General features: G+C 71.1%; 40 protein-coding genes and 1 tRNA gene (1 of these 41 cut by a window edge). 22 read left to right on the top strand and 19 right to left on the bottom strand.

Annotation, left to right across the window (positions count from 1 at the left end; all coding sequences use genetic code 11):
* Positions 1–95 precede the first annotated feature (95 nt).
* Positions 96–1,211 (top strand): dipeptidase, encoded by a 1,116-nt coding sequence (locus tag ACFE76_RS04825; RefSeq protein WP_375430608.1) that lies wholly within the window; start codon positions 96–98, stop codon positions 1,209–1,211.
* A gap of 399 nt (positions 1,212–1,610) precedes the next feature.
* Here ACFE76_RS04825 and ACFE76_RS04820 read toward each other — a convergent pair whose 3' ends face one another.
* Entirely contained in the window at positions 1,611–2,777 is a 1,167-nt protein-coding gene (locus ACFE76_RS04820) for an agmatinase family protein (protein ID WP_375430607.1), read from the bottom strand.
* Between the two features lie 619 nt (positions 2,778–3,396).
* Between ACFE76_RS04820 and ACFE76_RS04815 the strand changes: the two genes are divergently transcribed.
* From ACFE76_RS04815 to ACFE76_RS04800, 4 genes are all read left to right on the top strand, one after another.
* Positions 3,397–3,948, top strand: a complete 552-nt coding sequence (locus ACFE76_RS04815) for an amino acid permease (protein WP_375430606.1) — start codon at positions 3,397–3,399, stop codon at positions 3,946–3,948.
* Positions 3,948–4,229: a hypothetical protein gene (locus ACFE76_RS04810; RefSeq protein WP_375430605.1), complete on the top strand. Its 282-nt coding sequence runs from the start codon at positions 3,948–3,950 to the stop codon at positions 4,227–4,229. The genes ACFE76_RS04815 and ACFE76_RS04810 overlap by 1 nt, the downstream gene beginning before the upstream one ends.
* A complete protein-coding gene (locus ACFE76_RS04805; RefSeq protein WP_375430688.1) occupies positions 4,187–4,951 on the top strand; it encodes an amino acid permease in 765 nt (254 codons plus the stop codon). Before ACFE76_RS04810 ends, ACFE76_RS04805 begins: the two co-directional genes overlap by 43 nt.
* Positions 4,952–5,365: 414 nt before the next feature.
* Positions 5,366–5,509, top strand: a complete 144-nt coding sequence (locus ACFE76_RS04800; protein WP_375430604.1) for a hypothetical protein — start codon at positions 5,366–5,368, stop codon at positions 5,507–5,509.
* Between the two features lie 24 nt (positions 5,510–5,533).
* On the opposite strand, the gene ACFE76_RS04795 is transcribed toward ACFE76_RS04800, so the two are convergent.
* Genes ACFE76_RS04795 through ACFE76_RS04785 form a run of 3 tightly spaced genes read right to left on the bottom strand, consistent with a single transcriptional unit; the run spans position 5,534 to position 8,722 of the window.
* On the bottom strand, positions 5,534–6,571 hold the full coding sequence (locus tag ACFE76_RS04795) for an N-acetylglucosamine kinase (RefSeq protein ID WP_375430603.1): 1,038 nt from the start codon (positions 6,569–6,571) through the stop codon (positions 5,534–5,536).
* A complete protein-coding gene (locus ACFE76_RS04790; RefSeq protein WP_375430602.1) occupies positions 6,568–7,869 on the bottom strand; it encodes a glycoside hydrolase in 1,302 nt (433 codons plus the stop codon). The genes ACFE76_RS04795 and ACFE76_RS04790 overlap by 4 nt, the downstream gene beginning before the upstream one ends.
* Positions 7,870–7,924: 55 nt before the next feature.
* A complete protein-coding gene (locus ACFE76_RS04785; protein ID WP_375430601.1) occupies positions 7,925–8,722 on the bottom strand; it encodes a hypothetical protein in 798 nt (265 codons plus the stop codon).
* Between the two features lie 103 nt (positions 8,723–8,825).
* Here ACFE76_RS04785 and ACFE76_RS04780 point away from each other — a divergent pair, with 103 nt between their 5' ends.
* Complete coding sequence (locus ACFE76_RS04780) at positions 8,826–9,545, top strand: GntR family transcriptional regulator (protein WP_375430600.1); 720 nt, start codon at positions 8,826–8,828, stop codon at positions 9,543–9,545.
* Here the strand turns inward: ACFE76_RS04780 and ACFE76_RS04775 are convergent.
* Positions 9,514–10,425: an ROK family protein gene (locus ACFE76_RS04775; protein ID WP_375430599.1), complete on the bottom strand. Its 912-nt coding sequence runs from the start codon at positions 10,423–10,425 to the stop codon at positions 9,514–9,516. The genes ACFE76_RS04780 and ACFE76_RS04775 overlap by 32 nt on opposite strands.
* Positions 10,426–10,441: 16 nt before the next feature.
* Positions 10,442–11,326 carry a hypothetical protein gene (locus tag ACFE76_RS04770; RefSeq protein WP_375430598.1) on the bottom strand — a complete coding sequence of 295 codons (885 nt, stop codon included), beginning with the start codon at positions 11,324–11,326 and terminating at the stop codon, positions 10,442–10,444.
* Between the two features lie 111 nt (positions 11,327–11,437).
* Between ACFE76_RS04770 and ACFE76_RS04765 the strand changes: the two genes are divergently transcribed.
* The 5 genes from ACFE76_RS04765 to ACFE76_RS04745 all read left to right on the top strand — a co-directional run bounded on the left by ACFE76_RS04765 (position 11,438) and on the right by ACFE76_RS04745 (position 16,344).
* Positions 11,438–12,556, top strand: a complete 1,119-nt coding sequence (locus tag ACFE76_RS04765) for a Gfo/Idh/MocA family protein (protein ID WP_375430597.1) — start codon at positions 11,438–11,440, stop codon at positions 12,554–12,556.
* An 82-nt stretch (positions 12,557–12,638) separates the two neighbouring features.
* Positions 12,639–14,000, top strand: a complete 1,362-nt coding sequence (locus ACFE76_RS04760; protein WP_375430596.1) for an ABC transporter substrate-binding protein — start codon at positions 12,639–12,641, stop codon at positions 13,998–14,000.
* A 3-nt stretch (positions 14,001–14,003) separates the two neighbouring features.
* A complete protein-coding gene (locus ACFE76_RS04755; RefSeq protein ID WP_375430595.1) occupies positions 14,004–14,921 on the top strand; it encodes a carbohydrate ABC transporter permease in 918 nt (305 codons plus the stop codon).
* Positions 14,922–15,737 carry a carbohydrate ABC transporter permease gene (locus ACFE76_RS04750; protein ID WP_375430594.1) on the top strand — a complete coding sequence of 272 codons (816 nt, stop codon included), beginning with the start codon at positions 14,922–14,924 and terminating at the stop codon, positions 15,735–15,737.
* A gap of 16 nt (positions 15,738–15,753) precedes the next feature.
* Positions 15,754–16,344: a hypothetical protein gene (locus ACFE76_RS04745; protein ID WP_375430593.1), complete on the top strand. Its 591-nt coding sequence runs from the start codon at positions 15,754–15,756 to the stop codon at positions 16,342–16,344.
* Between the two features lie 42 nt (positions 16,345–16,386).
* On the opposite strand, the gene ACFE76_RS04740 is transcribed toward ACFE76_RS04745, so the two are convergent.
* The 5 genes from ACFE76_RS04740 to arr all read right to left on the bottom strand — a co-directional run bounded on the left by ACFE76_RS04740 (position 16,387) and on the right by arr (position 24,083).
* Positions 16,387–19,755 carry a hypothetical protein gene (locus ACFE76_RS04740; RefSeq protein WP_375430592.1) on the bottom strand — a complete coding sequence of 1,123 codons (3,369 nt, stop codon included), beginning with the start codon at positions 19,753–19,755 and terminating at the stop codon, positions 16,387–16,389.
* 91 nt (positions 19,756–19,846) lie between these two features.
* The gene (locus ACFE76_RS04735) at positions 19,847–20,896 is read right to left on the bottom strand and encodes a hemolysin family protein (RefSeq protein ID WP_375430591.1); all 1,050 of its coding nucleotides are present in this window, start codon (positions 20,894–20,896) and stop codon (positions 19,847–19,849) included.
* Positions 20,893–22,371 (bottom strand): hemolysin family protein, encoded by a 1,479-nt coding sequence (locus ACFE76_RS04730; RefSeq protein ID WP_375430590.1) that lies wholly within the window; start codon positions 22,369–22,371, stop codon positions 20,893–20,895. The genes ACFE76_RS04735 and ACFE76_RS04730 overlap by 4 nt, the downstream gene beginning before the upstream one ends.
* Before the next feature lie 118 nt (positions 22,372–22,489).
* On the bottom strand, positions 22,490–23,671 hold the full coding sequence (locus ACFE76_RS04725; protein ID WP_375430589.1) for an MFS transporter: 1,182 nt from the start codon (positions 23,669–23,671) through the stop codon (positions 22,490–22,492).
* Position 23,672: 1 nt separating this feature from the next.
* Positions 23,673–24,083 (bottom strand): NAD(+)--rifampin ADP-ribosyltransferase, encoded by a 411-nt coding sequence (gene arr, locus ACFE76_RS04720; RefSeq protein WP_375430588.1) that lies wholly within the window; start codon positions 24,081–24,083, stop codon positions 23,673–23,675.
* Between the two features lie 197 nt (positions 24,084–24,280).
* Between arr and ACFE76_RS04715 the strand changes: the two genes are divergently transcribed.
* Both ACFE76_RS04715 and ACFE76_RS04710 read left to right on the top strand, forming a co-directional pair.
* A complete protein-coding gene (locus ACFE76_RS04715) occupies positions 24,281–24,535 on the top strand; it encodes a hypothetical protein (RefSeq protein ID WP_375430587.1) in 255 nt (84 codons plus the stop codon).
* Positions 24,536–24,661: 126 nt separating this feature from the next.
* Entirely contained in the window at positions 24,662–24,949 is a 288-nt protein-coding gene (locus ACFE76_RS04710) for a hypothetical protein (RefSeq protein ID WP_375430586.1), read from the top strand.
* A gap of 383 nt (positions 24,950–25,332) precedes the next feature.
* On the opposite strand, the gene ACFE76_RS04705 is transcribed toward ACFE76_RS04710, so the two are convergent.
* Complete coding sequence (locus tag ACFE76_RS04705) at positions 25,333–25,653, bottom strand: antibiotic biosynthesis monooxygenase family protein (RefSeq protein ID WP_375430585.1); 321 nt, start codon at positions 25,651–25,653, stop codon at positions 25,333–25,335.
* A 59-nt stretch (positions 25,654–25,712) separates the two neighbouring features.
* Between ACFE76_RS04705 and ACFE76_RS04700 the strand changes: the two genes are divergently transcribed.
* Positions 25,713–26,345, top strand: a complete 633-nt coding sequence (locus tag ACFE76_RS04700; protein WP_375430584.1) for a TetR/AcrR family transcriptional regulator — start codon at positions 25,713–25,715, stop codon at positions 26,343–26,345.
* A 36-nt stretch (positions 26,346–26,381) separates the two neighbouring features.
* Here the strand turns inward: ACFE76_RS04700 and ACFE76_RS04695 are convergent, their stop codons facing one another.
* Positions 26,382–27,059 carry a hypothetical protein gene (locus ACFE76_RS04695; RefSeq protein WP_375430583.1) on the bottom strand — a complete coding sequence of 226 codons (678 nt, stop codon included), beginning with the start codon at positions 27,057–27,059 and terminating at the stop codon, positions 26,382–26,384.
* Between the two features lie 100 nt (positions 27,060–27,159).
* Positions 27,160–30,423, bottom strand: a complete 3,264-nt coding sequence (locus ACFE76_RS04690; RefSeq protein WP_375430582.1) for a BTAD domain-containing putative transcriptional regulator — start codon at positions 30,421–30,423, stop codon at positions 27,160–27,162.
* Positions 30,424–30,553: 130 nt separating this feature from the next.
* Between ACFE76_RS04690 and ACFE76_RS04685 the strand changes: the two genes are divergently transcribed.
* Positions 30,554–31,501, top strand: a complete 948-nt coding sequence (locus tag ACFE76_RS04685; RefSeq protein ID WP_375430581.1) for an SDR family oxidoreductase — start codon at positions 30,554–30,556, stop codon at positions 31,499–31,501.
* Positions 31,498–32,430 carry a CPBP family intramembrane glutamic endopeptidase gene (locus tag ACFE76_RS04680; protein ID WP_375430580.1) on the top strand — a complete coding sequence of 311 codons (933 nt, stop codon included), beginning with the start codon at positions 31,498–31,500 and terminating at the stop codon, positions 32,428–32,430. The genes ACFE76_RS04685 and ACFE76_RS04680 overlap by 4 nt, the downstream gene beginning before the upstream one ends.
* Here the strand turns inward: ACFE76_RS04680 and ACFE76_RS04675 are convergent.
* Both ACFE76_RS04675 and ACFE76_RS04670 read right to left on the bottom strand, forming a co-directional pair.
* Complete coding sequence (locus tag ACFE76_RS04675) at positions 32,385–33,071, bottom strand: hemerythrin domain-containing protein (RefSeq protein ID WP_375430579.1); 687 nt, start codon at positions 33,069–33,071, stop codon at positions 32,385–32,387. The two genes, ACFE76_RS04680 and ACFE76_RS04675, sit on opposite strands and share 46 nt — an antisense overlap.
* Positions 33,068–33,232 (bottom strand): hypothetical protein, encoded by a 165-nt coding sequence (locus tag ACFE76_RS04670; protein ID WP_375430578.1) that lies wholly within the window; start codon positions 33,230–33,232, stop codon positions 33,068–33,070. The genes ACFE76_RS04675 and ACFE76_RS04670 overlap by 4 nt, the downstream gene beginning before the upstream one ends.
* Positions 33,233–33,337: 105 nt before the next feature.
* On the opposite strand from ACFE76_RS04670, the gene ACFE76_RS04665 reads away from it, so the two are divergent.
* From ACFE76_RS04665 to ACFE76_RS04655, 3 genes are all read left to right on the top strand, one after another.
* The gene (locus tag ACFE76_RS04665; RefSeq protein WP_375430577.1) at positions 33,338–34,381 is read left to right on the top strand and encodes a response regulator transcription factor; all 1,044 of its coding nucleotides are present in this window, start codon (positions 33,338–33,340) and stop codon (positions 34,379–34,381) included.
* Between the two features lie 118 nt (positions 34,382–34,499).
* The gene (locus ACFE76_RS04660; RefSeq protein WP_375430576.1) at positions 34,500–35,549 is read left to right on the top strand and encodes a hypothetical protein; all 1,050 of its coding nucleotides are present in this window, start codon (positions 34,500–34,502) and stop codon (positions 35,547–35,549) included.
* 132 nt (positions 35,550–35,681) lie between these two features.
* Positions 35,682–36,896 (top strand): cytochrome P450, encoded by a 1,215-nt coding sequence (locus ACFE76_RS04655; protein WP_375430575.1) that lies wholly within the window; start codon positions 35,682–35,684, stop codon positions 36,894–36,896.
* 183 nt (positions 36,897–37,079) lie between these two features.
* On the opposite strand, the gene ACFE76_RS04650 is transcribed toward ACFE76_RS04655, so the two are convergent.
* Positions 37,080–37,565: a MarR family winged helix-turn-helix transcriptional regulator gene (locus ACFE76_RS04650; protein WP_375430574.1), complete on the bottom strand. Its 486-nt coding sequence runs from the start codon at positions 37,563–37,565 to the stop codon at positions 37,080–37,082.
* Between the two features lie 99 nt (positions 37,566–37,664).
* On the opposite strand from ACFE76_RS04650, the gene ACFE76_RS04645 reads away from it, so the two are divergent.
* The 3 genes from ACFE76_RS04645 to ACFE76_RS04635 are packed head-to-tail and all read left to right on the top strand — an operon-like array spanning position 37,665 to position 39,864.
* Complete coding sequence (locus ACFE76_RS04645; protein ID WP_375430573.1) at positions 37,665–38,330, top strand: NADPH-dependent F420 reductase; 666 nt, start codon at positions 37,665–37,667, stop codon at positions 38,328–38,330.
* Positions 38,324–39,199, top strand: a complete 876-nt coding sequence (locus ACFE76_RS04640; RefSeq protein WP_375430572.1) for a VOC family protein — start codon at positions 38,324–38,326, stop codon at positions 39,197–39,199. Before ACFE76_RS04645 ends, ACFE76_RS04640 begins: the two co-directional genes overlap by 7 nt.
* The gene (locus ACFE76_RS04635) at positions 39,199–39,864 is read left to right on the top strand and encodes an alpha/beta hydrolase (RefSeq protein ID WP_375430571.1); all 666 of its coding nucleotides are present in this window, start codon (positions 39,199–39,201) and stop codon (positions 39,862–39,864) included. Before ACFE76_RS04640 ends, ACFE76_RS04635 begins: the two co-directional genes overlap by 1 nt.
* Before the next feature lie 313 nt (positions 39,865–40,177).
* Here ACFE76_RS04635 and ACFE76_RS04630 read toward each other — a convergent pair.
* Both ACFE76_RS04630 and ACFE76_RS04625 read right to left on the bottom strand, forming a co-directional pair.
* Positions 40,178–40,250: transfer RNA gene (locus tag ACFE76_RS04630), tRNA-Ala, on the bottom strand.
* 79 nt (positions 40,251–40,329) lie between these two features.
* Positions 40,330–40,678, bottom strand: the 3' portion of a protein-coding gene (locus ACFE76_RS04625) for a histidine phosphatase family protein (RefSeq protein ID WP_375430570.1). It continues 290 nt past the right edge of the window; the window shows 349 of its 639 coding nt (coding positions 291–639); the start codon falls outside the window, past its right edge — the gene reads right to left on this strand; its stop codon occupies positions 40,330–40,332.

Genomic DNA, 40,678 nt, shown 5'->3' with positions numbered 1-40,678 from the left:
CGACGACGTCGACGGAGGGTTCGAGCGCGATCCGCGCCGGAGCGAAGCGGAGGCAAAGAATACGGATCGCGCGCCTGCGTCGAAAGGAGGAGACGGTGAACACGCTTTTCGTTCACCGACGACGACGTCGACGGAGGGTTCGAGCGCGATCCGCGCCGGAGCGAAGCGGAGGCAGAGGGTACAGCGAACGGCTCCATCAGCAGTCGTTCGTGTTCGACCTGCACACGCACGGCCCGCGCTTTGTCCCGCAGCCGTTCCGGACGCTGTGGCGGGCGCTCACCCCAGGGGCGCCGGCCGAGGTCGGGTTCGACGCGCTCCGCGCGGGTGGGGTGGACGCGGCGGTGGCGAAGGCGGTGGGCGACCCCATCGTGACCCGCTGGTACGTCGGCCAGAGCCCGTGGGACGCGGTCGAGCGGCAGCTCGCCCTCATCGAGCGCCAGGCCGCCGCGGCCGGTGCCGTCGTCGTCGACTCGGTCGCGGGCCTGACGGGCGCAAGGGCCCGGGAGGTGCCCGCGGTCCTGCTCGGGGTCGAGGGAGCCGACGCCCTCGGACACGAGGTCGACGGGGTGGACGCCTGGTACGAGCGGGGCGTCCGGGTGGTCGTGCTGGTCCACCTCGGCGACAACGCTCTGGGCACGACCTGCCTGCCGTGGCAGCGGTACGCGGGACCGCTCCCCGTCCGGCGCCGGACCACACCGGGACTCAGTGCCCTCGGCGTCCGGGCCGTCGAGCGGATGAACCAGCGCGGCGTCCTGGTCGACGTCGCTCACTGCGACCGCGCCACCTTGCTCGGCGTCGTCGAGGCCGCGACCGCTCCCGTCGTGTCCTCGCACACCGGCGCGCGCGCCCTGCAGGACTTTCCGCGCTACCTCACCGACGACGAGCTGCGGTCGATCGCCGCGACTGGCGGCGTCGTCGGTCTCTGGCCGTTCCGGACCCGACGTACCGGGGTCCACGACGTCGCCGACCTGATGGCGCACGCCCGGCACATCGCCACCAGCATCGGGCCCGACCACCTCGCCATCGGCACCGACATGAACGGCGTGCCCGGGGTGATGTCCGGGTACGGCGGCGAAGCCGACCTGCCGAGCGTGACCTGCGCGCTCCTCGACGTCGGCTTCGCGCCCTCCGAGGTCGCGGGCATCCTCGGCGGCAACGCCCTCCGGGTGCTGAAGAAGGTCGAAGACTGCGCCCACCGACCAGCGGGGTGACCCGTCTCATCGCGTGCCGATCGGTGGCTTCCGCGCTGATGATCTGCTGCGCAGATTCCCCATGACAGGCAGGTCTGACCCCGTACGGGCCTCGTACCACGGCATCGAGCGCCCGGTCGACGGCCCCGAGGGCCTCGACCCCGATCATCAGGTGACCGATGGGGCGGGGCGGGCCGGGGACAGCGGCGAGGGCGAGGGGTGGCCTGTCGAGGCGCAGCTGCCGCGCAGGTCGAAGCCCTCGCCCGCCCCCTGAAGCGATTCAGCTCGGGTCGAGACGCCCACCTCCCGGGCAAAGACCAGTCCGAGCATTCCCGGGTGTTGGGGACCGACATGCCGGGCTGGGAAGCCAGCTCTGATGCCTGGTTCACCACAGAGGGAGCCGACCGAACGGCCTGAGCGCTACTCGGGCTGCGGACCCCAGGCGTGCCGGTCACGGACGGCGGCCTTCTTGCCCAGGTGACCGGCACGGACCAGCGAGCCCAGGGAGTCCAGCACGATCCGCGAGCTGAGCAGCGCGGTCTGCTCCGCCCAGTCGTACGGCGGGGAGCACTCGACGATCTCAAGGCCGTCGAGGCCCTCGGCGGCGATCATCCGCACCATGTTCAACGCCTCGCGCGGCAGCAGGCCGCCGGGCTCGGGCCAGCCCGTCCCGGGCACGAACCCGGCGTCGATCACGTCGATGTCGAAGGAGAGATAGACCGCCTTCGCGTCCTTCCACGCTGTCTCCAGCGCGACCTCGACCACCTTTTCGATCCCCACCCGCTCGACGTCGCCGACGGTGATCACGGTGGTGCCGCGCTCCCGGCCGACCTTCACGCCCGCGCGGGGGCTCTGCCAGCCACCGATCCCGACCTGGACCAGGTTGGTCGCCGGGGCGTTCTTGAGGTTGGTCGCGTGGAACCACGGCGTGGTGTGCATCCGCTCGTCCAGGTCGGTCTCCTGGGTGTCGACGTGCCGGTCGAAGTGGATGATCCCGATGTTGCCGTCCACGTGCGGTGACAGGCCGCGGATCGTCGGGTAGCCGATGGAGTGGTCGCCGCCGAGGATGACGGGGAAGACCCCGCGGCTCGCGACGTGCGACATCGCCTGGCTGATCTGGTCGAACGACTTCTCCAGGCTGCCCGGGATGGTGAAGATGTCGCCGATGTCGACCATGTTCAGCTGCTCGCGCAGGTCGACGCCGAGCTCGTAGCAGTAGGTGCCGAACAGGTTGGTGGACCGCCTGATGCCGGTCGGTCCGAACCGCGTCCCTGGTCGGTACGTCGCCCCCGAGTCGAGCGGCGCGCCGAAGATCGCCACCTCCGCGTCGTCGATCTGGTTGACGTCCTCCATGAAGGGCGCGTTGAGGAAGGTGCCGCGCTCTCCCGCGAAGTGCGGCAGCTCGCCGCGGGAGAAGGTCGGGATGGTCTTGTCGACCAGGGTGGGCGAGCCTTGCAGCCCGAAGGCCAGGCCCCGTTCGATCTCTTCGTCGTGGCGGAAGAGCGAGATCCGCTCCTCGGCCTCCTGCGCCCACTTGCCCTCGCGCGAGGCGAAGGCGTCACTGTGGGAGTGCGGCTCTTGAGTCATGGCAACCTCTCGAGGCCGTCTTGTCCTGGACCGGTACGGCCACCCTCGTCGGTCGTGCCCTCGTGGCCTTCTGAGAATAGACAGGGCCCTGCCGCGGGTCACCAGGTGGGCCGGACCAGTTCGAGGTCGCACGGGCGCCTCACATCACGGCTTTGGACGTGCGTCGACACGAGATCGGGCGGACTCATCCGCGTAACGGAGCGGTCGATTCCTCTCGCCGCCTGTAACGCGGCTCCGCTCGGGCCGTAATCGGCTCTTGGTGGTCCTGTGCAGGACCTGTCACAGGTAGGGCGCGCCTAGGAGGGTGGTGTCGAACGGCGGCCGTAGCGAGCAGGTGCCCGGGTACGTGCCGGGCAAGCGCCGGAGGAGTCGGATAGCGGTGTTCTCTCCGCGACGACGGCAACGTAGCCCGGTGCGTGCCCGGGTGCCGCGCAGCAGGTCGGCGTTTGACCCCACCCGCCTAGGGTTCCGCCGGCTGCTTGCGACCGGGTCTGGACCGAGAGGGGCAAGCAGCGCCGTACTACGAGGTACGGACTGCTCCACGGCGGGACAAAAGCCCGGGAGGTCGATCTGTTGGTCCCCGTTCCCCCGGGGGCTCCGAGGACAGAAGGACCCGCCCATGGCCGTTGCCGAAGGAACACCACCGCTCGTCTCCCCCAGCCAGGAGATGGCCTCAGAGCTCAGCGAGTTCGGGTACGAGCAGGAGCTGCACCGCTCGATCGGCAGCTACGCCTCGTTCGCCGCCGGCTTCTCGTTCGTCTCGATCCTCACCACGGTCTTCCAGCTCTTCGGCTTTGGCTCCAGCTTTGCTGGTCCGTTCATGTTCTGTACCTGGCCGGCCGTCTTCCTCGGCCAGCTGATGGTGGCGCTCTGCTTCGCCGAGCTCGCCGCGCGGTACCCGCTCTCGGGCGCCATCTACCAGTGGGCCCGCCGGCTGGGCGGCCACATCGTGGGCTGGTTCGCCGGCTGGACCATGATCATCGCGCAGATCGTCACCGTGGCCGCCGCCGCGATCGCCATGCAGGCGGTGCTTCCCGCGATCTGGAGCGGCTTCCAGGTCGTCGGCGGTGACCCGTCGATCGCCACCCTGACCGGGGCCACCAACGCGATCCTGCTCGGTGTGGTCGTGCTGATCATCACCACCGTGATCAACTCCGTCGCGGTCCGGTGATGGCGATCGTCAACGCCGTCGGCGTCACCGCTGAGCTGATCGGGGTGGCGCTGCTGATCGTCGCCTTCTTCTCCACCTCGGTCCGCGGGCCCGGCATCGTCCTCGACACGAGCGGCGTCACCAGCGTTGGCTCGTTGCTCGCCGCCGGTCTGATGGGCGGGTACGTGCTGGTCGGCTTCGACTCCGCCGGCGAGCTGGCCGAGGAGACGCACGACCCGCGCCGCACCACCCCCGGACGATCCTGCGGGCCCTCGTCCTCTCCGGGATCGGCGGCGGCCTGATCCTGATCAGCGCCCTGATGGCCAGCCCCACGCTCGGCGACGACCTCTCCCGCGGCGGCCTGGCCTACGTGGTCACCAGCCGGCTCGGCGACGTGTGGGGACGGGTGTTCCTGGTCGACGTGGTGCTCGCTGCGTCGGTGTGCACGCTGGCCATCCAGACGGCGACGACCCGGATGATCTACTCGATGTCCCGCGACGAGGTGCTGCCTTTCTCACGCAAGCTGCGGACGGTGTCCAGACGGGGCGCCACCGTCGATGCCTCCGTCCTGGTCGGCGTCGGGGCGGCTGCCCTGCTGCTGATCAACCTCGGTCACGCCGGCGTCTTCACCGCCCTGACGAGCACCTGCATCGTGTTGCTCAACCTCGCCTACCTCTGCGTCACGGCCCCCATGCTCTACCGGCGGCTCACGGGCTGGCCCGCCGAGCTCGGGCCGCAGAACGACGAGACCGGGGTCCCCGTCTTCAGCCTCGGACGCTGGGGGCTGGCGGTGAACATCCTCGCCGTCGTCTGGGGCGTCGCCATGGCCGTCAACCTGGCGTGGCCCCGCCAAGAGGTCTTCGACCCCGAAGGCACCAGCCCGCTGCTGCAGTACTTCGCGCTCATCATCCTCGCCCTGACCATCGTCGGCGGGATCGTCGCCTTCCACGTCAAGAAGGGCGCCTACCGGGCGGCCATCGGGGTCAAGCCGCCGGACAGGGAACCGCGTGGCGCACCACGATGACAGGGTCAGCAACGACCGGTCTGGCAGGCGCCCGCGGTGCGCGTCCCGCACGTCGGTGAGCTGGGGCAGGAACAGGTTTCCCGCCCGTACGCTCGTCGTCGGCGCTTCTGGTCAGGCCCTGGTCGGCGCGATCGGGAGGTGCGCGCCGAAAGAGCTCGGCCAGGACGGTCAGCGGATCCCGGTCGTGGTGCGAACGCGGTCTCCCGCACCTCCACTGTGGGTGACCTCGCCACTCGGGTCGGCCGTCGCCGATGGTGCTGACGCTCGACCAACCGGTTGCATCCGCCGAGAACGTCCGGGACGAATCACGAACGTCTCTGGCCGAGTGGCACGGACAGCCTGGTCTGTCTGTGTCTGCTGGATCGTCACCCCTTTGGCGCCTCTGCGCGTCCCTCTGTCGAGGAGTCCTCCACGATGCGCACCTTCCCATCCACAGCAACAGTCTTGCTCGGCGGCACGCCGACCCCGACGGCCGGCCACCTCCGAGCCGCCCACGGGGTCCGGACCACCGGCGACGCCCACGGGGTCCGAGCCACCGTCGAGGCGCACGGCGGCTGAGCGAGTGCCTGACGCGGACACCGCTCAGGTGAGGAGGAACTCCGCCGGGAACTCAAAGCCTGTGAGCCGGGCCAGCGCGTCGGGCCGCAGTCCCGCCGGGCTCTCGGCCAAGGCCTCCGCGACGGCTCCGACCACCGGCGAGCGAGGCGTCAGGACCACCCGGCAGGCCCTGATCCGCTCGAGGAGCGCTGTCGTCGTGGCGTTGCGGAGCGCCGGGTTGGCGCTGCTCAACACCGATCCGCCGAGGACGACCGGGACCTCCTCGGCACCAAAGCCCACGCGCCGGGCCGCAGCCTCGGCGTAGTCGGCCAGCCCGCGTGCCTGCTCGGTGACGATGGTCGCGGCCACGTCGTCGCCGTCACGAGCGGCGTCGAGGACAGCACGCGCCAAAGCGGCGTGCCGGACCGGTGCGGTGCCGCGGCCGGTGGTGCCGACGAGCAGGGCTTCGACGTCGCGGTAGCCGTGCTCGGCGAGCAGGGCGTCGGTCAGCGTGGTCGACGGACCGATGCCGAGGTCGGCCCGGACCACCGCCGCGTACGCCTCGGCCCCCAGGCTCGTGCCGCCGGCGCCGTCGACGATCCAGAACGACGCACTCCATTCCGTGCCCGTCGGGCCGCGGGCCACCACGGCGCCACCGGTCCCGACCGAGACCGCGACGCCACGGCCGTCGGGGTTCCCGGCCCGGAGCAGGGCGAAGCCGTCGTTGTGCAGGCTGAACCGGCCGAGGCCAGGCATCGTGCGGGCCAGCTCGGCGCGCCAGAAGGCGAGGTCGTCGTCCCAGTCGATCCCGGCCAGGCAGAACGCGGCGTTGGTCAGCACCGACGGGGTCAGGGGCGCACCGTCGGACAAGTCCTCGCAGCGGGCTCCGGCCATGGCCAGGGCCCGCCCGACCGCGGCCAGCACCTCGACGACCGCCCCCGGCTCGGCGCCGACCCCGTAGATGTCGCCGCAGCCGGCCCGACCGTACCCCAGTACCTCACCGGTCGCGTTGGCGACGACGGCGACGGTCTTGCTGTTGCCCGCGTCGACGCCGAGCACGACCGGCGGCCGGCCCGGGTTCACCGCAGGAGCCGCTCGGGCAGGTAGTCGCGGTTGGCGTAGGCCAGCTCGTCGTAGAGCTCCTCGGCGACGTGGAGGTTCCCGACGAACGGGTGCGCGACCAGAGCCCGGACGGCGTCAGCCCGGGTCCCGCCCCAGGCCGCCTCGGCGGCGAGCCGCTGGAACTCGGCCAGCGTCTGCGTGATCCCGCGGACGGCGTGCGGCAGCGGCTGCTGTGGGACCGGGTGTGCCCCGGTGGCGTCCACGTCGCACCAGACCTCGACGACGGTGTCGGCGTCGAAGCCGGGTAGGGCCTGGTCCACGTTCGGCAGGTTGACGGGCAGCCGGTTGCTCTCGTCGTTGTAGTAGGCCGCCATCACGTCGATGGCCAGCTCGAGCTCGTGGATGCCGCCCCGGGACCGGGTCGGGTCGAGCTCGGGCGCCGGCTGCTCGGCCTGCTCGGCGTAGTGCTGCCAGTAGCCCGGCAGCGCGTCGAGCAGGACGCCGGCCCGAGTGAGCCGGCGGGACTGGGCTTCGCGGAAGTACTCCGCGCCGAAGTAGTAGTAGCGGAAGTAGTCCGCCGGGACCGACCCCGTCGCCACGGCCAGGTGCAGCATCCTCTTGTCCCACACCGGCACGGTCGGGTCGTCGGCGATCCGCTCGTAGCCCGCCGCCAGGTGCGGCAGCAGGTCCTCGCCGTCGTAGGTGTGCACGGTCGACCAGCAGTTGTGGTTGACCCCCGCCATCAGCACCTCGGCCCGGTCGGGATCCAGCCCGGCCGTCCGCAGCACCGGCTGCCAGAAGGTCATCGGGCCCTCGCACATCGACAGGATGAGCCGGTCGCTGTGCAGGGTGACCGCCTGGGAGACGATGTTGACCGGGTTCGTGTAGTTGAAGATCACCGCGTTCGGGGCGACGGCGTCGAGGTCGGCCAGGATCGACTGCATGGCGACGATCGAGCGGAACGACATCATCATCCCGCCGGGTCCCTGGGTCTCCTGACCGATCACGCCGTGCCGCATCGGGATCAGCTCGTCCTGCAGCCGCATGTCGAAGCCGCCGGGACGATAGCTGGAGAGCACGGCGTCAACACCGGTGAGCCCGGCCCGCTGGTCGGTGGTGGCCTCGATCGTGATGTCGAGGCCCCGGGCCGTCACCATCTTGCGGGCGATGGTCGCGACGAGCTCGAGGGTGTCGGCGCGCTGGTCGATCAGCACGACGTGTGAACCGTCGAACTCACTACCGTGCGCCAGGAGCGACGCCATCGTGCCGGCCGCGCGCGACGAGCCGCCGCCGACGTAGGCGAGGGTGATTCGAGCCATGAGTGGCCTCTCTGGTTGGTCGGGTCGGTGGATTCAGGGGTGGGCCGCGGCTCGATCAACGAAGAGCAGCGACGAACAGCTGCGGGGAGCGGCAGTCGGCGAGCACGGTGGCCGGCCAGTCCGGCTCGTAGGTCGACGCCCGGGTCAGCCGGTCGGCGGCCCGCTGCTTGTCGGTCCCGTGCACGACCATCAACACCGCCTTGGACTGCTCCCGGATCGTCGCGACGCCGACGGTCACCCCGTGCGACGGGACGGCGTCGAGGTCGCCGCCGAAGCTGGGGAAGGTCGCCAGGTTGTCGCGCCGGGTCGACTCGGGCAGCTCGACCATCCGGGTCCGGGCGGTCGGCGCGGTGCCGGGCGGGTTGAAGGCGATGTGGCCGTCGCTGGCCCCGCTGGCCAGCAGGAACAGGTCGATGCCGCCCGCCGCCTCGATCAGGCCGTCGTACGCCGCCGGATCGGCCGGGTCGGGTACCCACAGCGAGGTCGGGGGGACGAGGCGTTGCGGATCGATGCCGCCGTCGATGAGCGCGGTGTTGATCCGGCCGACGATCTCCCGCGCGCCGAAACGACGGCAGGAGTGCGGCAGCGCCGGGTCGACCGGCGTCCACCCCCCCGCCGGGTCCCGCTCGACGTACTCGTCCATCATCACGACCCGGAGACCGCGGAGGTCGACCCGCGCGGCGGCGGCGCGCTCGGCCAGGTGCGCGTAGGTGCTCTGGAGGCTCCGACCTCCGGGGCAGCCCAGGAGGAAGGGGGCGCCGGCCGGCTGCTGCGCCAGCAACCCGAGCACCAGGTCCGCCGCGGCCGCTCCCAGGTCGTCCACGTCGGCAAACACCTGCACGGGTACCGGCACGAGTGCACGGTACCAGTTGGACCAGGAGCGCCGACAGCAACGTCGTGAGCCGCTGCGGTCCGGCAGGTCGGCAACCAGTCGACCCAACTGGTATTTTCAGCGCGTGACCCTGGTCCAAGCGCGCGACGTCGCCTACCAGACCCTGTCGGAGCTGCTCGAGCGCGGCGTGTACCCGCCCGGGTCCCGACTGCCCGGTGAGCGTGCCCTCGCGGACGAGGTCAAGGTGAGCCGCTCGACCCTCCGACTGGCCCTGATCCGGCTCGCCGACGACGGCCGATTGGTGGCCTCAGCCCAGCGCGGCTGGTTCGTGCCCCAGCGGATGATCGGCGAACCGCCGAGCCGGTTGCTCTCCTTCACCGAGCTGGCCCGCAGCCGCGGACTGACCGCCACCGCGCGTGTCCTCTCCTGCTCCGTCCGGCCGGCGACCTTCGCCGAGGCGGCCGACCTGCAGGTGGCGGCCGCCTCGTCGCTGGTCGAGCTCGTCCGGCTGCGAGGGATGGACGACGTCCCCATCACCGTCGAGACCGCGGTGCTGCCGCAACGCCGGGTCGAGTGGCTGACGTCGGAGGACCTGAACGACCAGTCGCTCTACGACCGGCTCGCCCAGCACGGCGTCCAGGTGCACCGCTCGACCTACACCGTGCAGGCCACCAACGCCGGCGAGCGCGAGGCGCAGCTGCTGGAGCTGCCCGTCGGAGCCCCGGTCCTGCTCGCCCGCGACATCACCTACACCGTCGACCACACGCCGGTGATCATCACCGTCAACCGCTACCGGGGCGACGCGTACCAGTTCACGGCTGACCTGTTCCGGAGCCTGGGCTAGCCGCTTCCACTCCCAGCCGACCCGACCACCCGGCCGCGGCCGCAGCCCCGATCAGCGGTCCGTCGGCCCCCAGCTCGGCGACCACCAGAGGTACGGGCGACCCGAGCTCCTGCCACGCGTCCCGCAGGGCGCGGACGGCCCGGGTGTCGGCCGACCCGAGCCCGCCGCCCAGCACGACCAGCGCGGGGTCGAGGAGGTGGACGAGGTCGGCAAGGCCGTGGGCCAGGGCGTAGCCGGCGGAGTCGGCGACCTCGATCGCCACCGGATCACCCGCACCGGCCCGCGCCAGCACCTCCCGGGCGTCGGCCACCACCGCCCCGGTGCGCTCGGCGTACCGCCGGGCGATGCCGGCTCCGGCGGCGTAGGCCTCGAGCGAGCCGGCCTCCTGAGCAACCCGCGCCCGCAGCTCACCCAGCGCGATCGCCCGCCCACGGTGTCCGGGCCAGCTCGCTCCGCCGACCAGCAGCGCGCTGGACAGTCCGGTGCCCCAGGAGACGAACGCTGCCGAGCTCACGTGCCGTACAGCGCCATATCGGTGCTCGGCCAGCAGTCCGCAACGCACGTCGGACTCGACCACGACGTGCGCCGCCGGCCACAGGGTTCTCAGCCACTCCGCCGGCTGCTCGTCCCAGGCCAGCACCTCGTGGCTGGTCAGCCGGCCCTCGTGCACGTACTCACACACCCCGACCCCGACCTGCTCGACCGGTCCGTCCGCTCGTCGGCCGAGCTCGGCGGCCAACGCCCGCAGGGTCGACGAGCCGGGATCCGCGGCGCCGACCGGCCCTGGCGTCGGTCGCACGATCCGCTCCAGCACCCCGTGGCCGTCGAGCAGGGCGCCGACGATCTTGGTGCCGCCGACGTCGAAGGCGGCCGTCAGCACGGGCTCCTCGTACCGGTCACGGCTGCCACCCGTCCGGCACGTGTCCGCTGCCCTGGAGGTAGGTGGCGGGCTGGGCCGAGCGGACCAGCGTCCGCAGCTCGTGGCCCGCCGGCACGAAACAGGCGTCGCCCGCTCCGAGGCAGAAGGGCGTGTACGCCGGCTCGGGCCCGTCCAGGCAGCGCGCGTCGACCCAGAGCTCGCCCTCGATGACCCGGACCACCGTCTCCTCGACCACGCGCCGGAAGGTGTCGACCGTTCCCGGCTGCACCGTCCCCCGGGTGACGGTGAGGTGCTCGGTGTCCAGCAGGGTGGCCACCAGGTGGGTGGGCGCGTCGTCGCGGAAGGACAGCAGCGCGTCCTCGAGGCGCAGCGGGACCAGCCGACGGGACGCCTGCTGCTCGGCCCGGGCCGCGGGCCAGCGCCGGGTCCAGCGGTCGTCGGCGGTCCGGACGTCGCTGAGCAGCGGTTTGGTCCGGCCGTACGTCGAGGCGGTGCCACGGGAGGGCGGCGGGGCCATGAACTCGACCACCCGGGTGGTCTCGGCGCCCAGGCTGTAGCCGTGGTGCCAGGTGTCACGGCCGAAGGCGAAGCCCGATCCGGCCGCGGCGACTCCGGTCTCCCCGGTCTCGGGGTCGGTCAGTACGAGCGTGCCGGCCACCACGAGGTAGGCGACGTCCGCGGCGAACAGGGTGGGGTTGTCCGCGGTGTGCCGGAACCAGCCACCGGGGGCGAGCTCGAACTCCAGCACGTGCAGCTGGTCGCTGGAGGAGACCACCCGGTCCGTGACGTAGCCGCCCTCCGCATCGCCCCAGACGTGGTGCGCGGACTCGCTCCGGCGGATGACCCGGGGCGCGTCGAACTGGGGTCGCGGCGTCGGTCGACGGGCCGAGGAAGAAGTCATGTCCATAATCTGGCATAACTGGTCTGATGGCGATAGGTTTCCGGTACTACGAGGCGCTGCTCGGCCCCCCACGACTCCCGCTCTCGCCGTTTCGACCTCCTGAGGAGCTTCGTGCCCGAACCGGTCTCTGTCGGCATCATCGGCTGCGGCAGTGTGATGCAGCACGCCTACATGCCGCTGCTGGTGAACGAGGTCGCACGCGGGACGGCCCTGGCGCCGAAGGTGTGCGACATCCGCGCCGACCGGCTGGCCGAGGTCCAGGAGCACTTCCGGGTGCGCGGGGCCACCCAAGACCCGGAGGAGATCATCAGCGACGACTCGATCGACGTCGTCGTGGTGCTGACCTCGATGCCCGAGCACGGCGGTCTGGCCGAGCGGGCTCTGCGCGCCGGCCGGCACGTGCTGGTCGAGAAGCCGATGTCGACCGACCTCGACGAAGCGGCCCGGCTGGTCGAGCTCGACCGCACCGGGGACGCCCACCTGCTGGTCGCTCCGCACGTGCTGCTCAGTCCGGACTACCAGTCGATGGCCCGCCGGATCCGCGCCGGCACCATCGGCCGGCCGCTGCTCGCCCGCGCCCGCTACGGCTGGAACGGTCCGGACTGGGGTCAGTGGTTCTACGGGCCCGGCGGCGGTCCGTTGTTCGACCTCGGCGTCTACAACGTGACCACGCTGACCGGGCTGCTCGGCCCGTGCCGCTCGGTGACGGCGATGACGTCGCTGAGCCGCCCGACCCGGGTGGTCGACGGTGTGGAGATCGTGGTCCAGACCGACGACACCTTCCAGCTGATCATGCAGCTCGGTGACAGCGGTACGCTCGCCACCGTCACCACCGCTTTCGGCATGCAGCAGTACCTCAGCCCGGCGGTCGAGATCTACGGTCTGGACGGCACGATGCAGATGCTCGGCGACGACTGGGCCCCTGACGGCCTGCAGATCTGGCAGAACTCCGTCGGCGCGTGGCAGACCTACCACAGCAAGTCCCGCTACTGGCCGTGGACCGACGGTCTGCGGCACCTGATCGACTGTGTCCGCCGGGGAGAGCGGCCCTACACCCGGCCCGAACACGCGTTCCACGTGCTGGAGATCATGCTGGCGGCTGCGGAAGCGGCTCGGACGGGCACGACCCAGGCCGTGCACAGCACGTTCGTGCCGCCCGAGCCGATGCCCGAGCACGCCGGCGGCGCCCAGCACCTCATCCACGACCGCGTCCACGAGGACGCCCAGTGACCCCACCGGGTCCGACCTCTCAGGTCGGCCACCCCGGTTGTTCTGCCCGCCGCTGTTGTCTCACCCGCCTTGAGGAGCGCACATGTTGACCGACCGCCGCAGGTTCTTGGGGATCGCCGCCGGAGCGGCGGTGCTCCCGGTCGTGGGCTGCGCTCCGGGCGCGTCCACGCCACCCCCGTCGGCGCCGTCGGGCTCGGTGACCACCGGCCCCGACGCGATCGCCCCAGCGACGATCACGGTGATGGACACCTGGACCGACAAGACCTCCCTGCAGTCGCAGTGGGTGGAGGCGGTGAACAAGGCCTTCATGGCCAAGTACCCCAAGATCACCGTCAAGCGGAACAGCGCCACGTTCGACGACATCAACAAGACGCTCAAGCTCAAGCTCTCCGACGCGAACCCGCCCGACGTCGTCCCGGCCAACAACGGCTGGCAGGGCGTCGGCACGTTCGCCAAGGCCGGGCTGATCCGCAACCTCGACGACTACGCGGCGGCCTACGGCTGGACCGCCCGCATCCCGGCGACCATCGCCAAGCAGCACCAGGTCTCCGCCGACGGCAGCAAGATCGGCACGGGGTCGTTCTACGGGATCGGGATCGCCCAGGGCGGCTTCATCACCGTCTACTACAACCGGAGCAAGCTGGAAAAGCTCGGCCTGGGTGTGCCGACCAGCATCGACGAGTTCAACCAGGCGTTGCTGACGGCCAAGACGGCCGGCGAGATCCCGATGATGATCGGGACCCAGGACCAGTGGCTGAGCACCACCACGCTGTTCGCACTGATGAACGTCTACGCCGCCTCGGGCAAGATCGCCGACTTCGTCTACGGCACGGGCGGGACGGCCGCCGACACGGGCATGTTGGAGGCCGCGACCACCTATCAGCAGTGGGCCAATCAGAAGTACCTGCCGGACAACTTCGCGGGCACCCCCGGATCGGACTCCGGGCAGGCGTTCGTCGACGGGAAGGGCCTCTTCTACTTCTACTACAGCGATTCGCTGCCGTTCAAGACCAAGGCCGTCGCCGACCGCTACGGCACGTTCCTGCTCCCCTCCGAGGGTTCGCTGCAGGCCACCGGGGCGAGCAACCAGAACTTCTCGATCGCGACCCGGAGCAAGGCGCCGGACGCCGCCGCGGCGTACCTCGACTTCGCCTCGAGCGAGGCGGCCGGCACCATCGCGCTGACGACGGGCGTGATGCCCTTCAACGGCCCCTTCACCGCTCCGAGCGAGGCCGGACCGCTGCTCAAGGACGAGGTCGGAGAGCTGAACGCGGTCCAGCAGACCGACGGCTTCGTGCCCTACTTCGACTGGGCCTCCCCCACCATGCTCGACACGCTGGGGGCTCAGACCCAGCTGCTGCTCGCCGGCCGGATCACCCCCGACAAGCTCGTCGAGGCGTGCCAGAAGGACTACGACGCTTTCAAGAAGACCCAGGGCAGCTGAGCCGTGGCGCGCACGGACACCGTGGTCAGGCCGACGGCGACGACGGGGCCCCCACCCCGTCGTCGCCGTCGGTCCTGGGTCGGGTGGCTCTACGTCGCCCCGGCCTTGGCTCTCTACGGCTTCGTCGTGCTCGTGCCCTCCCTGCAGAGCATCAACTACTCGCTCTACCGCTGGGACGGAGTGACCGCCGCCGTCTTCGTCGGCGCCCAGAACTACCTGGCGTTCTTTACCGACCCCGAGCTGGTGGAGAGCATCGGCCACATCGGCGTGCTGGTGATGTTCTACGCCGTTTTCCCGATCGTCCTCGGCCTGTTCAGCGCCGCGCTGCTGTCGCGCTACCGCCGGCCGGGGTACGCCTTTTTCCGCTGGGTGATCTTCCTGCCCCAGGTGCTGACGTCGGTGGTCGTCGCCGTGCTGTGGAAGCAGCTCTACGGACCGGACGGCCCGATCAACCACTCGTTGGCGGCCGTCGGGCTCGGTGCGCTCACCCGGGACTGGCTCGGTGACTTCAGCCTGGCCCTGCCGGCCCTGGGGCTGATCGGCACCTGGACGACGTTCGGCCTGTGCATGGTGCTGTTCGTCTCAGGCTCCGCGTCGATCTCCACCAGCCTGTACGACGCGGCCCGGGTCGACGGGGCTGGTGCGGTGCGGGAGTTCTTCGCCGTCACGCTGCCGGGGCTCCGGCCGCAGGTCGCGGTCGCCCTGACCCTCACCGTGACGGGGGCGCTCCGGACCTTCGACCTGGTCTGGCTGACGACCCGAGGCGGCCCCGGCACGTCGACGATCACCCCGTCGTTCCTGCTGTACACCAAGGCGTTCGCGGTCGGCGACGTCGGCGCCGCGGCGGCCATCGGGGTCGTGCTGGCCCTCACCTGCCTGCTGGTGGCCCTGGTGATCGTCCGGCTGCTGGAGGACAGCTGAATGGCGGGCGGGCGGCTCGAACGGGTGGTCTCCTACGCCGTCTTGATCATCTTCTCCCTGGCCGTGCTGCTGCCGGTCGGCTGGCTGCTGCTGGCCGCCACCAGTCCGCTCGCCAACGCTGGCGTGGATCTCGGCGGCATCCGGCTCGCGAACTTCGCCGACGCCTGGGTCCAGGCCGACTTCGGCCAGCACCTGATCAACAGCCTGACGATCTGCGTCGGCGCCGTCTCGCTCACGTCGGTGCTGTCGATCTTGGCCGGGTACGGCCTGACGATCCTGAGGATGCCGGGCAGCAAGATCATCTTCCCGATCGTGCTGGCGGGCATCATGATCCCGCTCGAAGGCATCCTCGTGCCGCTCTACTACAACTTCCGGGCCGTCGGCCTGACGTCGAGCCTGCCCGGGCTGATGCTCGCCCACGCCGGGCTCGGGGTCTCCTTCGGTGTGTTCTGGATCCGCGCGACGCTGCTGGCGATCCCGCCGGAGCTGATCGAGTCGGCCCAGCTCGACGGCGCCGGCCGGCTGCGGGTGCTGGTCTCGATCGTGCTGCCGGTGGTGCAGCCCGCCTTGGTGACGATGATCTTGTTGCTGTTCATGTGGACCTGGAACGACTACTTCCTGGCCTTCGTGATGATCAACGACGAGTCGCGGATGCCGGTCACGGTGGCGCTCGGGTCGTTCTCGACCCGGTACACCCAACAGCTCAACCTGATGGCCGCAGCCGCCGTGCTCGTCGCGCTGCCGGTGCTCGTCCTGTACCTGTTCTTCCAGCGCCAGTTCATCCAGGGCGTCATGTCCGGGGCCCTCAAGGGCTGAGCACGGGGACGTGGTGATGATCGGCAGCGCGATCTGGTTCTACGGAGCGGACGCCGTCGGCAAGTCGGCGGTCGGCTGGGAGGCGTACACCCAGCTCGTGGCTCGCGGCCTCCCGTCCGCCTACGTCGACACGGACTACCTCGGCTTCTGCGACCCGCGGCCCGACGACCCGAGCGAGCTGGTCGCCGCCAACCTCGGTGCCCTCTGGACCAGTTACGCCGACCGAGGCATCCGCTACCTGGTGGTCTCAGGCATCCTCGTCACCGCTGAGCATCGCCAGCTGTTCGCGGCCACCCTCGCGCCGTACCCCTTGACCACGGTCTTGCTGCAGGCCCGGCCCAGCACCATCCGGGCCCGCATCCTGCGTCGTCGCCAGCGCGAGGCGGCCGAGCAGCAGACCAGCCTGAGCGACAGCGAGCTGCAGGAGCTGCACGACTACGGCGACCGCAGCGCCGGCTTCGCGACGCTGCTCGAACGCAGCAACTTCGCTGACTTCTCCCTGGCCACCGACGACGAGACTCCCGCGCCGATCGCCGCTCGGGCCCTTGACCGCCTCCGACTTGATCCAGGCAAGACGTCAGAAGCGGACGGTGCTCGAGCACTCTGAGCTCTTGACACGTCGGCCCGGGTACGCGGACCCCACCATCCGTCACTGGGGCGGGTCGGGCAGCCGCACCTCGGTCGCCGGACTGGGCGCATAGCCAGGGGAGCCGGAGTAGCGCAGCACGGCGTCGCCACCGCGTCCGGGCTCGAACGCCAGCCGGGCCAGGCCGTTGGCCTCGACCGGCGCCGACACGACCTCGGTGCTGTCGTCGTCGAAACGGGCCTGGACCGCGACGCTGCCGGTCGAAGGCGGCGGCCCACCGGCGGGCGAGGTCACCTGGACCAGCACGTTCCTGGCGTCGCGCTCGAGCAGCCGGACGGCCGTGGCCACGGCGGTGCTCGCGGCCATGGTGACCCCCGACCCGGAGCGCGGCGTGTCACCGAGCTCGGGGTGGTCGAGCCAGGTCCGCAGCCAGCTGCGACCCGCAGGCAGGTGCCGTTCGATCGCGTCCCAGATCGACGTGGCGGTCGACTCGACCTCCATCCGGACCGATCGGGTCTGACCGGGCTCCAGGTGCAGCCAGCGGTGGTCGACGTACGTGCGGTAGATGTTGCTGTCCTGCTGGACCTCGACCGCGGCACTGACCGGGTGGTCGTACGGGTTGTGCACGTCGACGATGCTGATCTCCCGGGTCGCGGGCGAGCTGGGCTTGGACGCGACCTCGAAGTAGTTGGACTGGGCGAGGTTGTTGTCGACGTCGGGCTCGTCCGCGGCCGCCCCGGGGATGCTCGTGTAGCGGTCGATCCGAGCCTGGATGCAGTAGTGCCGGTCCGCCGGTGGGGTCCAGTCGGCCGCGAACGTCGCGGTGCCCCCGGCGGCGATGTCGTGGGTGATCTTCGGGGCGAGGAGCTCCCACCCTTCGGAGTCCGGGTCGTCGGTGTTGAACGGTTTGACCGAGATCTTCACGGACACGTTCGGCGCCGGCAGGCCGCCGACGTTGGTCACGGTGGCGACGACCCGGTTGACGATGTTGACGATCGGCCGGTTGAGGAAGGCTGGGTCGACGTCGCTGACCTCGTTCTGGATCTCGATGTCCGGGCTCTTCCAGTCCCCCGCCTCACCGTTGTTGTTCCGGATCGCCGGGTCAGGCTGAGCGACCGGCCGCACGACCACGCGCACCTTGGCGACCCCGCCGACGATGGCGAGGACCTCGAGCCGGAACTCGGAGATGTCGTTCTGGTTCTCGGTGTTGAGGACGTCGTAGTCCTGCGCTGCCACGATCAGCGGACCTTCGCCGTCGCCGTCGTCGTTCAGCAGGATGATCGGGGTGCGGGCGTTGCCGACCACCGGCGGCGCCTTGTAGTTCCAGGCGTCGTAGCCCATCACCTGGCCTGAGGCGAACGCGGCCTGGTCGCCGAGGACGCCGGGGACCGGCGCCCGGAACTCGAAGAACCAGCTGATCTTCGGTGACACCTTCAGCTCGACCGCCGCGAAGCGCCCGGCGCTGGGCAAACCTGCCGACAGCGGAGCGAGGTCGAAGGTCTGGTCGTCGTCGAAGTCGTAGCTGAACGCCTTGACGTGAGCGGGGTCGAGGAAGCCCAGCAACAGCTTGTGCCGCGCGCTGAGGTGCGGCAGGCCAGCTTCGTTGGCCATCAGCTCGTGGGTCTTCAGGTCGCGGGCCTTCATCGCGTCGGTGAAGCCGGGACCGTTCATGTAGATGTCGTTCAGGCCGAGGGTGTGGCCGAGCTCGTGGCTGGAGACCTCCACGTTGGTGAAGCCGAGGCTGGGCGCGGTGGTCTGGTCGTGCGGCATGGCGACCTTCCCGAGCAGCACGTCGGCGTCGCCTCCCCCCAAGGTCTTGACCTTGTACGGGCCGGCCTTGCCGTTGGCCCGTGGCCAGACGATCTGCCCGCCACCCGCGCTGCGGACGATCATGAACACCGCATCCACCTGCTGCCAGTCGATACCAGTCCCCTGCAGCGCCCCGACGACCCGGTTCATCACGTCGTCCTTGGCGAGCCACTGGCCGTTGCTCATGGTGAACCAGTCGGACCAGGTCTGGCCCAGGCTCACCGGGCCCTGCACCGACCCGCCGACCAGCTGCAACCCGAGCCGGCCGCCGCTCTGCTCCCGGTAGAACGCGTCGACGCTGCCGGCGCCCGTGAGCACCGTGGCCCAGGTCGACTTCGCGTCGGCGATGGTGGGAGCCAGACTGGTCGGGCTGAGCGTCGTGGGCCACGTGGCGTCGCCGGTGTCGACGAGCACCGCAAGCACGCGCCAGCGGGGCAGCACCGCGCCCGCGGCGTCTCGGGGTAGGAGAGTGCCAGCGTCGTCGACCCCGCGGACCAGGGCCAGCGTGTGCAGCAACGGAGTCGAGGTACGGTCGCCGACCCACAGGGGCGGCCCGTCGACGGGGGACGTCTCGTCGAAGCCGACGGAGATCGGGGCGCGACCGAGCTCGGCACTGCCCGGTCCGGCGTCCCGCACGACCACCTCGGCTGCACCCAGGCCACCGCCGGCGAGCAGCCGGACCGTGGGCCGGACAGGATCGAACCCGTCACCGGGGTGCTCCGAGATCGTCGCCACGCCGGCCGGCTCGACGGTGATGGCCAGCTCGGCGCGGGTGTAACCGCTGACGCCGGTGTTGATCGGCACGTCGGACCAGCCGCCGGGCCAGATCGGCCCGCTCGGTACGCCGACGTCGACCCCGGGCCGCAGACCGGCGCTGGCGTCCAACGACACCAACCGGTCCTGGCCGGACACGACGAGCCGGCCGCCGACCATGATCGCCGCCGAGGGCTGGGTGATGCTGCGGCCCAGTAGCCGCTGCACGACCGGCAGCGGCGCGCTGAGGTCGAGCACGCCGACCCGGTGGGCGGGAGCGCGCTCGGTGGTCAGCAGCTGGGTGCGGTCGGGATCGGCCCAGCCGAGGAAGAAGGGACCGACCAGCCCACTGGTGAGCACCGTACGGGTGCCGTCCGGGTCGATCCTGGAGATGACGCCGCCCGCCTGCTCGGCGACGAAGAGGGCACCGTCCGCGCCGACCGCCAGCCCCACCGGTTGACCGAGACCGGCGACCACCACGTCCACGGCGCCACTGGCGAGGTCCACCCGGACCAGCCGGCCGCCCGCGCGGTCGGCGACGACGGCCGTCCCGTCACCGGGCAGCACCAGCTGGTGCGGCGCACCCAGGCCGCTCGCCACCTCGACGGCACCTGCTCGACCGGGCGCGAGCAGGTCCTGACGCAGGAGCGCGCCGGTCCGCTCGGTGATGAACGCGGTGTCGCCGTCGACCGCGATGCCCTCGGGCTCGTGGTAGCCGTCGCCCCACGGGGTCAGCGATCCGTCCTCGACGGCGAAAGCGAGCACGCGGCCGCCGGCCCAGTCGCAGGCGAGCACGGTCCGGACGTTCCACACCGCCGCCCCGATGACCGTTCCGACGACTCCATCGCCCCAGATCTGCAGCTCGGCCACGTCACTCCTCGTTCGCGCCCGCGGTGCGCCGGCGTTCAGCAGGAGGAGTTGCTGCTCGGGCGTGGTGATACGTCTGTCGCGCTGGCTGTTCCTACGAGCTCGTGCGGGAGGTGGCGTCCTCGACTTCGCCGACGAGGATCTCGATCACGTCCTCGAGGAACAGCACGCCGGTGGTGACGCCGTCCTGGTCGACGGAGCGGACGAGGTGGGAGCCGTCGCGGCGCATCCCGGCCAGCGCGTCCTCGAGGTCGCAGGTCTGCTCGGTGGCGCCGAGATGGCGAATCCGTGAGCGCGGGATCGGGAGCCGGGACGCCGGCCCGTCGACCAGGTCCAGCACGTCCTTGAGGTGGACGTAGCCGACGGGTTGCCCGGCGGGATCCTGGACGGGGTAGCGGGAGAAACCCCCGCGTTCGACGGCCCGTTGGACGTCGGCGGGAGTGGCCCGGGGCGGCAGACAGACGAGGTCGTCGATCGGGACCTCGACGTCGCCCACCTTCGCCTCGGTGAACTCGAAGGTGTTGGAGAGCGTCCCCGAGCGGTCGGCGAGGATGCCCTCGCGGGTGGACTGCTCGACGATGCCGGCCACCTCGTCGAGGGTGAACGCGCTCGTGGCCTCGTCCTTGGGCTCGACCCCGAACAGCCGCACGCCGCCGTTGGCCAGGGCGTTCAGCGACCAGATGATCGGTCGGAGGACCTTGGAGACCATGACCAACGGCGGCGCGAGCAGCAGGGCCGCGCGGGTGGGCACCGAGAACGAGAGGTTCTTGGGCACCATCTCCCCCAGCACGACGTGCAGGAAGGTGACCAGGAGCAGCGCGACGACGAACGAGACCACGCGCACGGTGTCCGCCGAAAGGCCCGTCGGCTCGAGCGCCAGCTCAGCCAGGTGGTGGATCGCCGGTTCGGAGACGTTGAGGATGAGCAGCGAGCAGATGGTGATGCCGAGCTGGGACGTCGCCAGCATCAAGGTGGCGTGCTCCATCGCCCACAACGTCGTCTTGGCCGCCCGGCTGCCCGCGTCGGCTTGCGGCTCCACCTGGGAGCGGCGGGCCGAGATGACGGCGAACTCCGCGCCGACGAAGAACGCGTTCGCGGTGAGCAGCGCCACGAGCCAGATCAAGCCGGGGAGGATCTCGCTCATCGGTCGACCTCCTGCCGGCCGGCGGTGCTCGGGTCGACGCCCGCCCGTTCCTGAGTCGTCTGCTGCTGGACCGCCTCTTCCTGGGCCGCCTCCTCCTGGGCCGCACGCTCCTGCCGTCGTTCCTGGCGGGACTTCTTGGGCTCGGTCTCGGCGTGCCCCTCCGCGAGCTCGGCGGGGTCGACCTCGGCCGGGGTGAACCGGACCCGGTCGACCCGGCCGCCGTCGATCCGCTCGACCCGAAGGGTCCCGGCGTCCAGGGCGACCTCGTCGCCGAGCTCGGGCAGCCGGTCGAGCCGGTCGGCGATGAACCCCCCGACGGTCTCGTACTCCTCGTCCTCAGGCACCTCGACCCCCGTACGGTCGACCAGCTCGTCGGGGCGCAACGCGGCGTCGAAGGTGAAGGAGTCACCCAGCCGCACCAGGTCGACCCGCGCCCGGTCGTGCTCGTCGGTGAGCTCCCCCACCAGCTCCTCGACCAGGTCCTCCAACGTCACGAGCCCTGCGGTACCGCCGTACTCGTCCACCACCACCGCCAGCTGGAAGCCCTCGCGGCGCAGCAGCCCGAGCAGTGTCTCCGTCGTCATCGACTCCGGCACCCGCGGCGGCTCGACCGCCAGCGACGCGGCCGGGACCCGGCGCCGTTCCTCCGTGCCGAGCGCGAACGCCTGCTTGATGTGCACGACCCCGCGGATGTCGTCAGCGTCCTCGCCGATCACCGGGAACCGGGAGCGGCCGGTGCGCCGAGACAGGTCGAGGACGTCGTCGGCGCTGTCGTCCAGCCGCAGCTTGTCCATCCGTACCCGCGGCGTCATGACGTCGGCGGCGGTCCGGTCACCGAAGCGCAGGGTGCGGCTGATCAGGGTGGCGTGGCCGGCGTCCAGGCTGCCCTCCCGCGCGGAGCGGCGGACCAACGAGCTCAGCTCCTCGGCGCTACGCGCCCCCGACAGCTCCTCCTTCGGCTCGATGCCGAACCCGCGCACGATCGCGTTCGCCGTGTTGTTGAACAGGGCGATCAGAGGCCGGAACACCATCGTGAACACCGTCTGGAACGGCAGGACCAGCTTGGCCGTCTCCACCGGCAGCGCCAGCGCGAGGTTCTTCGGGACCAGCTCGCCGACCACCATCGAGAACAGGGTCGCCAGCGCCACCCCCGTCACCGTCCCGACCGCCGGCACCGCCGACGGCGGCAGGCCCACCCCCTCGAGCGGGCCGGCGAGCAGCGCGCTCACCGCCGGCTCGAAGGTGAACCCCGTCAGCAACGTGGTCAGCGTGATCCCCAGCTGGGCACCAGACAGGTGCGTCGACGTGATCCGCAGGGCGTTGATCGTCGTGTCCAGCCGGCGTTCGCCGTCAGCCCGCCGGTTCTCGAGGTCGTTCCGGTCGAGGTTGACGAGGGCGAACTCCGAGGCGACGAACAGTCCGGTGCCCACCGTCAGCACCAGGCCGACCAGGACCATCAGCCACTCGAACCACACGGGGGATCCTCATCAGACACGGCCGCCCCGCGGAGGCGCAGGAGTTGGTGGTCGGCGTGACGGGCAACGATACCGGCTGTGCCGCGGCATCACGGTGTGTCGGCCGGACGGCCACAGGTCAGCCGGCGGGCTGCGGTGCGGCGACGTCCAGCGGGCCGCGCCGTCCCGCTGCCCACACGCTGAGGGCGAATGCGCTGAGAGCCGCGCCGGCGACGGTCACCGCCGTCCAGCCGCCGTGGGACCAGAGGAACGTGGCGAGGCCGGACCCGACGGCACCCCAGATGAAGTTGTTCGTGATGAAGGCGGTGTTGATGCGGCTTCGCGCTGAGGGGTCGACCTGGAACATCCGGGTCTGCAGCATGATGTTGTGACCCTGGATCGCCACGTCCAGCAGGATGATCGCTACCACGAGGAGCGCCACGGACGTGGCGCCGAGCCAGGCGACGACGAAGGCGAGGAGCACCACGCTCCAGGCCACCCCGATGGCGGGCACAGCCAGACCGCGGTCGTGGAGCCGGCCGGCCCGCTGGGCTGCGATCGCTCCGGCCAGGCCCACCAGACCGAACAGCCCGATGATCGAGACGGAGAACGAGAAGGGCGGGGCGCTCAACAAAAAGGTCAGCGACGTCCAGAACATCGTGAAGACCCCGAACGAGGTGCCGCCCAGCACGAGGCTCCACCGGATGACGCGTTCGCGCCGCACGATCGAAAACACGGACCCGATCAGCTCCGGGTACCTCAGCCGGGTGCGCGGCTCCATCGACGGAATCGCGCGGAAGAGCAGCACGGCCAGGACGACCGCGAGGACGGCGGCGGCGACGTAGATGGCGCGCCAGCCCGCGACGCCGGCGATCAGTCCGCTGACGGTCCGCGAGGCCAGGATGCCGGTCAGGATCCCCGCCACGACCGTACCGACCGCCCGGCCCCGGGTGGCGTCGTCAGCCAGGTCGCCCGCGAGCGGAACCAATATCTGCCCCGACACGGTCGTGAGGCCGACCAGGGCCAGCGTGACGATGAGCACGGTGAACGTCGGAGCCAGGGAGCTCGCCCCGAGGGCCGCCGCCGAGCAGAGCAGCGCGACCGGGACGAGGAAGCGTCGGTTGAGCAGATCTCCGAGCGGCACGAAGAGCAGGATGCCCAGCGCGTACCCGAGCTGCGTCGCGGTCACCAGCCACCCGGCCGACGCCGTGTCGGTCCGCAGGTCCCGGGCGATGAAGTCCAGGAGCGGTTGCGACCAGTAGAGATTGCCGACGGCGGCCCCGCCGGCGAGAGCGAAGAGGAACGTCAGACGTCGCGTCATGTCAGTTGAGGATCTCCGCCCGCGGGTCGGCGCGGAGTGCCGCAAGTCGTTCGTGCCACCACTGCAGCGCTTCTGGCGTCAGGCGTGTCCAGTCCGTGACCTCGCCGATCACCCGTAGCGGGGCAACGCTCCGGTAGGAACGCGTGGGGTTGCCCGGGAACTTCTTGTCGGTCACGTTCGGGTCGTCCTCGTACGCTCCGGTCGGCTCGACGGCGTACACCCGCGGGGCGCCCTCGCCGACCGCCAGCTCCGCCGCCAGTCCGGCGCCGTCGCGGAGAGCCGTGAAGTAGATGTGCCGCATCACGACCTCCGGCCGGTAGTTCGACCGGAAGCCGGCCGTCAGGTGGTCGCCGACGCGAAGGTCGGCCTTCGTGCCGTGGAAGAACGGCCCCTCATCCAGCGGCTGCGTCACAGCGACCAGGTTAGTGTCGTTCGGAGCCCGGCAGGCGTAGGGCAGGTCGACCGGGCTACCAGCAGCCACTGCTCAAACCGGCTTCGGCTTCATAGCGTGGAGCCCATGGACCAGTCCGAGGTACCTGACCGAGGTCGTGCCGGCCGGTCCGGCCCGGTGAGCCAGCTCCTCGTCCCTCCACGGCCCTGCTGCGGGGGTTGCACATCGCCTCCCTCAGCCCGGCGCTGCCCCTGATCCTGGTCAGGCTGTACGACGCCTCCACCGCCGAGCTCGGCTGGGTCCTCGGCGTCTACCACGCCAGCGGCTTCGTCTCCTCGATGCTGGTTCCTGCCTACGCCGACCGCCACCACGACGACCTGCGCCGAAGCTCGGCTGTGCAGTGCTCACCCTGGTGCAGGCGCTGCTCCTCGGGCTCACCACGACGCTGCCGCTGGCCGCGGTCGCCGTACTGAACCTCGCCACCACCTCCGCCCTCGGCGCCCAGCACCGACGACGCGTCATCGCGAACGACGGAGCCCCCGCCCGCCGAGCCGAGGAGGAGGACCTCGCGCTGAGCCGAAGCGCGATCGTGGCTGATCGTGGCCGCGTTCGTCCTGCTCCAGGCCGGGAACGCCACCGTCACATCGTTCCTGACGCTGTTCGTCGCCGAGACCCTACGCATGGACGTGGTCTGGGCCGGCATCGCCCTCGGGGTGGTCGCTGGCCTGGAGGTACCGGCCCTGGCGCTGATCGGTCGGCTCAGCGGGCGCTACTCCAGCCTCCGGCTCCTGACCACCGGCACGGTGTCCGGAATCGTTTACTACGTGGGGATTGCCGCGACCCCCGGCTCCGCTTTGCTCCTCCTCCTACAGCCCCTGAACCCCTGAGCGTTCGCCGCCATCGCCGGCGTCGGTCTGCCTCTGTTCCAGCAGATGATCCCGCGACCCGGCCTGTCCACCGGTCTCTTCACGAACACCCGCCGCGTCGCTGCGATAGCCTTCGGACCGCTCATCGCCCTCGGTTCCCTTGCGTGCTAGGAAACCGCGGCGGCTTCGTCGGCTGTGCCGTCCTCACCGCTGCGGCCCTGGCCGTCATCGGCATCGCCAGCAGGCGGCAAGGCACCTGACGGACGAGGCATTGCCCTCGACCCTGCGCCGGCGAGGTGGCCAAAACCGCCAAACCCCCAGCACGCACTTCAGCTGGTTTGAGCGCGAGCTTTGGCCACCCGCTCGCCCCCTATCGGGAAGGGTCAGCTCGCGTCTCCACCGGATCAGCCCAACGCAGGCACGGGGTCGACGGAGCCCTCGTGGACGACGTCGTAGAGCCCCGGGGTGGAGGTGAAAGCCGCCCACTCAGGCCGGCTCACCAGGGCACGAAAGCCCTGGTCGTGGGCGGCGCGCCAGTGCTCGGCGCTGCGCCACACACCGTGGTTGAGAAACCGGTACCGAGCATCCGCGTCGACCGACCGGTGGAGCTGGTGGCTGACGTAGCCCGGCTTGGTCACCATGTAGTGGTTGACCTCGGTCCACAGCCGGAAGAACTCGTCCTCCTGGCCGGCAGGGACTTCGAAGCAGTTGAAGAACTGGATCATAACGACTCCTCTCAATACTGCACTAGTGTGCAATGAATGCACATAGGTATAGTGCACTGGTGACCACGAGTCAAGAGGCAGAGCCGGGTTCCGTGCGCCGACCAGAAGCGGGACGGGTCGCGCAGAAGCGCCGGACCAGGGCAGCGATCGTCGAGGCGACCACCCGTCTGATCGCCCTTGGACGCGACCCGTCGGTGGACGACATCGCCGCCGAGGCCGACGTCTCGCGGCGCACGGTCTACATGCACTTCCCGACCGTGGACCAGCTGGTGCTCGACGCGACGGCGGGCGCGCTCAGCGCGGCACTGGTCGACGCCGCCCTCGACGAGAACAGAGGCGGCGATGCCGTGAGCGCCGTTGACGGGCTCGTCCGGGCTCTGCTGGCCACGGCCTCGGTCACGCTGCCGCTGGGGCGCAAGATCATCGCGTTGACCGTCGACGTGCCGGCGCCGGCGCATGACGGTCCGCGGCGCGGCTACCGGCGCGTCGGCTGGATCGAGAACGCCCTGGAACCGGCCCGGGAGCAGCTGGGCGCCGAGCGGTACGACCGGTTGCTGTCGGCATTGACCGTCATCATCGGCTGGGAGGCGATGGTGGTCCTCCGCGACGTCCGCGACCTCACCGCCCACCAGGAAGAAGAGACCCTCCGGTGGGCGGCCACCAGCCTGGTTCGCGCCGCTCTCGCCGAGTGACCAGCGCCAACCCGTACGGGTGAGCGGCTCGAGCCGCTAGTGCGAAACGCCCACGACCAGCTCGGCGTGGGCCGCACCGGGCGACTTCTCCCCCGCTCTGGTCGAGCGGACGGCGATAAGGCCTAGCCCACCGATCATGACAGCCCGGGCCAGCTCGACCTGCAGCCCGGTCGTGACCGCCTGTTCCGGCAGCGGGATCAAGACGATCATGGACCCGACCAGCCCCACAACGCCGATCCAGCGCGGCAGCGCCCGGCAGCGGACCAACGCGATGCTCAAGATCAACAACCCAGCCACCAGGACGAGACCGAAGATCATCTGTTCCGTCGCGAAGAGCGGGGAGTCGATGATCATGTCGTCGTGGGAGATCAGCTCCGGTGCCCGCCGCGCTACGACCGGTCCGAGCAGAGCCATCACCACCAGGTGCGGGACGGCACTCAGCAGGTTGCCGAGGAAGTACAAGACGAAGCCGACCAGGCCGAGGCGGCCGAGCCGGCCAGCGAGCCAGCCGTACACGCCGGGCAGCCCGAGCAGCAGCAGTACGGTCCCGATCAGCAGGGTCAGACTGCCGAGAAGCTCGCCGGGTGCGGTGATGGCGGCGATGCTGTGGGCCTCGCCGTCGACGACGGGGTGCAGCACGCCGCCGATGAGGCAGCCGACGGCGCCGAGGACCAGGGCGGATCCGCTCAGGGAGCGGAGGATCAAGGGGTTCACGAGGGTGGCCTTTCCGGTGGCAGCAGGGCGCCTGGTGCGCCGCGACCTGATCACCCTCGCTCGATCCGCTCACCAGCCACTTGCGAACGAGTTGCGGCCCTCAGCCGCCCGCGGCGAGGCGGGCGCTGACCTGGGCGGCTCGTGCCGACCACGCGCGGTTGCCGTACCGGTCCGCCAGGGCGCGTGCCGCCTGCACGTGTCGGATGGCGTCGTCCCGCCGTCCGAGGGCCGCGGCGGTCAGGCCGAGCACGTGGTCGACCGGACCGAGGGTCATCGAGCCGCTCGACAGCCCGGCCAGGCGGCCCGTGAAGGGAGTCAGCTCGGCGTAGCCGGCCTCGCAGCCGGCAAGGTCACCGAGCTCGGCTGCGTTGGCCGCGCGCACGAAACGGAAGAAGTCCCACAGGTACGCATGCGGCAGCGGCTCCAGACTCGCCGTCAGCGACCTCGCTTCGACCCGCTCGCCGGCGTCCAGGAGCGCGCGGACCAGCAGGTCGCGGAAGGGCAGCTGCGGCGCGTCGAGGTAGCTCTGCAGATCGGCGCGCAGGGCTGAGGTGTCGCCGCGCGCGGCCGCAGTCGCGAACCGCAGCAGCACCGCCAACCCGGCGGCGTTGGGGTCACCGCTTGCCTCCATGCCGGCCACGACCGCGCCGTACTCGACCTCGGCGCCCTCGAGGTCCCCGACCACGAGCCGGCGGGCCCCGTCGAAGAGCGCGCTGACCCCCAGCAGCCCGGGCAGCTGACCGGCGGCCGCGCAGCGGACGGCCTGCTCGACCTGCACCTCCGCCGCCGTCAGGTCGCCGTCCCCGGCTGCCGCGCCGAACAGGATGTGCCGCGCGACGGCCTCGTGACCGACGGAGCCCGCCCGCTGGGCAGCGGCCAGCATCTCGTGCCCGACCTGCCACTGGCGGTCGGGCGGTCGCGGCGGCGAGGTGACCAGGTAGGCGGCGTTCAGCGCCTGGCAGATCAGCCTCGGGTCCCCGGTCATTGACGCCAGCGCAACAGCCTCCGCGGCCGCCTCCTCTGCGCGCGGGACCAACGCGCTGGACTCGGTCTCCAGCACGAGCGAGGAGAGCAGCCGGCAGCGCAACGCCAGGTCCGCCTGCCCGGTCTCGGCCAGGGCACGCTCGAGGCGCTCGACCAGCTGGGTGTCGACTCGGCCGAGCTCGCGGATTGTCCAGACCGTCGGGGTGTCCCAGGTGAGCTGTTCGGCCACGTCCCGGGGCGTGCCGTCGGTCTGGGCGAGCTGGACCGCGACGGCGCGGGTGGCCCGGGCGGCGGCGGTGTCACCCGTTCCGGCCTGGGCGCCGCCGAGCAGCCGCAGCAGCCGTAGCCGGCGCGGCGGGTCGGCTGGCAGCAGGTCGAGGGCGGCGAGCGCTCCGCTGGCGTACCGGACGACCTCACCTGACACCCCGATGGCCGCGGCCGCCGTCGCGGCCGTCTCGAGGTGACCGGCAGCTCGTGCCGCCGTCCGCGGTTCGAGGCTGGCCGCGGCGTGGTGCGCCAGCGCCTCCACCCCGTCCGGACGGTCGCGTTCGAGCACGCCCAGCAGGTCCGCATGCAGCCGGCGGCGGCGGAGCGGCGGCAGACGTTCGTACAGCGTGTCGCGGGTCAGCGCGTGGGCGAACCGCGGCCCGGACGGACCGCGCAGCTCCAGCAGCCCCGCGACCAGGCCGGCGTCCAGCGCCTCCAGCACCTCGTCCTCGGTCAGGCCCCCGCGGACCTGTTCCACGGTGACCAGCAGGTCGAGGTCGAGGTCCCGGCCCAGGACGGCGGCCCGCGCCAGCAGGTCGACCACCGACGCCGGTAGCCGGTCGATCCGGCGGTTCAGCAGCTCACGGATCACCGGCGGCACCGACAGGCCGGCAGTAGCGCCCTCGGCCGAGACGAGCTGACCGATCTCGCGGAGGAACAAGGGGTTGCCTCCCGAGCGGGCGACCAGCGCCTGAGCGGTGTCGGCCGGAAGGGACCGGCGACCGAAGCGGGAGAGGAGTACGGTGGCGGGCTCCGCCGCGAGGCCGGCGAGCTCGACCTGCAGCACCGTCCGCTCGGCGACTGCGGCCAGGGCGGTCCCGAGCGCCGCACCGACATGGTCGCTGCGAAACGTGCCGACCACCAGCAGCGCTACCCGGGTAGCCAGCACCTGCCGCAGCACCTGCAGCGTCTCCTCCTCAGCGCGGTGCAGATCCTCCAGCAGCACCAGGACGGGGCGACCGGACTGCTCGGCCAGCGAGCGCTCCACCATCCGGCCCAGGGTGAAGGCGTCGGCCGGAGCCACCGCCTCGGTCCGGCCGAGCTCGCGCAGCACCTCCTGCCACGGCCAGCCGGACGGGGCGCCCACCACGTCCGGGCAGCGGCTCCGAGCCACGACCACGTCGTCCGGCAAGCGCTGGGCGAGCTGCTCGGCGAGCGTCGACTTGCCGATCCCCGCCTCACCGCTGACCCAGACCACCCCGGGCCGGCCGCTCGCGCTGACCAGGTCGAACGCCTCCCGCAGCCGGGTCAGCTCATCCTCCCGACCTACGAAGGTGTCGATGGGTACCGGTGCCGGTGCGGGAGCCGGCCCGGTATCGGCCAGGTCCGGCTGCGGCGAAGGGGCTGGCGGGCCGGCCAGGCGGTCGGCGTGGCCGAGGACGTCCACCTCGAGCGCCCGCAGCCGCGGACCGGGGTCGACACCGAGCTCCTCGGCGAGGTCGCTGCGGATCCGGGCGATCGCGGCCAGCGCCTCACCCTGGCGACCGTCGCGGTACAGCGCGGTCGCGAGCAGCTCGACCCCCTTTTCGCGCAGCGGGTGCTCCCGCACGTGCGGCAGCAGCACCGACGACGCGGCCGCCGCGCGGCCTAGCTTGAGCAGCGCGGCCGCCCGTAGCTCGGTCGCCCCTGCTCGCCGCTCGATCAGCGCCTCCGCCACCGGTCGGGCCCAGGCATGGTCGGCGTAGGCGGCGAAGGGGGCCCCGTGCCAGCAGGCGTCCGCACGTTCCAACAGGTCGACGACCTGGGCTGGATCGTCGGTCCGGCCAGCTTGGGCGGTCAAGACGTCGAACCACCACGAGTCGACGGCCTCGACGGGCAGGTTCAGCCGGTAGCCTGGCGGCGCGCTGACGATCACCGCCGCCGGCCGCCGTCGCACCCGGGCGGGCTCGAGGGCACGGCGGAGCTTGGAGACGTACGCGTGCAGCGCGGCCAGCGCCTTGGGGGGCGGTTCGCCGGCCCACAGGTCCTCGACGAAGCGGTCGACCGAGACCAGCCGCCCGGGACCGGCCGCCACCAGCATCGCCAGGACCGCCCGCTGACGAGGCCCGCCGAGCTCCACGTCGACCCCGTCCAGGCGCGCAGCGACCGCTCCGAGGACCGCGATCTCGAGCACGCGGCGAGCCTAACGGCCACGCCTGCCCAACGTCGCGTACCGCCGCCAACTCAGCGCCAAGCCGTTCTCAAGCGGCCGCCGGCACCGTGGCGACATCCGGCGCATCCAGCGCCCTGCTCAAGGACGGACGATGAATCCCTCACCTCCTGATCCCCATCAGCTCGCCCCGGTGCTGGTCGTCGGGGCCACCGGCACCATCGGCGGTGCGACCCTGGCCGCGCTCGTCGCCCGCGGCGTACCGGTCCGCGTGCTGGTCCGCCGCCACCAGGACGGCCCGGCCTTCACCGACGTCGAGCAGGTCGTCGGTGACCTCGCCGATGCCGGAGCGGTCCGCGACGCTCTCGCCGGGGTCTTCGCCGCCTGCTACGTCTCGCCCCACGCCGACGACGAGGAGCAGCTGGCCCAGACCTTCGTCAACGCGTGCGCCAACGCCGGCGTCCGGCTCGTCTTCGTCGGGGTGCACGTCAGCGGACGCACCCGACGCGGCCGGCTGAGCGGTGTGCTGATGAGCGGGCTCTTCCGGGCCTACCGGCCCAAGCTGCGGATCGGGCGGCTGGTGGAAGTGACGCTGCCCAGCGCGGTGCTGCTGGTGCCCACCAACTTCTACGACAACGACCTGCTCTTCGCCGACGAGATCCTCGCTGGCTCCTACCCCTGCCCGCTGCGCGGGATGAATCGGGTCGCGGTCGCCGACGTCGGCGAGGTCGCTGCCCGGGTGCTGCTCCGCCCGGACCTCCCGGCGGGCACCTACCCGGTCTGCGGACCGCAGACACTCAGCGGCTCCCAGTCCGCCGCAGTCTGGGCCGACGTCCTCGGTCGGCCGGTGAACTACACCGGCGACGACCCGGAGCTCTGGCGGGCGGTCGCCGCGCGGCGACTACCCGCCGGGCGGAAAGGAACCGACTACCGGGCCTCCTTCCGGCTGCTCGGCCGGCTCGCCCAGCAGACCCACCCGGCCGCTGTCGCCCGGACGGCCGAGCTGCTCGGCCGGTCCCCGTTGGCTTACGACGACTGGGTGCGAGCGCAGGTCGCGGGCCTGATCGGCCGGCCTGGCCCGAGCGAGGTGCGGTCCGCATGAGCGTGACCCGCGCTCCCGTGCCGGCGCCGATCGAGCACCGTGGACGCAGGCCGTCGGTAGCGCTCTACCTGACGGTCGTCGCCGCACTGGTGGTGCCGGCCAACGTGGTCGCCGCGGACCTGGGGGCCGACGCCCAGCACCCCGACCAAGGGTCGGGGTTGGTGCAGCTGGCTCTCTACGGTCAGGCGGTGATCCCAGCGGTCGCAGCCCTGCTGGCCTGGGCCGTGGCCCGGACCCGACCGACCTGGGGTTTCCGCCGCGCTTCCTGGCGCAGCCTGGGCGCGGCATGGCTGGTCGGCGTGCTCGCGGTGGCGCTCAGCTACGCGGGAGTCTGGCTGAGCGGGGCCGGCCGGTTCGCGGCCGCCGGCTGGTCCGGCACCTGGGGTGGCCTGCCGTCCATGTTGGTCGTGCCTACAGGCCTTGTGATGGGCGTCCTGCCCTGGATGGCGCTCGCCGTCGGCGAGGAGCTCGGCTGGAACAGCTTCCTCGCCCCGAGACTCGCCGCCCGGCTCCGCGCAGACCGAACCGCTCTCGCGGTGGGAGGCTTGTGGGCCGCGTTCCACCTGCCGCTGATCCTGCTGGTGCCGGGCGCGGTGCCCGTCGGCGTACCGACGCTCTGGACAGCCGCCTGGTTCGTGGTCGAGTGCGTGGCGCTGGCCTACCCCCTGGTCTGGCTCCGACTGAGGACCGGCAGCCTCTGGCCGGCGCTCGTGCTGCACGGCTCCTTCAACGCCGCGCTCTACCTCGTCGCCGAACCGGCGACGCGAGCCACCGCCAGCACCGGCTGGTTCAGCGATGAGGGCGGGCTCCTGACCTCCGTCGGCACCGTCCTCGCCGTCATCCTCACCCGGCGTCTCTGGCGGGTCGGGTCGGACTCTGTCGGTCAGGGGCGGCGGCGGCCGTGCACCCGTCGGGCTCGCCGGGCGTAGACCAGCGAACCGATCCTGGGGATGAGTACGCGGACCGGTAGCGGCGCGCTCGACAGCATGGTGGCGAGAACAGCCCGGTCTCCTTCGTAGGCGAACATGCCCAGGACCAGCGGCATGGTCGGTGTGGGGATGGACGCCGCTCCCGCCTCGCCCACCGCGTGCCACTCCTCGTCGGTGAGCACCGCTGCCGCCAGTGGAAGCAGCGCCCGCTCCTCGAGGTCCAGGTGGTCGCGCAACACGAGATGCAGCCGCTCGAGGGCCGCCGCCAGACGTTCCCGGAGGCCGGCGACGGGGTGGGCGGCCCACGCAGAGCGGAGCTGCTCGACGTCGCGAAGGGTCGCGTCGATGTCCTCGTGCTGTGCTTCGACCGCCTCGATGACCAGCAGGGCGTCCGATCCCGTCCGGGCCCGCAGCTTGGGCCAGAGCAGATCGTCCTCACCCTGGTGATGGTGGTGCAGCAGCTCGCCCAGGAACCGGAGATGGTCGGCGACGACGCCCGCCTGCCTGCTGTCGGCCTCGGCGACGCGACGGACCGCGGCCGGAGCGAGCCGGAACTCGCGCAGCATCGCGGTGTGCACGAGGACCATGTCCCGGGTGTCGACCAGTGGCCGGTCGGACCGAGACGAGTCAGGCGCCGTCACCGGAGCACCTGACTCTCGTCGGTACGGGCGGGAGCGGTCGGGGTCGGGCACACCCACCGTCCCAGCTCCCAGTTCCACCAACAGCGGGAGTGCTGGTGCTCGCTGGTCCACCACAGGCGGGACGGGACGGTCGGTGAGCTGGAGGGTGCCGTAGGGGTCATGGCTCAACTGTCGCGGCTCGGCTTGGGCCGGGCTATCCCAACAATGTGGGGATTTCTGTGCCGCCAGCGGGTCCGCCGCCGCTGCCGATCGGTCATGATGACCGCATGACCACCATGCGTCGACGGACGCGTTCGCTGCCCGAGCGGGTCCGCGCGGCGACCGCCGGAAGCTGCCAGATGGAGTCGCTGGCCGACGCCGTCTTCGCCGCCATCGCCGCCGAGGTGCCGTTCAGCTTTGCCTGCCTGGCCACGACCGACCCGATCAGCGGCCTCATCAACGCCGCGTACAAGTCCAGCCCGTTGCCCTTGGGCGAGGAGGACTTCGCCGCCGCCGAGTACGGGGCACCCGACATCAACCAGTTCACCGAGCTCGCCCAGCGTGCCGTACCGGTCGGGGTGCTCTCGATCGACACCAACGGCCATCCCGAACAGTGTCGGCGACTCCGGGAATACATGACCCCGCAGTTCGGGTTCAGCGACGAGCTGCGGCTGGTGTGCCGCGGTCAGACGACGACCTGGGGTGTGCTGGCCCTCTACCGCGGGCAGGACGAACCGCCGTTCACCGCGGCGGAGGGACTGCTCGTCGCGAGCGCGCACGAGGTTGTGGCGGACGCCGTTCGACGGGTGCTCTACGCCGACAACCCCGCCACCCCGACCACAAGTGACGCCCCGGTGGTCCTCATCGTCGACGCCACCGACCGGGTCGTGGACATGAGCAGCGGAACCGAGAAGGTGATCGAGGAGCTGGGCGGGTGGGACCACGGGTCGCTGCCCGCGAGCGTGCTTTTCGTCGCCGTGTCAGCCCGCACGACAGGACGTCCGGTCGAAGCCCGCATCCCCGTCGCGACCGGCGGCTGGCTCCGCGCACGAGCCGTGGCGCTCACGGGAGCGGCTTCGGAGCGGCCGGTCGTGCTGACCGTCGAGCGGGCCGATCCGGCGACCGTCGGCCAGATGACAATCGCCGCGCGCGGACTCACGGCCCGGGAGCAGGAGATCGTCGCCCACATCCTCCAGGGCGCCTCGACCAAGGACGTCGCTGCGGCCCTGCACCTCTCGCCGCACACCGTCCAGGACCACCTCAAGTCGGTCTTCGACAAGCTCGGCGTGAGCAGCAGACGCGAGCTGATCGGCCAGTTCGTGCTCACCTGAACCGAGGCGAGATCCCCACAGACCTGGGATGGCGCCGGCCGGTCGCCGCAGTAACGCTCGTTCCGTGAGCTCACACGACACGACGTCGCTCGAAACGACCTCTCCCAAAGGAACCGCCATGCCCATCTCGACCCCGCCAGTCCTTGCCCGGCTGGTCCACTGCACGGTGGCAGCCCTGCTGCTGCCCGTCGCCACAGTCGTGGCTGCCGCACCCGCCATGAGCGCCCACGCGACGACTGTCTCCTCCCGCGCCGTATCAGATCAAGAACCCGGGGCAGCCCGCACTGCGGTCCGAACGAGCGACACCTCCGGGTCGATCGTCTTCATCAAGGGCCGCAACGTGTGGATCGCCCTGGGTGACGGCAGCCATGCCCGCAAGATCACGAAGGACGGAACCAAGGCCCACGCGTACCACTCCCCGTCGGAGTCTGACCGAGGCACCATTGTTGTCGCCCGCGGCTCCAAGATCATCCGGATGAGCCAACGCGGCAAGGTACTCAACACCATCAACCCGCCCCGGCTGTTCAACAGCGCAGGCGAGGCGTTGGACGGTGCGGTCAACGACGTCGCGATCTCACCGAACGGCAAGACCATCGCCTGGAGCTTCGTCCGCTACAGCTGCCCGATCGGCGCCGACTGCCTCACTCGTTACGCCACCGGCTATACCTCAGCGACCCATCGCACCCACGCCGGCCGTTCGACCTACTTCCGAGCCGCCAGCTGGATCACCAACACCCGAACCCTCCAGACCGGCGGTTACGGATCCCAGGTCATGCTGCAGGACCTGACGAAGAGCCCGCGGCACTGGTTCGACGACCACGACTACACCTTCCCCAGCACCGATCTGGCCGACGGCGAGCTCTCCCGCAACGGCCGCTGGCTGGCCGAGATCCGTGGTTTCAAGGGCACCTCGAGCATCGCCTGGTACGCCGTGAGCGGCGACGCCCGCACCGGTCGGCGACCGTCGATGCCCCTGTACACCTGCGTTACCAACGGCGAAGCCGCCCACGCCAGCCCGACCTGGTCCCCGAAGTCGACCGCTCTCGCCTGGGCCGGCAAAGCGGGTATCTGGATCAAGCAGGACGTCGCCAGCTGTTCCTCACCCCAGCCGACACTGGTGATTCGCGGCGGATCCGCACCCGACTGGTCCCCGGCACGCTGGAAGTGAGCGGTGCTCGTGGGCCGGCGCCCTGCCTCGATCACCAACCAGGACCGCATCCCAGGGGCGACGGAGCACGGCCGGGTCTGGCGGGGTTGTCACCATCCGGCTGTCTCGTCCCTCAGGTCCTAGCATCGGCGCATGGCCGCGTTCCTCGACCTCGCCGATCCCGGCTTCAACGTCACCTCGCCGGCGGTGCACCAGGCCCGGGAACAGGACTGGTACGCCGTCACCCCGTACGGCTGGGCCGTGCTGCGCTACGCCGAGGGGACGGCTGTCTTGAAGGACAAGCGTTTCCAGCAGGGCAACGCCCGGTGGCCGGCTCAGAACGGCGTCCACGACGGGGCGTTCGCCCAGTGGTGGGGAGAGACGCTGCTCAGTCTCGAAGGCCCCGACCACCTCCGCCTGCGCAAGCTGCTCGGCCCGGCGTTCCGCAGCAGGACCATCGAGGCCATGCGGCCCCAGTTCCAGGCCCTCGCGCACGAGCTGATCGACCGCTACGCCGGGCAGGGTCGGGTGGAGTTCGTCCGCGAGTTCGCCGAGCCGTACGCCGCCCGGATCATCTGCCTGCTGCTCGGTCTGCCGGACGACGAGTGGCCGCAGGTCGCGCACTGGGCCGACGACCTGGGCAAGTCGTTCGGGGTCAACCTCCTCCAGGACCTGCCGCGGATCGAGGCGGCCCTGGCCGGGCTGAGCGGCTACGTCGATGAGGTGATCGCCGACCGGCAGCGCCATCCGCGCGCCGACCTGGTCACGACGCTCGTCACCGCGCACGAGCACGACGACACGCTGACCCGGCGTGAGCTGAGTGTCGGCCTGGTCTTCCTGGCCTTCGCCGGGATGGAGACCACCCGCAACCAGCTCGGGCTCGCCCTGCAGACCTTCCTCGCTCACCCCGACCAGTGGGCGCTGCTGGCGCAACGGCCCGAGCTGGGCGGCAACGCGGTCGAGGAGGTGATGCGGGTCAACCCCACCGTCACATGGGTGACCCGCGAGGCGACCGAGGACGTGGACCTCTACGGCCTGGCCGTCCCCCGCGGCGGGATCGTCCAGGTGCTCTCCCACGCCGTCGGGACCGACCCGCGCGCGATGGGCGCCGAGCCCGGCTTCGACATCACCGCCACGAACCGACCCCAGCACAGCGGCTTCGGCGGCGGCCTGCACTTCTGCCTCGGCCACTTCGTCGCCCGCACCGACATGAGCGTCGCCCTGCCCCTGCTCGCCGCCCGGATGCCCGGGATCACCGCCGACGGTCCCGGAGAATGGCTGCCGGTCTCCGGCAACACCGGCCCCGTCCGCCTTCCGCTGCGCTTCGACCGAGTTGCCGGGGCGCTCACCCCGAGCCGACCGCGGTAGCGGGATCGGCCTTGATCGCCGCGTAGGCGTTCCGGCCGAAGGCGCCGTGGGCGCGTCGTCGGTGCTGGCGGCGCGGCCGAACACGAAGAGGCCCTGCCGGTACGGGTCGACCGTGTCGCGGCTCCGCCAGGTCCTCGACCCACGGTCGACTGACCAGGGCCCTGTCAGTGTCGTGGAGCTCGATCAGGCTTTCCGGCCGTGACCCACGAGGCGGTGGTGGGGGTCCAGCCCGTCGAGCAGTCGTTCGCAGATGATGGACAGCTGGTCGACCTGGTCGGGGTCGAGCAGGTCAAAGACAGAGGCGCGGACCGTTTGCACGTGCCCGGGAGCGGCCTCCACCACCTTCGCCCACCCCGCCTCGGTGAGGACGACGTCGGTCGCCCTGCGGTCGTCCTCGCACGGTCTCCGCTCGACCAGCCCTCTCGAGGCCAACCGGCTCACCACGTTGGACAGCCGCGGGAGGCTGGCGTTGGTCAGCCCCGCCAAGGTCCGCATGCGCAACGTCCGCTCGGGCGCCTCCGACAGCATCGCCAGGGTGAAGTAGTCGAAGTGGGTCAGACCGTTCTCACGGCTGAGCTCGGAGTTGAGCACCCCAGGGAGCAGCTCCAGCACTGCGGCCAACCGCCGCCACACCTGCTGCTCTTGAACACTGAGCCACGGCGTTTCCATGAGGGCAGCGTACCGCCAAAGGTTGTTCCTACAAGTATTCGTGCTAGGGTTTGGTTGTAGATAAAACAACTTGCGCACGAGCCCACGAAGGAGCTCAGCATGACCAGCACCACGATCTTCGGCACCGGCACCATGGGGAGCGCCATCGGCGGCTTGTTCACCGCGGGCGGCGCCGAGGTACAGCACATCGGCAGCAAGGACGACGTCGCCACCATCACGGGCGACGTGGTCGTCCTCGCCGTTCCCCACAGCGCGCTCGCCGCCATCGTCGCCCGCTACAGCGACCAGCTCAGCGGCAAGACGGTCGTCGACATCACCAACCCGCTCGACTTCGCCACCTTCGACAGCCTGACCGTCCCCGAGGGGAGCTCGGCGACCGCCGAGCTGGCGCAGTCACTCCCCACGTCCTCGGTCCTCAAGGCGTTCAACACAAACTTCGCCGCCACGCTCAGCTCTCGGTCGGTCGGTCCGACGACGACCACGGTGCTGATCGCCGGCGACGACGCCGACGCGAAGGAGGCCCTCGCCGCCCTCGTCACCGCGGGCGGGGCCCACGCCGTCGACGCCGGGTCGCTCAAGCGCGCGCACGAGCTGGAGGCCCTCGGCTTCCTGCAGCTGACCCTGGCCGCCGGCGAAAAGATCAGCTGGACCGGCGGGGTTCGGCCTCCACCACTGAACATCCTGAGACGGCCCGGTGCCGCCCTGCCCGGGCAGCCGGACCGTCTCGACCCGCTCACCCTGAAAGGACACCCGCAGCCATGCTGACCACCTCCGGCGCCGACCTCCTGTCGGCCGACCTGTCCATGGGCGCCGTCACCCTTCGCGTCGCCGACCTGGACACGATGACGGACTACTACCGCGACGCCGTGCGTCTGACCGTGCTGACCAGCGACAGCGGCCGCGTCACCCTCGGCCGCGGGCAGACCCCCCTCGTGGTCCTCGATCACGCCCCCGAGCTGAAGCACGCGGGGGCACGTCAGGCCGGGCTGTTCCACATCGCCGTGCTGTTCGAGACCGAAGCAGACCTCTCCGCCGTGGTGTACGCGATCGCGTCGCGACACCCCGCCTCGTTCACCGGCAGCGCCGACCACCTGGTCAGCAAGGCGTTCTACTTCACCGATCCCGAAGGCAACGGCGTCGAGCTCTACTGGGACCGTGACCGCACCGCCTGGAGCTGGACGCACGGCCGGGTCGAGATGAACAACCTGCTGCTCGACCCCAACCAGTACCTGCGCGAGCACCTCGACCAGCGCACCGCCGAGCAGACCGCCGCACGTCCGGCCACCGTCGGCCACGTCCACCTGTGCGTGGGCGACCTGGCGACCGCCCGACGCTTCTACGTCGACCAGCTCGGCTTCGAGACCACCGCCGAGTGGCGCGGGCAGGCGATGTTCGTCAGCGCCGGCGGCTATCACCACCACATGGCCATGAACACCTGGACCAGTGCCGGAGCCGGACGCCGGCGGGCCGCGCTCGGGCTCGGACTCGTCCGCATCGAGCTGCCCGAGAAGGACCACCTGGGCTCGCTCGGCGAACGTCTCCTCCACCACCGGGTGCCCGTCGCCGACGACGGACGAGCCGTCACCTTCGACGACCCCTGGGGCAACCGGCTCGAAGTCTCGGTGAAGCCGTGATGAGCACGACCGCGCTGTGGCACACCACGCTCGAGGAGGCCGGCAGTGCCAGCGCGCCGCTGGTGGTGCTGCTGCACGGCCGCGGTGCCGACGAGCGGGACATCGTCGCCCTGGCTGACCGGCTACCGGCCGGGCCGTCGTATGTGGCTCTTCGGGCTCCGCTCGCCGAAGGCGCCGGTTTCGCTTGGTTCGCCAACCAGGGCATCGGGCGGCCGCTCCCGGCCTCGCTCGCGACCTCCATCGCGTGGTTCACGTCGTGGCTGGACTCGGTCGCCGGTGACCGGAGACCCGTCGTGCTCGTGGGGTTCAGTGGCGGTGCCACGTTCGCCGGTGGCGTCGTGCTAGCTGATCCGTCTCGCTACGCAGGCCTCGCCTCGCTCTACGCGACCCTGCCCTTCGAGGCCGGCGTGCCCACCGCACCGGACCGGCTGACCGGTCTCCCCGTCCTGCTCCTGCAGGGCAGCGCTGACCGCGTCATCCCGCCCGAGCTCCAGGCCCGATCGTGGAGGTATCTGCACGACAGCTCAGGGGCCACGCTGACCGCTCACCGAAGCTCAGGGGGGCACAGCCTGACCGAGAGCGACGTCGGCGTCCTCGGCCACTGGCTCGGCGCCCTTCCGGCCAGCCCGCCTGCCCACGACGATCGACACGTGGGATCTCGCTGACCGGGGCGGCGCCACTGCCGCCCGGGAGGCGCAGGTCCCCGTCTTCTACAGCCGCATCGTCGTCCACCCGGTCCCCGGCCTGGGTGGCGCGAACGCACCGATCTTCCACCCGTTCGAGTTCGTGCTGCCAAAGGACTGTGACTAGGGCAAAGCGCTGTGATGGGACTGAAACTGCCGGGCTTGTGAAGGCAAGATGCCTGCCCGTCAAAGTCAATTCGGTTGGCTGGCAGTTTGGCTTTTCAAACGACCCAGAGACCTTCATGGGCCGTAGTGCTCGAATCGTCGAACGGGCTCTGACTAGCGGCGGTGTGGGTGGAGCTTAGGGGATTCGAACCCCTGACCTCTTCCATGCCATGGAAGCGCGCTACCAACTGCGCCAAAGCCCCTCACGTCCCCTGCCGAGCCTCGAACCTTGAGGTACGAGCCCCCGGGGGACTCCGGAATACTAGCCTGGCGGCACCCGCGTCACGAAATCAGCTCGCCGGGCTCGTCGGCGGTGGCGTTGTAGCGCTCGATCCGCCAGTAGCGGCCGGAGCGGTGTCGGTCGAGGCTGACCCAGCCGCAGTTGGACAGGCCGCCGAAGAGGCGCCAGTGCTCGGCCGGCAGCCCGACCAGCTCGGCGATGCCGACGCGACCAGCCAGGCCGTGGCTGGCGGCGACGACGGTCGAGCCGTCCGGGGCGGCCTCGGCCAGCTCGGTCAGGGCCTCGGCGACCCGCAGGGCCACCTCCGACGGGCTCTCCCCCGTCGCGGACCGGCGGACGTCCTCGCCGGCGCGCAGCCGGCGTGAGAGCTCGGGGTCGAGTCGGTCGACC

The organism is uncultured Friedmanniella sp. (genome assembly GCF_964244005.1).
GTDB lineage: Bacteria > Actinomycetota > Actinomycetes > Propionibacteriales > Propionibacteriaceae > Microlunatus.
This window is presented reverse-complemented; position numbering and strand designations above follow the sequence as displayed.

Coding starts and splice junctions, on each gene's coding strand:
- ACFE76_RS04655 (WP_375430575.1), top strand. CDS start 35,682: ATGGCCGCGTTCCTCGACCTCGCCGATCCCGGCTTCAACGTCACCTCG.
- ACFE76_RS04745 (WP_375430593.1), top strand. CDS start 15,754: ATGATCGGCAGCGCGATCTGGTTCTACGGAGCGGACGCCGTCGGCAAG.
- ACFE76_RS04640 (WP_375430572.1), top strand. CDS start 38,324: ATGCTGACCACCTCCGGCGCCGACCTCCTGTCGGCCGACCTGTCCATG.
- ACFE76_RS04685 (WP_375430581.1), top strand. CDS start 30,554: ATGAATCCCTCACCTCCTGATCCCCATCAGCTCGCCCCGGTGCTGGTC.
- ACFE76_RS04705 (WP_375430585.1), bottom strand. CDS start 25,653: ATGATCCAGTTCTTCAACTGCTTCGAAGTCCCTGCCGGCCAGGAGGAC.
- ACFE76_RS04660 (WP_375430576.1), top strand. CDS start 34,500: ATGCCCATCTCGACCCCGCCAGTCCTTGCCCGGCTGGTCCACTGCACG.
- ACFE76_RS04650 (WP_375430574.1), bottom strand. CDS start 37,565: ATGGAAACGCCGTGGCTCAGTGTTCAAGAGCAGCAGGTGTGGCGGCGG.
- ACFE76_RS04770 (WP_375430598.1), bottom strand. CDS start 11,326: ATGACTTCTTCCTCGGCCCGTCGACCGACGCCGCGACCCCAGTTCGAC.
- ACFE76_RS04665 (WP_375430577.1), top strand. CDS start 33,338: ATGACCACCATGCGTCGACGGACGCGTTCGCTGCCCGAGCGGGTCCGC.
- ACFE76_RS04800 (WP_375430604.1), top strand. CDS start 5,366: ATGCGCACCTTCCCATCCACAGCAACAGTCTTGCTCGGCGGCACGCCG.
- ACFE76_RS04750 (WP_375430594.1), top strand. CDS start 14,922: ATGGCGGGCGGGCGGCTCGAACGGGTGGTCTCCTACGCCGTCTTGATC.
- ACFE76_RS04645 (WP_375430573.1), top strand. CDS start 37,665: ATGACCAGCACCACGATCTTCGGCACCGGCACCATGGGGAGCGCCATC.
- ACFE76_RS04680 (WP_375430580.1), top strand. CDS start 31,498: ATGAGCGTGACCCGCGCTCCCGTGCCGGCGCCGATCGAGCACCGTGGA.
- ACFE76_RS04670 (WP_375430578.1), bottom strand. CDS start 33,232: ATGACCCCTACGGCACCCTCCAGCTCACCGACCGTCCCGTCCCGCCTG.
- ACFE76_RS04815 (WP_375430606.1), top strand. CDS start 3,397: ATGGCCGTTGCCGAAGGAACACCACCGCTCGTCTCCCCCAGCCAGGAG.
- ACFE76_RS04735 (WP_375430591.1), bottom strand. CDS start 20,896: ATGAGCGAGATCCTCCCCGGCTTGATCTGGCTCGTGGCGCTGCTCACC.
- ACFE76_RS04810 (WP_375430605.1), top strand. CDS start 3,948: ATGGCGATCGTCAACGCCGTCGGCGTCACCGCTGAGCTGATCGGGGTG.
- ACFE76_RS04760 (WP_375430596.1), top strand. CDS start 12,639: ATGTTGACCGACCGCCGCAGGTTCTTGGGGATCGCCGCCGGAGCGGCG.
- ACFE76_RS04820 (WP_375430607.1), bottom strand. CDS start 2,777: ATGACTCAAGAGCCGCACTCCCACAGTGACGCCTTCGCCTCGCGCGAG.
- ACFE76_RS04725 (WP_375430589.1), bottom strand. CDS start 23,671: ATGACGCGACGTCTGACGTTCCTCTTCGCTCTCGCCGGCGGGGCCGCC.
- ACFE76_RS04790 (WP_375430602.1), bottom strand. CDS start 7,869: ATGGCTCGAATCACCCTCGCCTACGTCGGCGGCGGCTCGTCGCGCGCG.
- ACFE76_RS04635 (WP_375430571.1), top strand. CDS start 39,199: ATGAGCACGACCGCGCTGTGGCACACCACGCTCGAGGAGGCCGGCAGT.